Here is a 57,671-nt window from a genome sequence, read left to right as displayed (position 1 = left end):
TATCCTTTAAACACGAAATAAAATTTTCTATATTAATAGTAGGATCCGTTGCCATTAAACCAAATATGATTGGAGTATCTATTTTTTTAGTAGCAATGTCTCTATCAAATATAGACAAATTCAAATCATTACTGTTTGATGCAGCTAAGTATGCTCCTAAAGAACTCACTCCTCTGTTTCGAAAAATACCAGAACTTAAAAAGAGAATTAAATCTGCATTATTTTTACTAGCATTAACTGCCGATATTCCAGATCCTACACTGACACCTACCAATTTTGTTCCCTTCTTAACCTTATTTAATAATTGTGAATGAATGTTATTATTCGTCATAAAAATACCTACTTTCAAGGTTCATTTAGAATAATTATGATGTATATTCTACATGTCTCCTTATTATAAAGCGCTTTCAAAAATATTGGAAATTTATACCTTCCATATATAAAAGAGAAGCTAGGACATAAATATATACTTCAAGTTACATTTATGTTTGGGCAGTAGTTGACTGTAAAGTCATTCTTTTTCGTAAAGAAATTAGAATGACTTACACATGAGTATTAACTCATGTGTTCAGATTAAGTTTAAGAGGTATACATGAACTTAAAAGTTCATGCATAAAACCGTCTAAGTAATAAATTACAAAGACGGTCTAATGTACCAAGCTTTTTCATTTCTAGTCAACCTTGCCGGGGTGGGACAACGAAATAAATTTTAAGAAAATTTTATTTCTGTCCCTCTCCCTTCTTTATCACTTTATTTTCCCTATTATTCCGAATGCCATATCTCTTATGAAGGCACTATGATTGTGTTGTGCCTCTGCTTTTAATTCTTTTTTGAACGTTTCTATTGAGAAGGTCTCATCCACAATATGATGTGCCTTCATTCTTGGTAGCATAATGCCTACAAGCCATTCTAAATCATTGTTGTCGGATGTATGAATGATCGCTTCCGCAAAGTAATCAGTGTCTTTCATACCTATTTCGTTCAACAAATTGTATAACTTTTGGCCGATATGAATATCGCCACCTTCTTGTGCTACAGTTTGCCATATCCATTGTATCGCTGTTTGATGTAGAGGTAGTTCATCTGCACCCGTACCGCCATTAATAGCATCACTTTCCTGAAAGCAGAATATACCTTCTGGTTTTAAAAAGTCCTTTAATATGCGTAACGCTTGTACCACATCTGGCAAATACATGAGTACCCTTCTACCAATAATGACATCGAATTGGCCTAATGTTTCTGGTAATTGATAAATATCATGTTGTTGATAAGACACATGATCATATTGATTATTTTCAACTGCTTTTTCCAACAGTGTTTGATTCATATCAATACCAATCACTTCACCTTGTGATCCAACACGTTCAGCTACTAATTGAGTGACTTCCCCAGTCGCACATCCGATATCTAATATGCGCATGCCTGGTTTAATATTTGCTCTATCTAGCAACTTGATGATAACCTCATTACGTTCATTCATAAATCTCTCTCCCTTTTTAAAAATCCCGTTTTCCTATAACCGTAGCGACTTTTATATAATTTAATAATTAAATTGATTTGAAATTTGAGTTTTAACTATATATAATATGATATAAATATAACTACATGATTAGAAAGGATAAACATCATGATCAACACCCGCTCACTCTATGTCACTTCAATTATTTTAACAGTATTGAATCTTTTTATCGTTTATACGACCTTTTTCACGAACTTGTTTAACAATTCTACATTCTCTTTCTGGTATTGGCCAGGCGCTATTCTCATTTTCATTACTATAATTATCCAATTAACCTTACTTTCAAAATGTAAACAAAAATTAGTCACCAGTTTATTAGGTATTTTAAATATCATCTTACTCATTCTATTTTCTACACCACTCTTATTATCATAATATAAAAGGAGTAGCCTCTGATCATTCGTGCATCACGCAATCAATAGCTACTCCTATACATCTTTATTTATACTTCATTTAAATATGATGTTAATAATTCAATATAATAATCAACAAATTGATGATATGTTTCTTTATTTACATGTTCATTGATTTGATGTGGTACGGTACCTGGACCAAACATTAAGAATGAGAAATGTTCATCTTTATCACGTAGTAAATTAGATGCGTCAGTCACACCAACTGTTGGTGTTGCAACGACATCCCTCTTGAAAATATGAGCTGCCACTTGTTGACCTAGCGCGATTAAACGATTTTCCCCTGTTGTAAGCACTGGATCTAAGTCTAGGTACATGTCTTCTTCTAGTTGACCGCCTTCGTTATTAATCTGTTCAATATGTTTTTTAAATAAAGCTTTCACCTGGTCATTATTAAACTCTGGAACGGTACGAATGTTATAGTCTGTTGTTGCCATATCAGGCACAGAATTGACTTGATTACCACCTTGAATAATTGTATGGTTAATAACCAATCCATTAATGACGCGCTCGATTTCTTCTTCCTCAACTTTGTCGCCCACACGTCCTTTTATTCTCTCAATCACATGTTTGAAATCAAATTGTTCACACTGTAATTCTTTTCTAATGTCTTCATATTCCTCATCAATATTTCGTACAAAATCTAGTAACGGCTTAATCGCATTTTGTCCAACCACAGGCATAGAACTGTGTGCTGCTTGTCCGCGAGATACAATTTGATAATCCATAGAACCTTTATGCGCATAGACAATACCTGATTCGGATGGTTCAGCAATGACTAATGCATCCACATCATCCATATAGCCTTCTTTATATAATTGTTCTGAACCTAGTTGTTGCATTTCTTCTCCAGCTGTCGCCATTAACTTGATAGTACCTTGTTTTAACGCGCCACTTTGATAGATTTCAATCATTGCAATGACTAGTGCAGCTAAGCCTGCTTTCATATCTGATGTACCACGACCATATAAATAGCCATCTTGTTCTGTTAATTCAAATGGTGGGAATTGCCAATTATTAGGATCGCCTTCTGATACCACGTCCATATGTCCTGAAATCGCCACGACTGGGTGACCTTCACCAATGGAAGCAATTAGGTTAGCACGATTGTCATGACCTTTAATTTCATCGATATCTGCTTTGATGCCATGTTTTTCTAATAAATCTTTTAAATATCTTGCTACTTCTATTTCATTATCATTCACTGTTTTGATTTCTACGATATCTTTTAAAATTTGTAAATGGTCCTCTTTTGTAAATACACTCATGTCAAATACTCCTTTATGATTTTATTATTTTCTAGAAGTTTTTGTCTTATCTTTGATGAATAAACATAGAATAAATGCAATCACAATCAAGATGGTTGTAAATATAAATGCTGCATCTACACCATGTACAGTAGCTGCACGCATCATTTCAGTTTTAGACTGACCGGTATGACTACCTGCTAAATCATTTTTAGATACAATGGAAAGAATCGTAATACTCACTGCGGTACCCATTGCCCCAGCGATAATACGTAATGAATTCATAATTGCTGTACCATGAGAAATTTCTTCCGATTGTAACGCATTCAGTCCTGCAGTATTCAATGGCATGATTAATAAACCGACTGAGAACATACGAATCGCATAAATAACGACTACATACCAAAATGGCGTATCTGTTGATAAAAATGTATGAAGAATCGTCATAATAATCAACAGTGTGAAGCCAGGTATCACTAGGACACGTAATCCGAAACGGTCAAATACCTTACCTGTATAAACAGAAATAAATGCATTAAACACAGCACCTGGTAAAATCACAAGCCCTGATAATACTGCTGATAGTCCTAAACCTGTTTGTACATACATAGGAATGAGTAATGCAGGACCAACGATACCAATAAATAGCAACATAGATGCTACTGCTGATAAGGTAAATGTCTTACTTCTAAAGACACGTAAATTTAACAATGGATGGTCAATTTTTAACTGACGGAATGTAAAGATGGCAATCACGATTACACCTAATATAAATGTAATGATTACAGCTGGTGACGTGATACCCAACGTACTGATACTACTAAACGCGAATAAAATGAGGCCGAAACCAAAGGTAGAATATACAACAGAAATCTTGTCTAAAGCAGTATCTTTTGGAGAACTATGGTTTTCAACGAAGAAGTAACCAATCACGAAGGCAATAATAGCAATCGTTGCGACGACGTAAAACGGCATTCTCCAACTAAACGCATCAATGAGCAAGCCCGTTAACGTTGGTCCAATCGCAGGTGCAGATTGTGCGACTATACCTGTTAGTCCCATCGCAAATCCACGTTTTTCTACTGGGAATAAGGTGAACACTGTAAATTGCATGAGCGGTAATAAAATACCTGCACCAATTGCTTGAATCACACGAGCCACCATTAAAATACTAAAGTTTGGGGAAAGTGCTGCCACTAAAGATCCAATTAAAAAGGCAGCCATAGAGAAAATATATAAACCTCGTGTAGAATATCTATCCATTAAAAATGCAGTAAGTGGAATCATAACACCGTTAACTAACATAAATCCTGTAATCAACCATTGTGCTGTCGTTTCAGGAATACCTAAGCCGGAAATAATCGCTGGTAAGGCAGTATTTAAAATGGTTTGATTTAACATAGCTACGAATGCACTGATTAACATCACTACCACAATCGTATTTCGTTTTGCTATTGTCATTTCACTACTCGACACGACACCCTACTCCTTTCTTAAAATTGTCCACGAAAAACTGTATCATTTTTAGTTAGCTTAGCAAACCATTTTACTTAAAAGACGCTAAATTATTCCTAACTGTTGAAAATATTTGTGTGTGTTGAAATGAAATGTGTGAAATTGAACGATATACATGGGAGACAATGACTAAATCTAATCTTTTGACTTATTTTATCTATGGATATATTACATCTATAGAAGTAAAAGGAGATAACTTTAAAACTTATATGTTCTAACACTTATTAGTACATTGTTTTACTTTTCTTTCTTCTTTTTATTACATTACACAATAAAAATAGACCAACAAAAATAAAGGAGGTCTTTATATGAATAATAAAAAATTAATAGCAACATTGTTATCAGTAGGTATAGGTGCACATCAATTAAATACTTATTTTAAAAATAAACATATTGACGGGGCAGGTAAATACGCATTAATAACAGGTGCTTCAAGTGGTTTAGGTGAAGCATTTAGTAAAACATTTGCACGACATCACTTTAATTTAGTATTAGCTGCAAGATCTGAAGATAAATTAAACCAATTGGCTCATCAACTAAAAGCACAATATGAAATTAATGTAATCGTCATTCCTGCAGATTTATCTAAAACTGAAGATATTTATCATTTATATGATAAATTATCCGAAAAAGGCATTGAAATAGAGCAATTAGTTAATAACGCGGGATATGGAAAAAGTGGTAAGTTAGTGGATATCGGTACAGAACAATTAATTTCCAACCTTAAATTAAATATTACTAGTGTGACATTATTATCACGTTTATTCGGAAAAGATATGGTTGAACGAAACAGTGGGAAAATTTTAAATGTAGCATCTCTAGGGGCTATGACACCTGATCCTTATTTTAATGTTTACGGACCAAGTAGAGCTTATGTGATGAAATTAACCGAAACTATGTATGGCGAATTATTAGATACTAATGTTAATGTTAGTGTTTTATGCCCTGGGCCTTTAGATACCAATTGGGCTGCTAATGCCGGTAAATCTTCATCTGCCTTTGCAAGCAATCCACAAACCGTTGCTAACCATACATTCTATAAAATGCAAAATAATGAACTTGTGATTATACCAACACTATTACACAAAATAGAAAGACAGTTTTTAAATGTTGTTCCTAATAAAATGCTTGCTAAAATTATAGGTAATTGGCAACTACGCCTTATTAATAAATAAACTATAAGATGAGATATCCCCAATTATTAATTGGATATTTCTTATAAATTTACCTGTTCCAATTTAGGTAATCATAAAACGCTATAACAATGATTCGGAGTGGCTCTATTTGATATCCACTCCTCTTTTATGTACATTTACTTTCAAAAATAATAATGCAGATTATAGTCTTTAAACAGATAACCGTGTATACTTGTCATATTACATACAAAGGAGTATTTAACTATGAAGACGTTACTTATTAACGCACACCCTGATTTTAATAATGACAGTACCTATACTGCTCAAATGAATGCTATGTTTTTAGAAAAATATAATGAAGCATTTCCTAATGGAGAGATTGAAGAACTTAACTTATATGAAGGTTTATTACCTCGTCTTGATAGCGAGCAATTGTTAAACGTGTGGAATAAACTTGGCGCGGGTACACCATTATCTGAGGAAGAGCAACAAGTTGCTGACAAATCTACATTTTTAGTACAACAATTTAAAGCACATCATCGTATTGTGATTTTGACACCATTACACAACTTCAATATCACATCTCGTTTAAAAGATTACATCGATAATATTATGATTCCTAGAGAAACATTTAAATATACAGACGATGGCTCAGTTGGACTAATGACAGATGATTATAAAGCATTACTATTACAAGCAAGTGGTGGTATTTATACCAATGAAGAGCGTTATACACCACTTGAATTTTCATACCATTATTTAAGAGAAATGTTCAAAGAAGTTATGGGCTTTGATGAATTCTACATTGCACGTGCACAAGGTACATCCATTTTACCTAAAGAAGATATTATCAAAGACGCAGCTAAAGATATCAATCAAGTCTTTGACGCATTTTATTCATAATATATCAATGACCATATAAATCAAGCGTAGTACTTAACAATCATGTTCTGTACTACGCTTATTTTTTAGACTGCCTTAACACTTCCCTGTAGTTAAAAGGCTACTGTACCTATTAACATTGCAATAAGTAACAATACAATAGCAAAGCCCCATACCCAGAAGAAGGCATATTTAATATATGTGCCCATGTTGGCTTCGGCTAAACCAAGTGCAAGCCATACTGCTGGCGCAAATGGACTTACGAAGGTACCTATAATATTACCGATCACCATTGAGTAAGCAGTAGACACTTGTGATACGCCAAATTCAGCAGCTGTTTGTTTAACAATAGGTAACAATGCGAAATAGTAAGCATCCGTACTTGTTAATAAATCAAGTGGTACACCAAAGATACCTACAATAATGTGAATATACGGTCCGACTGGTTGCGGAATAATATGAATGAAACTTGTAGAGATTGCTTTAAGCATACCCGTCTCATCGAGAATACCTAAGAACATCCCTGCTCCTACAATGACAACAGCCATCATTAATGCATTAGGTGCATGTGCTTTTAAGCGATCCATTTGCTCATCTACACTCTTATAGTTAATGATTAAAGCAATAGATACACCTATCATAAATGCGAATTCTGGCGGAGCGATATTCGTTAACATTGCAACCATAACTAATAAAGTTAACAATGTATTAATCCACTTAATAGACCCATGCTCTCTGGCACGACCTCTTACTGGAAACTTAATATCTTGTTCATGTTCATAATGCGCAACAAGTTTATGTATATCAATATCTTGAGTTTGTTCAATTTCTCCCTTTGCGATCCCTTTTTGAATACGTTTCTTTTCTCTAAAACCTAAATACACTGCAAGTAACATAACGAGAATAAAACCAATTATTTGAATTGGTATTAAACCATACCATAATTCATTGACACTTTTAGCTTTTAAAACGGTTGCGACACGCGCCATTGGACCACCCCAAGGCACCATATTCATCACTGCTGCACTGAGCGCTAATAATAAAATGAGTAAATAGCGACTCATATTTAATGCTTTGTATAATGGTAATAAGGCAGGAATACATAATAAAAATGTCACCGCACCTGCGCCATCGAGTTGTGCAATCGTTCCAAGTAATGCCGTCATAATACAAACGACGACTACATTACCACGTGTCATCAGTAACAACCGCTTCACAAGTGGTTTAAACAGACCACTATCGTTCATAATACCAAAGAAAATAATCGCAAAAATGAACATAATGACAACGTTCATCACTTGCGCTAACCCTTTATCAAAGAACTTAACCAAATCGGCAACACTATAGCCTAAAATTAAAGCACCGATACATGGAATCAATGTCATACCCACAACCGGACTAATCTTCTTAGCAATTAGCAATCCTACAATTGAAATAATAATTGCTAAACCAACAATCGTTAACCACATACTATCCCCTTGCATGATTAACATCCCCCTTTAAATAATGAAACGACGATATTGCATTTGTTTACAAAATACTAAAATACCAAATCGTTTTAATTTTTAGAAAAATGTAAGCGCTTTAAAATGTTTTATCATAACATGGTTTATGAGGAAATATGTAATTCGTATGGGAAATAGATTGGATCATTACACATCTATATTAAAACAGTCTAGGACATAAATATATATTTCAAGTTACATTCATATTTAGGCAGTAGTTGACTGAAATGAAAATGTGGTTGTACCAAGCTTTTTCATTTCTAGTCACCCTTGCCGGGGTGGGACAACGAAATAAATTTTAAGAAAATATTATTTCTGTCCCTCTCCCTTGAACTCAAATACATCAATCTGTTGTTTAGAGACATAGTAAATTATTTAAAATAATGATATTTACAAGAAACAATAATTATTTCTGAATCATGTACTTTATAAACTAACCTATGTTCAAAATTGATTCTTCTACTATAATATCCTTTAAAATTACCTTTCAAAGCTTCAGGTTTTCCTTCACCTTCGAGTGGGCCATTACGATTTATACATTTTATCAAATGGTTAATCTTTTTTAATAATTTTTTATCATGAATTTGCCAATATTTATAGTCTTCAAATGCATCAGGTGTAAATAAAATATTTAATCTACTCATATGATTCTAAATCTACCTCTATTGTATTTCCACGCTCAGCATCTTCTATAGATTTAGCCAAGTGTTGGGCATTAGCAGGGGATTGTTGGAGGTATAATGTCTCCATCATCGCATTGTAATCTGACTCCGAAATCAGTACAGCATTGCTATCATTAGTTGTTATAGTCACCGCATCTGAATCATTGTTAACTTTATCTATTAAACTTCTAAAATTTTTTCTAGCTATTGAGTACGATACTATTGCCATAATCTGTACCTCCTTTCAATAAATTGTACAAAAACCTGTACAATAAGTAAAGCGTATTGTTACTCACCCCTACCTTTGTTTGATGGAACTTTAAGAAGTTGTAAAGAGAAATTTATATTACGTTCATAATCTTAATTTATGATGGGGGTGTCGTCGGATTTTCTGAAGTACGTTGTTAATCTGTCGGCATTTCATATTAAATGTTGCTCATAATCCAGATTTAACAGATAGAGGTGCTAATAACATGAAAAACAGAAAGAATTCTTATAGTATTCGTAAGTTAAGTGTAGGTGCATCTTCAATCATCGTTGCATCTATGTTATTTGTCGGAGCGGAATCTGCACAAGCAGCAGAAACTGAATCACAAGATCAAACTACTGTACAAAATGTTAAAGAAACAACTGAATCATCTAACTCTAATCAAACACAACAACAACCTTCAGAACCAACAAAAGCGAAAGATTCTGATACAAATAATACGAATGTTGAACGTCCTGAATCGAATTCGACACAAACATCAAATCAAGACACTGACAAAATGCAGGATACATCAACTAATCAAACAAACGAAAATTCTAAACATATTATTGATAAAACTAATGACGTTTCACATGAAACTACAAAGACAAATGATACAGATCAAACGTCATCTCAAGACAATTCAGAACAATCTCTTGAAGTCGACTCAAATGAGGCACCAGCTTCAAATGACAAATCAACTCCAACCAAACAAGAACCTACTAATTCAAAGCAAGATATTGATGAAACATCTAAACCTAATGAAGATTCAAAACTTGTACCATCAAAGTCAAATATAACATCTAAAGCAGATAAACAAGAACAGTCTTCTAAAGAACCTGGTGAGGATAATGCTCAAAAAGATAAACATGTATCACAAGAAGATTCATCTATAGAGAAACAAGGTACACAAGAGAGTCCGCAGACTGACTCACATAAAGATGTAAATGTAACACCATCAAAGTCATCATCAACACAACATCCATCTACAACACAACATATCACGGCTAAAGATTCTAGTACTTTACAAGAGGTGCCAGTTCATTCACTAGATTCATCTAAACAAGATCAAACAACATCGACTGAGAGCCATATCAATTTAGATAACCTAGATAAACAAGCGACTAAAGATAGTACACCTGCAGATAATGACGATGATCAATCTAAAGATGGTCTAAATACATTAACTAAAAATGCGGTAGCCATACATAACAACAAATCCAAAGCACAGGCTACTCAACCTACTAAAGATCAGACGAATAAGGTAGCGCCTCAACAACAATATAAAAATCATGACCCTATTATACTTGTTCATGGATTTAATGGTTTTACAGCTGATAATGGACCTGGTTTAGGAGATAGTAATTATTGGGGTGGCGATCGTCTTAACATCACACAAGAAGCACGTGCAAAAGGTTATAACGTGAGTGAAGCTAGTGTAAGTGCATTAGGTAGTAACTATGATCGTGCGGTTGAATTGTACTACTATATCAAAGGTGGCACTGTAGATTATGGTGCGGCACATGCAGCTAAATATGGTCATGAACGTTATGGCAAATCTTATGCAGGTGCCTATAGAGATTGGAAACCCGGCCAGAAAATCCATTTAATTGGCCATAGTATGGGTGGACAAACCGTTCGTTTATTAGAAGAAATGTTACGTAATGGAAATCCTGAAGAAATCGAATATCAAAAACAACATGGTGGTGACATTTCACCATTATATAAAGGTGGACAAGATAACATGATTTCTTCCATTACTACGTTAGCGTCACCTCATAACGGCACACACGCCTCTGATTTACTAGGTAATGAAGCGATTGTAAGACAAGCTGTTTATGATTTTGCGAAATCACAAGGTAATAAATTCTCTCGTGCCGATCTTGGTTTAACTCAATGGGGATTAAAACAGAGACCTGATGAAACTTATATAGACTATGTAAAACGCGTTGAAAATAGTAACTTATGGAAGACAAAAGATAATGGATTCTATGATTTAACAACTGAAGGTGCACAAGAGTTGAATAATCATACGTCACTCAACCCAAATATTGTTTATAAAACATATACTGGCGAATCATCTGACCCAGATAACAACGGTATCCATCATCGTAATAGTCATATGAATATTAAGTATTTACCAACAACCAATGTAATTGGTAAATTAGACGATAAAGCTTGGCGAGAAAATGACGGTCTAGTATCAGTAGTTTCGGCACAACATCCATCTAATCAAAAATATGTCGATACTACAGATCAAATTCAAAAAGGCGTATGGCAAGTCACACCTGTCCAACACGATTGGGACCATGGCGACTTTGTCGGAACACAAAAAGATGAAAACGGCATCTCAATCGAGCAATTCCAAGGCTTCTGGGATAACCTATTAAACGATGCTATAAGAAACGAAAAAGTGACTGATCAATAAACATTTATAAAAATTAAGACCCCTTCTATATTTAAACAAATAGCCAATATAGAAGGGGTTATTATTCTATTTTAAAGATATATTTAATGATTTACTTTTAATCTTGAAACTATCTAAATGCTTTATCTAATGAACGGTTTCTCCTGGGACACCACCTTGGTCAACATCCCCAGCTGGACTACCATTAATCGTTTCTGGTTTACCATCTCCGTTATCATCCGTATAGTCATAAACCTCTATTTCAGGCATCGTTTCATCAGAATGTTCTTCCTTTTCATCGATTTTTCTTTCTGTTTTAGATTGAGTATCTGCTGTATTTGTTACAGGCTGTTGAGGTTGGCTTACTGGTTGATTAACAGTATTTTGATTATTTTGCATTGTATCTTCAGGTGTTTGTTTATTACTTTCTTTAGTTGTTTTCTTTTTAGATTCTTTATGTTCTGCTTTATGCACTTCTTTCTCTTTAGTTATGATATTTTTATAAGAAGAATATCCCCATAAACCAGTTGCCAAGATTATAATAACTAAGCATACACATGCTAAGATAGACAAAAATATTTTCATCGTTTCCCCCCGTTTATTTTAATTCTTCCAAAACCCTATTCATATTGTTGCAAACTATTACAGTACCTTCATATGGTGTAACTTTAAATGTCGCCGAACTAGCTATATTTCTCTATAAAAAAATAGCTATACTATTCATTGATAAATTTTCATTGTTTTTCTTTATTTTCAATATATTCTTTCTGCAATACATTTACTTGAGTCAATCCAGATTTCATTAATATAAATATAAAAATCCATGCAATAACTATTAAAATAATTAATTTTAAGTTATAACTTCCTAAGAATGTGATTGGTGCATCCCAAATAAAATGTAAAACAACAGAGATAAAGAAGAAAAATAGAAATCGTTTATCAAGGATATTAGACCAAGTAAACTGACTAGTATTTTTCACAATAACCACTGCTGCTCCAATAATCGCTGCCCATACTAAATGACCACCTAAAGCAGACCATCCTCTTGAAATGATAATTTCAATCATTACATTAAGATCAACTGTTTGATCACTCATGAAACTAAGGTTCAATATATATCCTGCCGTTTCAAATACAGCAAAACCAGCACCAATAGAAGCACCTATTAATATACCATTCAAAATTTTATTGGTTCTTTGATAGTTAATAAATAAAACAACTATAATAGCTTTGCCTATTTCCTCAACTAATCCAATTAAAAATGCATCACCCGTTGTCATAATTCCATACATTTCAAGATCATCACTAAAAGATACAAATTGATATAGCACAAGCGTGCTTATTAAAGAAAAGACCCCACCAACAAAGAACATTTTCAAGACTTCAAAAAAACTAATATTACGAAATGCATTGGATTCAAAGAAAAATATTACTCCAGAAATAGGAACGATTAGTGCTCCAATAAATATCATACCTGGAATACTATTTTCATTACCAAACATTTTTGCTAAAAACCACAAGCCAATAAAAGTAATTAATAGTGATATGAATACGCGTGAAAATACCCATGGTTTTCCCCATTCTTCTGAAACCTCTGTAATATGTGGTGTAGTACTTTGTGTACCAGCTATAAACACATCATCTGATTCATGCTTTGAATGAAACTTAAACACTTGGGAAAACATATCTCTCAAATTTAATTTAAGAATTTCATCATTTCCAGCTAATCTACCTATTGATTTTGTCGTATTATTGAATAGATTTTTAGCTTCCTCAGTAATATTGGTATTATTAGCAACTTCTCTTTCAATATGTTGATGACTATGATTATAGGTTTCATTAGATGAATATTGCATAGATTCATTTAATTTAAATCCACAATTAATACAGAATTTATCATTAGATTGGACGTTTTCATTACAATTAGGACATGTTAAATTATTATTTGTATCTACGTTTTCCTTCATAATGGGCTTTTCCACAGTTAAATTGGTACCACAATGTTGACAAAATTTATCATTCTGACCTACTTCATTTGCACATGATGGACAAATCATTTAGTTGCGCTCCTTTTTATAAATATAATTCTAATAAAAATATATTAACTTATTTTGTCACAACTTACTACATATTTTTTAAAGTTATGTATAAATATTTCTTATAATTCAAACTTTTTTATTTACAAATTAAAAAGGTTCACATGTTGATATATAAACCTTTTGCTATATGTTATAAAAACGATGTTGAAAGAAATTAAAAAGTGACTGTTCAATAGTGTGAGTTGTAGAAAGTCATAATATAAAACAAATGCCAATCCACCTATCATTAAAGGTGAATTGGCATTTTTACTATTGCACGTTATCTATGCGTTACTTTCTTGGATAGCCTCATATAATTCTACAAATTTTTTACCTTCTTTACGTGACACGTAATCAAATATCCAATTTTCATTATTGTTTTCGGTTATTACTATTCTATACGGACTAAATGATAAACCAAATTTCAAACTCTTTATTTCATTAAAGTGAAATTCGTTTTTAATCTCTGAACCTTTCAGTAATCCATCTGCTTCAAAATAAATCACGTCTTTTAGTAAATATAGTGTCCCGGGAACGCCTTGAGATGTAAGTAATTTCATTGAAACTTGAACTTTATACACTGGGTGCTCTAAATTAATTTCCATCCTATCTCTCCTATCATTAATTTATTAACTATGCTTAATAATATTCTGATCAGACTGAAATTTTAAACTATTTATGATTATTTGTTTCTTAATAAAACTATATCCTAAAATATATTTGAAATAGTCATTTTATATAGAAAAAAGGCAACTTCTATCTCATTCATAGAAATTGCCTTTGGTTTATATAAAGTTATTTAAAAATAAATACATCTGGTTTATAGAGTTTCAATATTTTCACAAATAGATAATTGAAAAAGATAGCTGATATGATTGGTACGATGACATAAGTTATCGCAATCAGTAGCAAGCCACTACCCATACTAGTACCTAATAAGTTTAATGACTTAATTGGGCCTACTAATCCGATTAAACCAAACCCAGCCGAATCAGGTGTACCTTTAATATTAAGCAACCCGCCTATGAGTCCTGATACTGCAGCGGTACATGTAATTGGTAAAAATATAATAGGATGTCGAATGGTATTAGGCATCATTAATTTAACGGCACCGAGTAACACTGAAATCGGAACACCTACTTTGTTAACACGCCATGCCCCTAGTGCTAGCATAATAGCACTGGCAGAGACACCTACAGCGGCTGAACCTGCTGCGAGCCCTGAAATACCAATGGCAATACCAATACCAATCGCAGATATCGGTGACACAATAAGAATAGAGAATATCACTGCAATTAGAATTGTCATAATGATAGGTTGTGTATTCGTTAAACTATTAACAACACTTCCTATGCCCACTGTTATCAATTTGGTATAAGGCAGTAATAATAATCCTAAGAGACCAGGAATACCACCGGCAACGATGGGTAAGATAATCATATTTAAACTGCCTGCACGATCTCCGATGATTAAAATAATACCTACTGCAATCGCTCCGGTAATCATGGTATTAATTAAATCTCCGATACCTGTAATGACCCATTGGTGATTTGTAATTGTCGTTGCGCCAGAACCGACAAATGTTGCTGCACCAACCACAGCTGTTTGTAATTGTGTTAAATTAAACTGTATCGCAATTAAGACACCCGTTAAAATTGGAATCGTATATTGAATGCCTTGAACTACAACTGCTATTTTTGAAAATATCTCATTATACTGACTTAAGTATTTACTCAAATCTCCTAAAATCGCGTTAGGAAGCATACCTACAACGATTGCTATCGCTAATCCATTTAATATATTAAATAAAAATGATCTGGGTGTAATCCATTGTTTTTCGCCCATAATTCAAATACCTCATAGTTTCTTTCTTTATTTTAAAGTACGTGACAACGAACCTTTTAATAAAAAAACACTCTCGTCGAACTCATACAGAAACGTATGAATTTATACGAAAGTGTTTTAAGTTATGATTATAATACCATGATTTTTTAGAATAGCAACAGTTATTTGATATGATTGTTTGAGCTATATAATGTATGTTGTTAAAAAGCCCCATACTACAATATGAAAGCACCTATTACATAGACTATAAGTAAAAAATATATGTTGAGTATCAACGCTCTTCGAATATGTTAAATAAATTTTTCAACTACTAAATTGGATTAGGTGTTTGAATTGAAATCCTGCATCATATCATCAATGACTTCCTTAACGCTTCGAATAGATTTAATAGAACTTATGCCAGTTCCTACTGATACATATCCATTCTCTGTATCTCCTTCAACCATGCCTAACCTCATATTTTTACCTGCACCCATATGTTTTGCCAGTGCTTCGTTAGTCGCTCCATTTTTGTCCATTTCTTTAAGTTCTCGTGCTAATTTACCTGGAAGTGAGCGATAATAGGCTGGCAGATTTCTAAACAATATTAAGTCTTCTGCCTCTGAATCTACAATATACTGTTTCACATTTTCAGCAGCTGGATTTTCTACAGTAGGAATCAACGCACTACCTACATATACACCTTCAGCTCCTAAACTAAATGCTGCTCTAACACCTCTCACGTCACTCACACCGCCTGCAGCAATTACAGGGATATTAATCACATCGACAATCATTGGCACTATTGAAAAAGTACCAATGATATTTTCTGGTACAGACCCTCCTTCATCAAAACCAGTTGCCACAAAAACATCAGCTCCTAATTTTTCAGCTGCAATTGCATTTTCAGTTGTCGGCGTATTAGGTCGAAATATAATTTTAATATCATTGGCTTTTAATTTATTAAATATATTCTCATCCAATAGGCCGTTAATTAACACTGCATGAATTTGCTCCTCTATCAGCATATCAATAATATAATCCGTAAATGTTAGATTTTCATTTACCATAATGGTTGATGCAAATGGTTTATCTGTTAATGCTTTTATCTTTTTAATTTCTTTTCGGATACGTTCAGTCGTTTCAATAGCTGATTGCGTGTTTCTCGCTTCACCAGAATTAGGTCCTAAAATACCTAATCCTCCCGCTTCACTTACTGCACTTATAAATTCTGGATTAGTTAATGAATTCATCGCGCCTTGGAGTAGCGGTTTTTCTATATTCAAAATACTAGTTACTCTATTTTGCATATTTATAGCCCTTTCTAACTTGATTTGATTTAAATTATATTAATACATCTAAAAAAGTTAGAGAAGTAGGAAATAAATATTGCCTTAGTACTAAAAATTGTACTTTTGTAGCTTATCGAATGTTTTAATAACGCGTCATTTTATTATCTATCACACAAATTTGTATGATCTAAATTAATCATTGCCATATTTAGCACCATATTCTTTCATCAACTCAATAATTGGAATGATATCTTTACCCATTTCAGTAAGTGAATATTCCACTTTGGGAGGAACTTCCGGATAGACCTCTCTATGAACAAGTCCATCATATTCAAGTTCGCGCAACTGTTTCGTTAATGACCCTTGAGAAATACCTGATAAAAATCGTTTAATATCACTATATCGTTGAGGTTCATCTGATAAATACCATAAAATGTTTCCATCGACCTTCAAGTAAATTTTGTGAAAAGCCTAAATGATAAAGGTCGCTTTTATTTTTTATAAAGGATTCATCAAATCCATATTTACATATTTTAGCCATTATATCTTATCCTTTTACAAAGGTACGAAATAATATACCTAGTATTTTAAAATTGCCTTCTTTTCAAAACATATTATCATACATATACTCATTAACATATTAACTAAACCTCAAAAAGGAGCGTGTCTATATGAAAAATGCAAGAGATAGAAAAATGAAAATCGTACTGCAAATGGTCTCAGGATACGGTGGAGAATTTAAATCATGGCGTATGCCAGGTGCCGTTGTGGATGCTTATACGAATATAGATAATTATGTTGAAAAAGCCAAAATTGCTGAGAGAGGTAAGATACATTCTTTATTCATAGCAGATACACCATCTCTTACAAATGATATAAGCATAAATTCTCCTATGCATTCATTAGATCCACTTTTACTTTTAACAGCTGTCGCTAGAGAAACGAAACACATTGGGTTAGTAGCTACTTACTCGACTACTTTTAATGAACCATACAATTTAGCACGTCATTTAAAAACATTAGATATCATGAGCAATGGTCGAGCAGGTTGGAATGCGGTTACCACATCTAACCCCACTACTGCATTAAATTTCGGTCAACATTTACCAAGTCGAAATGTCAGATATGATATGGCGCATGAACATATTAGTGCTGTTCAATCACTATGGGGAAGCTTTGGTAAAGACGCTTATAAACTTGATGCTACTTCTGGTCAGTTTATAGATACTAATGAAGTAAATCTTGCAAATTATAATGGACAATATTATCAAACAAGAGGTCCTCTACCCATACCTCCATCCCCTCAATATCAACCTCCTATATTCCAAGCAGGTGGTGGTGAAAAAGGTATTGAACTTGCGGGTAGATTTGCATCAGGTGTATACGCAAATCCATTTACTAAAGAAGAAGCTCTTTTACAACGAACATTATTACGGGAAAGTGCAGAAGCACATGGTCGTAATCCAAATGATATTAAAATGTTCGCTGGATTTATGTTTTCAATTGGTAAGACCAAAGAAGAGGCACTAAATAGAAGACGAATGCTACTTGATTTTGCACCTAAAGAAACTGAACAACATGTAGCTTATTTGGGACAAATGGTTGGGTTATCTTTTAATATTAATACTATAGATATCAATCAGCCATTACCTGAAACATTGCTCAGTCAAGCTCGACCTTCCTTAATGGATCCACGTTCAAATAGAGCACTTGAATTGTTACAAAGTGGACTATCAATTAAAGATGTCTTGGCACATGGTGTGATCAATTATCACCCTGTAGTTGTTGGTACTCCAGAAATGATCGCAGATTTTCTAGAGGACTGGTATCTATCTGATGCTGCCGATGGATTTTCTATTGTTCCAGATAGCACTCATGATGGTGTAGAAGACTTTGTTGATAAGGTTATTCCTATTTTACAAGAAAGAGGGCTTTTCCATTTAGACTATGAAGGAGAAACTTTACGAGATGAACTTGATGTCTCTTATGAATACGGATTAAATCGTTAAAATTGATTAGATATAAAGGAAGTGGGACAGAAATAATATTTTATTAAAATTTATTTCGATGTCCCAGCCTGTATTATGTTCTTTATTTATCATATTTGGTGTTATAGTAATTATTCGTTAAGGATATGATTTTTATCCTTAAACAAAAGGAAGATGCATATGAAACGAAAAACAAGAAAGCGTATATATCTTACACTTATGGCTATAGATTTAAGTACCGTACTTATAATTATAGGGTTCACTGATATGCCCTATAGCGGCAGACAATATTTCGGCTATGCTTTTACAATATTACTGACACTATATTGTTTAGTTCCAAGTACGAAAGACAAACAAAATGACGATGATAATTAAGTTTATTTAATACTACCTATGCCTTTAAGCGCTTCATGATATGGTAATGTTAATTCGTTACATGTCATAACTTTTCCTTCATCGTTAAATGTAAACTCTGCATACACTTCTATGATGCCTTGGTTTCCGTTCTTTTTCTCTACTTCTACGTCATAACGTAGAAACACTGCATTTTGATCTTCATCAATGATCATCGTTTTAAAATGACTGATTTTCAAACTTGAAACAACTTCTTTTAACTTTTTAAGATGTGCTTTAAACTCATCAAAATTAGTGGAAACATGATCTGTCGTTTGTACGTATGTGGGCGCAAAATAGTTATTTATTTTATTCAAATTCAAATCAATTAAGATGTCATTATAAAGTGATTTTATCGTAGTTTTTAAGTCTATTTTGTTCATGATAAAACTCCTTTAATCAATTATTATATAATTACAATTGAAATAATTTCATTTCAATAATAGTGTAACAATAAAATAAATAATATACATCTTTCATCTTAAAAGTATCGTATATCGCTTAGTTCCTTAAATAAAAAAGGGAACAGTGCGTTCACACATGCTTCCCTCTTAAAATTTAATATTTGATTTTAATCAATCGTAAATTTTCGTAAACAGTACAGTGAAATCGTTAGTATAAATATACTAGCGACTAACAAGATTGTCTCAGTAGCATCGCTATGTTCTACTATAATAATTCTGACAATCGCTGTAATACCGATATAAATAAAGTACTGTAACGAAAAATGATAATTGTGTTTGAAATATTGAATAATGAGTAGAATAAACTCAATATACATGAACGATACCAATAAATCTTCAATAACTTGGCTATATTTCAAGTCTTTATCTTGTAAAAATAAGTTTTGAAAGAAACCAAAACATTCGGTAAATAAAAATATAACAAGTGTTACCGCAATGAGACCAATACAAATATTAACCGCTAATAACAACAATTTCGAAAACTGTTCACTTATCTTTTCAGGCGTAAATTTCTTCATCTTTTCTCCTTAATGAACCCTTCACTATTTAACTTATAGTAAATAGATTATTCAATTCATTTTAGCATAACTAGTGAACTTCATATATATCATTCAATTCTTTATAAATAATTTCATAATATGTTTTGAGGTGGATTCTATTTAAGTCTCCTATAACGTAGAATTCCTTTTTAGCTCTTGTGACCGCCACGTTAAGCAAATTAGGTTTTTCGCATGACCAATTTACTGCCCCATCTTGTGTATTATCTGTACCTACTACAAAATATACTTTCTGTGCTTCTTTACCTTGAAATGTATGAACAGTTCCGATTGACTTATCTATCCATTTATTAATTTTACTTTTTTCTATATTTAAGCATTTAGGTAATTCTTTCTTAGCTAAAGCTTTTACTCGTTGTTGAACAGCTGAAAACGGCGATATTACAAATGAACTCGGTTCATTTTCATTATTGTTTAGCGCCTCTTTCCAGTCATTAATTAGTAATTCAACTACTTTAATACCCTGCTCTTTTACATATTGTTTATTAATACTTTTTCCAGTAACATGATACCATCCTGCTTTACCTGGCTTTTGCATGTATTCTGGTAATACCATTTTGTTAGTATAAGCAATCTGATTTGCAATTGTAAACATTGGATTTAAACAACGTCTATGTACCCACAAAGGAATACCTATCCATGTTTTTTGTTGTTCTTCTGAAGTATCTTCTTTCCAAAATCCGTATTGATTAGCATAATCGGCTACAGATTGAACGGAAGACACTTTAGATAATAATCGTTCTGGAATGTTATAACTTTTTCTAATGTTATCAATAAGATGACTTTCTAATGTTACTACTGGTTCGATTTGTATTGGATCTCCAACAGCCACTACGTTTTTGGAACGGTACAATGCTCCAACCGCTGATTGTGGAACGGCTTGACCTGCTTCATCAATAAACAAGTAATCAATAAAATCTTTTGGAATGCCTTGATACATAGACTTAAAACTTGCGAACGTAGTACTAACAATTGGGAATATTAAATGTATTACATTCCATGCGTTACATACTACTTCAGGCTTGGCATCTATTAATTTACGTCGATTTTTAAAGTTATTTAAATTTGCAAATATGGTCGTAGAATTGGCAATCAACAATAACTTGTGCAATATCATTGATCTTACGAAAAGCATAGCTCTTCTATACTGTAATTCATCACTTGTCCATAAATTTGACATCTGTCTCTTAGCATAAATTTTTTTCCCATTATTCCAAAAATCTTTTGTCGGCATATCAATACTAGTCTGAGTACAGAATTCATTATATCTTTGAACAACTTCATTATAACTTTTTTGTTGTTTATAAACTTTTGCTAATTCGTTATTTAAATAATCCTTTTCTTTAGATTTGTTAGCAATATCATTTTCTTTATCTTGTTTATATTTTTCTAATTCAATTTTTCGCTCTAAAATTTGCTTTTTCTCTTCTAAATATTTTTGGTACTTTTCATCAGTTTCGGAACTAAACATTGACTTTATCTTATTCATTAAGCTATGTTGTCCAGATGTATGCAAATATTCATTTATTATATCAATCTGTTTATCTTTATCGTTCATTTGTTTATTTAACTGATTAATTTCTTCTTTATATTCCTCTAATTCATCTTCTATTTTCTCTAATTTTTCACTTGATTTTTGTTCTCTTACTTTTAAATTTTGATTTTCAGTTAAAGCTTTTTCATATTTTTTGTATACCTTATATGCTTCAATAGACTTCTCTTTTAATTTTTTTACATTCTCTAATTCATCTAAAAATGCTTTCTTATGATATTTCCATTCTTTCTTGATATCTTCATTACTTAATTGATTATTTTCATTTTGAAGTAACTTAGCAAGTCCCACATTATCTTGATCATTTTTTAACAAGTGGTTTAATACTTTATTAATATTTTCATTTTTTCCAAATACACCAGAGAATAATCCCCACGCATCTTCACCAATCAAATCATTCGCTATACTAGCAAAATCCTGTAATTCTTCTATTAATTCTGCATAATCTGTTTCATACTCCGGAAACGCACATTCTTTTGGGTTTCTAATTATTTCATCTATTTTAGGTAAATCTTTAGAAATATTTTCAACAGCTCCGTTATTACTTGAAGCAACAACCATTTTATGTCGAGCAATCGAATCTTTAAGTAAATATACCGGTTTCTCATCAGTTTCATGTATTTTAGTTGGTTTAAATGCTTGTTTAGGGTGGCTTAATTGAGCTAATTCTTTACCACGTTCAACTACAAAATGTGCAAAAATATCTTTTAATAGTGTAGTCTTCCCAGTCCCAGGAGGGCCATTAACTGAATTAATTTGTTGACTGCAACTTGTTATTTGATTAACTGCAACTTGTTGCATTAGTGAAAGTCTATGTTCAGTTTGGGAAGGCCAACGTCCGTCAGGAAGATTTGATGGATGTAGAAATTTCTCAATTTCTTCTTTATTTTCATCAATTTCTACCCGTTGTTGCTCACCTATGCCTTCTATATATTTAATTAACGTTTGATTAGGAGATTTTCTAGCCATTTCTATATCTGTTATAAAGAAACTGTTAAATTCTGGTTTTGGTAATTCATCTTTTCCAATAAATTCAATTGCAACATAATTAGGAAACAAGCCACTATTGTCACTATGTAAAACTGAAAAATACTTATCATATACTTTATCTATTTGATTAAGTTTTCGTTCATTGATAGGTTCATCGGCTAAAATCTCATTTACCTTTTGCTTAAATTTTTCTACTGAATCCTCAAACTTTTTTTCAATATCAGCATTTTTATCTTTTTCAATTTCCTTTAAAGCACTCATAATCATTGGAATGTGTATACTATCCATCAAAACATAGCCATTCTCATCAGTATTAAATGTATAACCATAACAATGTGTTGAGTTAGGGTTATATATTTCAGAATGGCTATTAAAGATATCTTGAATCTTTAAATTAATTTCGTTATAACGAAAACAGTTTCTATAGAACTTAAAGATTATTTCCCCACTTTTTCTCTTTTCATCTGATATAACAAAACGTTCTTCATTCCAAATATCAAAATATTCATTGAAAGTTTGTAACTGAGTTTGCTTATTACCATTCTTAAAATGTTCTTCAGATAATGTATCTTCTGTCGAATAATCTACCTTTCCCGGACTTAAAGATTCGATTAATAACCATGAAGATAATGTATCTTTAACTAAATATTTCATATGACCCCATCCTTAAATATTTAATTTATACTTATCGCTATTTTAACAAATAAATTAAATATACTAATAGACTTTCAAAATTATTATCAACAGTTTTACCTGAGCCTATCTTTCATGGTATATAAAAGTAGTTGCTACAACGAACATTTTTGAAGGGGGTTTTTGTACAATCATTAAATCATACACCCCTTTCACACTCTACAATTAGTCAACTTCACTTTGTATATCTCCCCCCTTTGTGGTAATATCATTATGCGTAAAAATGCGAGATACTAATAAAGAAGAAGGTTTAAATATATTATGAAGGAAAATTTTTGGAGTGAATTGCCACGGCCATTTTTTATTTTGGCACCTATGGAGGACGTGACAGATATTGTCTTTCGTCATGTGGTAAGTGAAGCAGCGAGACCGGATGTGTTTTTCACTGAATTTACAAATACTGCAAGCTTTTGTCACCCTGAAGGGATTCACAGTGTGCGTGGTCGCTTAACGTTTAGTGAAGATGAGCAGCCTATGGTAGCGCATATTTGGGGCGATCAACCTGAACAGTTCCGTGAAATGAGTATTGGTTTAGCGGAGATGGGATTTAAGGGCATTGATTTAAATATGGGATGTCCTGTTGCAAATGTTGCTCAAAAAGGTAAAGGATCTGGCCTTATTCTTAGACCTGAAGTGGCCGCTGAAATTATTCAAGCAACGAAAGCGGGAGGTCTACCGGTAAGTGTTAAAACACGTCTTGGTTTCTATGAAATAGATGAATGGCGTGATTGGTTAAAACATGTCTTCGAACAAGACATCGCGAACTTATCGATCCATCTACGTACACGTAAAGAAATGAGTAAAGTTGATGCGCATTGGGAATTAATTGAAGCGATTAAACAATTACGTGATGAGGTAGCACCTAATACTTTATTAACAATTAATGGCGATATTCCAGATAGACAAACTGGACTTGAACTTGCCGAAAAATATGGCATTGATGGTGTGATGATTGGCAGAGGCATATTCCACAATCCATTTGCCTTTGAAAAAGAACCACGCGAACATACAAGCGAAGAACTACTAGGTCTATTACGATTACATCTATCATTATTCCAAAAATATGATAAAGATGAAGACCGACAATTCAAAAGTTTACGTAGATTCTTTAAAATTTACGTACGTGGCATTAAAGGGGCGAGTCAACTACGTCATCAATTAATGAACACACAATCCATCGCTGAAGCACGCGAATTACTAGATGAATTCGAAGCACAAAGAGAAAAACGCAAAGAATTATAATTAATTTCAAAATAAAACAATCCCCTGCTGATTATATGGTTAACAGGGGATTTTATTTATAAAAGCTCATTTTTACTATTAAAATATTCTATATATACAAAGATAATAACGTCACCATAAAGATGCTAAATCAAGATAACAAATCAAAATAATTAAACAGAACCTAGTTTAATGTAAAATCTTTAATTCTATCTTTACAATTTGCATCCTTTTAAATTTCATATGCTTTATTATTAGCTTGTTTGCATATATCCAAGAATATTGTCATCAATTTATTCACTACTTACTTTTTCCAAAATTCTTTAATTCTATTTGCATCACTATGACCTTGTATTGTTCCAAGTTCAAACATGTCCGGACGGATCGATGGATCAACCGTATTGCCACCTAATTCATTTAACTTCGCAAGTACTTCATCACTAGGTGTAATTAATATAACTTCTGAACCACTTTGCTCTAACTCTTGAATGGCATCTTTAAGTTTATACGGTGTCGTAACAGGAAGATTTGTCGCTAAGATTAATACTTTCTTAGCACCTTTTGCTAGATCCGCATTTTCCATTGAATGACAACCACCATCGAAGTGTTTAACACCGTTAATAGTAGTTGTAGGCCAAACACCTGGTAATGAGCCACTTGCAGCCATAGCTGTATGTATATCAACATTTGAATTAGTTGTAAGTGCTACTCTTTCTGCCTTATCAACATTAATAGCAGTAATCATTAAATTTTCAGGCCACTCATTCATCTTAATTCTATTTTTAAGACGATTAATATGCACTGATTCATCAAATTTATTATGTTCTAAAGCATAAACACTATAATTTTCAATCCATTCTTTAGGTGTATCAGATGTTTCTTGAATTTCTTTATATCTACTAAATATATCCGACATGTTACTACTTGGTGGTGTTTCATCAGATTTAGGTGCAATCTGTTCATTATATATTTCTTCCCAAGATTTTTGAGATGTAATACCAGTAGCCGCTTGTGCTCCACCTGAAGTTCCAATTACTACATCAGCTTGTCGAATGTTAATACCATCCTCAGAAAGGGCTGAAAGATAACCCAATTCCCAACCGATAGCAAGTGAACCACCGCCACCTAATACAATAGCATGATTGAAAATTTCTTTATTATTCATACATATACTCCCTTATTACATATAATTTAAGCCATTATACTATGTGAAACAAACAAAGTCATATAAATGTACTTCAGAACATTTATTATGACGAAAAAGTCTGTAATGATAACTTTTGAGTTTTCATCAAATTAATCATATTGAAATCACGCCTTAATTCTGTATGTGTCCTCCTAATTTTCAATCTAAAAAAATTAAATGACACCTAAATTTATCTAGCAAAACAATTGTTTTTATTAACATGTCTTTTGATTATATATTTTAAAAATTTATATAGAAAAGCGTGGCAAAATACATTAATATAAATTTAAACTAATTATTGAATGGGGATGATTATGTGAAGAAAGTTTTCGCGAGTTTAGGGGTTATTTTATTAGTTGTAATATTGGGCGTTGCTATTGTATTTGCATATGGGAGTTACAAAGATTTAGAACTTAAAAAAGAAGAAGCTAAGCTAGAGGATGAGAAGAATAAGAAAATCGATAAAAACAAAACTACAGAAAATGAAAATCAAAACCAGATTAATAATCAAACAATTACAGCACCAAATGAAAAAGCACAACTAGGAGTTCAAGAAAAAAGTGCGGATAAAAATGATCCTAATGGTGTGCTTAGATTTGATACAAACGGAGATGGATTTATCTCAACTAGTGAAGTAACACCAGAAGCTCAAAAATTAGTTGATGAAGGTAAACTACAGCCATCTTCAGATAGAATGGTTGAAGAGTGGACTAAGAATAAAAATAATGTAGATAATACGTATGACTATGATGAATCATATAAAAAACAACAAGAAATGTACAAAAAAGCTGCTCGTGGCGAAGTTCCTGAACCTGGAGAAACAATAAAATAAAAAGCACTAGCTACAATTGCGATATTTATAATTTTTGGCATATTATCACTTGTTGTTTTTTGTTACAACAAATATCAAGAAGTAGAAATAGAAAAAATAAATTACAGGCTAAGCAAAAAGAAAATAATGGAAGTAACTCTCGAAGTATTAGTAAAAACTCTAATAATGAGAATCAATCAAATGAAAGTCCAAGTAATAGTCAAGTAAAAACGCAAACTACAACCCACGAAACTGCAAAGAATCAACAAAAGGTAACTAGAGATAACGTTTTTGATTATGCTATTGCAGCTATAAATAAAATGGGAAATGCAGATTTATTAAAATTTCAAGAACCTGAATACAATGGTTCAGAATGGACAATTAATGCAAATAATAAATCCGATGCAGAAGCTAATACTATCGTAGTTAAAGATGATGGAACGGTGTAAATTTGGAATGGTCCTAAAACATCTATAGACTATGAAACTAAAATTGAATTATAATCAAAAAACCAAGATTTACATTAACACTTACGAGTGAAATAAATCTTGGTTTAATTTTTGCGGATTTATAGAAACTTTCGACACTGTAAAGTAAAAAAAATACAGAAACATTACAGATAGAATTGCAACACCTAGATAAAATTATACAAAAACAGCTCAAATTAAATAAACTTTCCATTGATTAAAAAGATAGAAGGAGCTCAATATTAGAGAGCCTTCTATCTTTTTAACAAATTCACTGATAAGCCGAAAGTTTATTAAAAACCCCGCATCACTTATGATACGCTTCGCCTCGCATTATCTTGAATGCTCGATACACTTGTTCTATCAAAACGACGCGCATCATTTGGTGTGGGAAGGTCATCTTGCTGAATGATAGGGCGTAATTGCTGCGTTGTAAGACGTCTTGATGTAGGCCGTTGGATCCGCCTATCACAAATACAAAGTCGCTTTGGCCTTGTGTCATGCGTTGGTTGAGTTCTTTAGCGAGGCCTTCTGATGACAACATTTTACCTTCAATTTCTAAGGTAATCACAGTTGCTTGTGGTTTGATTTTAGCTAATAGACGTTGGCCTTCCTTTTCTTTGACTTGTTCAATTTCTTTATCACTCATGTTTTCTGGTGCTTTTTCATCTGGCACTTCTATCATTTCAATTTTGGTATATGCACCTAATCGCTTTTCATATTCTGCGATTGCTTGTTTCCAGTATTTTTCTTTAAGTTTTCCAACTGACAGAATTGTAATTTTCATAATATCCTCCGAGATGTACTTGTTAGAGTTATCCACAAGTTATCAACTTGTTCACACTATTCCCTCTTATTGTATCAGTTTCTCCTCATATTTTTTATAAATTTTTATGATTTATGCACAAAATCTGTGGAACAACCTGTTATTTTGTGGATAAGTATGTGTACAATGTGGGTATTTCTGTGTGTATTGTACACAATTCTGGATAACTATGAACAATTCAGTGGATAACTTCCCGATAGTCTTAATTATTTTTATCAAGTTATCCCCTATAAATATGACTTTTAAGACTTACTTCTACCACTTGTCCACAGAAATAGTATAAAAAAAGAGCGAGACTTTCCGTCTCACTCCCGTCTAAAATTTCATTATAAAGTATAAATAGGTGTCGCTTGTGCTTTATCCGTATCACATAGTAATACTTCCTTTTCAGTATCTATATCATGTTGGTTTAGCACTTGTCCTACACTCATACGTGCTAAATCTTTCATATTATTATCTTGAGATAAATGTGAGAGATATATACGCTTTGTATTACCGGTAATCACATCAGTCATTGCTAAACCTGCATCTTCATTCGATACGTGTCCCATATCTCCTAAAATACGTTGCTTCGTCTTCCAAGGGTAACGACACATACGTAACATATCCACATCATGATTACTCTCAAAGATAAAGGCATCACTACCACGAATCATACCTTTCATTCTATCTGAAACATAACCTGTATCAGTTAAAATCGTAAATTTCTTATGATCATTATGGAAAATATAAAATTGTGGATCTATCGCATCATGAGAGACGTTAAATGACTCAATATCAAAACCAGCGATTGACTGCGTTTCATACGGATTAAAAATAAATTTCTGATCCATTGGAATACGGTTATCTTTCTTCTCAATTGCTTGCCATGTCTTTTCATTCGCATATATAGGCAAGTTATATTTACGTGCTAAGACACCTAGACCTTTAATATGATCAATATGTTCATGAGTCACTAATATCCCGTTTAAATCTTTAATATTTCGGTCGATTTGGCCAAAGAGTTCTTCCATCTTCTTACCCGTTAGGCCTACATCGACAAGGATACTTCCTTTTTCATTTTCAACAAATGTGGCATTACCAGTACTACCACTTGCTAATACACTCATGCGTATCAAGCGGCTCATCCTTTCTAATTGAAGCACTCATCCCTCTTAGTGACGTAAGAGTGCCTTCCGTATCATTTTTCTATTATTCTTTTAGTTAGTAATTAACTTTTTGAGCCGGAGACATAAACAAATGTTTCAGGCTATCATTTTGTATTGGCAGTAGTTGGGCTGAATTGATTTTCACTTAACTCAAGTTTTTCAATTCTAGTCAACCTTGCCGTGGTGGAACAACGAAATCAATTTTAATAAAATGTTATTTCTGTCCCACTTCCACCCGTTCTTAAAATAGCTTATATTATACTATACCAATTCTTATATTAATCTGCCAATACTCCGTTTTTTAAACTACTCGCATAATGATAATTCTATTTTTTATCTTCACTATTTAATATTTCAAAAAAGTACAATCTTATTCATAACTTAAAAATATACATAAAAAAACTGCCGACAATGTTAAAAACGTTGTCGACAGTTTAATATTCAGTCTTGCTCCCTACTTGTCTATTACTTTTGGATTAGTGCTTGTGGCCTCGACGTAATAGGTTTGTGTGCTGTCTTTGCCGTTGTGTTTGACTTTGATTTCCCAGTTAGGTTGTAGTAGTTGCACGTTTGTTTCTTTAACGACTGAATAGTAGCCTAAACGTGCGTCTATCACTTCATCATGACGTTTGAGGTAACGGTTGTAATATAAAGCTTCTATAGCCTTTCTCGGGCCTATGACTTGGTTTTTACTACTGTTTGATCCTTTAGCCGCTTCAATGTTGTCCATCATTGTCTGTTTATAGCTTGTTGCTTTACCGTTATCTATATTAAAGCTAAGTCTAGCTCTACTGTTATTCATAATTGGATAACCTTGATAAGTTTGCTCAAAAGTCATTGTATCTGAACCGAGTTTACTCAATTGGTAATATTTACCTTTATAAACATTGTCTTTCATGTAATTCTTAATGTCTTTAAGATTTTTATCACTGACGTTAACGGTACTACCGATATCGCCATCAAGTAACTTTCCTGATTCCGATGCGCTCAAGCTTGAACGTTCTTTGGCATAACTTGAGAAATCTTTAGATTCTGCTGTGATTTGTTGCATATGCGTATCTTTCACATCTTTGTTCAAGACGTCGTCAGGGACTTTAATTTCTTCTTGTTGGAAGTTTACGCGATTATTACTTTCCGCTTCGTTAATTTGTGATTTATTTACTTTATCAATATAAATCACGACGAGGAAGATGTTCACAAGAATAAATACGAAAATGAATAAGGTCTTAGTCAATTTCCAGTTCATTTATTCTAGCCCCCCATCTTTATACGCATACCACTTACCGTCATATTCGACATACCAACGAGGTGTAAACTCACTATTGCGTTGTACTTCGATATCATCGTTGTTAGGTCGATCATCCATATCATAACCTACCGCGATGTTAGTCACACGCTCGAAGTCGATATTACTATTGTTAGCAAGTCCTGAACGAACAGATTCTGCACTTTCAAGTGATTTTTTATCACCACTATTCAAGATTACATCCGTTCTTAGTAATGAGCGTCGATAACCAAAGACGCCTTTTTCACCCCAGGTAACTTGAATCTCATTTAAATCTTGTTTGTTAAACGTAGGATAACCATTTAAGAAGCGTTGATATGTTAATTCACCACTCATATTATCTGTGCTAAACAGACGGTAGTCTTCGCCTAAGAAGCCTCCATGACCATTGAGGAATTCGAATGTACCACCAATAGTATCTTCCATATTAGTTGAACTTTTCTCATCTTCTGATAAGTTTCTATAATGGTATTTCTCACTCTTATCATTGTAATTGGCTACACCTGTATTATTGTTGTAAGTTGTCACGCCACTTTGTGCACTACGGACAATCGTTGAATCATTGAATAATACGGAATTCATTTTTTCAACGTTAATAATATTGAATACCATACGATATGTCTTAATATCTTTTGGCTTTTTAGGTGCAAAAATGTGTGTGGCTTTATCAATTGTTTCTTTATTAGTAATGATTTCAGTATATTTCTCCATATCTGATTTCAGACTAGTTAATGACTGATTAACATCTTGACCTTTAACGGATGTCTTCATTTTAACGACTTGATGTCTATCTTTACTAATTGCATATAATACGACGCGTCCTTCGTGGTCTTGATCTATTAGTAGTCGATTAAAGTTAAAATGACGCGGTGTCTTAGCATCAATATCTAAAACTTGGCTTAAATATGTTGATAACGGTAGATCATACGTAAAATCAAGAACGATAAAATTATCACTCAGTTCTGGAATAATTAAATTATGATTTCGTTTTAAATGTTGTACTGAAACAATATCTTTATCTTTTAAAGGACTAATTATTTTTGAAATTGCATGTCCTTTTGCGGGCATACCTTCTGTTTTCTCACCATTAGAATGAATAATTTGAAACGGTGTGATGGTACTATCCATTTTAGCCGTTCCCGGTTTACTAATGGGTTTAGTGTTGTCCCTCTTATTCTCCGGCGTACTATCTGCATTAGATAAGTCGGGCGAGAAATTCCAAACCATATAAGTTAAGACGATACTCATTAGCACGAGTAAGACGAGGATAATCGTTTTGATGTGTTCTTTACTATTCATCCCAATCACCGTCTTCAATGATTTCGCATGGTAGTGTTATGAAGATAGATGTACCTTGGCCTTCCACACTATTGGCCCAAATACGACCGTTATGTGCCTCAACAATTTCTTTTGAGATGGCTAGTCCAAGACCTGTACCGCCCATTTTACGTGTACGTGCTTTATCGACACGGTAGAATCTATCGAAGATTTTATCTACTTTATTAATAGGGATACCGATACCATTATCTTTAATACGAATTGTCATTCTATTGTAAAGTGCATTTTGTTTCACGTGGAACTCGACGCGTTTATCACCACGAGAATATTTCATTGCATTAGTAATGACGTTATCAAATACTTGCGTCATCTTATCAGGGTCTATTTCAGCGAAAATCGTTTGTTGTGGAATTTCACGGACAAATGTTGTATCTTTAGCAGCCATTTCATGTCGGTTAATAATCTTATTAATAAACATATTAAAGTCGACAATTTCTTTGGTAATTTGATCTGATTCATTATCCATTTTAGATAATTGAAGTAAGTCGTTAACAAGTCGAATCATACGTTTTGTTTCTTCGCGTGTCACGGATAAGAATTGTGGTGCTAAGTTATCATCTTTCCAAGCACCTTCTTCAAGTGCCTCAATATAACTGTTCATAGAAGTTAATGGTGTACGTAATTCATGTGATACGTTAGCTACGAATTCACGACGTTCACGTTCTACTTGTTGTTGTTCTGTTACATCATGTAATACGGCAATGTAACCTGTCACAAAGCCTGTTTCTTGAACAATCGTACTGAAGTTTACACGCGCAATGATGCCTTCTTCTTCATTAATATCTAATAAGAAGCTGTCATTATTTTCTTGAATTTCATCTAATGAAAATTCTTCTTCTAAATTCAATACACTTAGCATGTAATAACCGATAAGGTCTTCTTTAGCCATGCCTAGCATTTTAAGTGCCATATCGTTAGCAATACGGACACGTCCACGTCTATCTGTCGCTAAGATACCATCACTCATATGTGTGATAACAGAGTCTAAACGACGTTTCTCACTTTCAGTATTCGCTTGTGCTTCTTGTACCCTCTTGGATAAATTATTGAATGCAAGTGCGAGTTCACCGATTTCGTCATTACCATAAATCTTAACACGCTGCGTATAGTTACCTTTAGACATCTCGACCGTCTGGTTACGCATGTCGGTAATAGGTTTGGTAATGGTTCGCGCAATGAAGAATCCGAGTATCACAGTAATAAATAATGAAATAGCGGTACCTACGATAAAGATTTGGTTAATATTGTTAAGTTGGTTATATACATCATTGATTTTCGATTCTATGTAAATATTACCTATCGTTTGTTTATCAACTTTAACTGGTATGTTATAAACCCAAACCCGTTCCTTACCATTACCATAGTCTTTTAACACCATATGGTTGTTACTTTGACCAAGTGATAATGCCTTTTGAACAGAGCTATCGTTGGCTTTTTGATTGATTAAATCGCGGTTAGACTGCTTGGTTGTTGCCATAATAATTTGGTCTTTGTCTATAAAGCGGATTTCACCAATTTCTTGACGGTTGGCATACTCGCTCAAAAGATTTTGTATATCCTTTTGAGCGTTGACCGAACCTTTTTCGTTATATACTTTTTCAATGCTTACATCTAATTGTTTTGCATATTGTGTAATGTTCTTTTTAAAATTATCGAGTAATTCCTTTTCCAAACTATTAGTAAAATATAGACCAATAATTTGCATACCAATAATAATCAGTAAGACATAGACAATGACCAGTTTCGTGTGAAGGGATTGGAGTTGTTTTAGCCACTTCATTCAACTAAACCTCTAATCATGTTGTTGGAGGAAGTATCCAACGCCTCTACGTGTCACAATGTATTCTGGGTGTGATGGATCGTCTTCGATTTTTTCACGTAAACGGCGAATCGTTACGTCTACTGTACGTACATCTCCAAAGTAATCATAACCCCACACAGTTTGTAATAAATGTTCACGTGTCATTACTTGGCCCATATGTTTAGAAAGATAATGGAACAACTCAAATTCACGGTGTGTTAACTCGATGTCATCACCACGTTTTTTAATTGAATACGCATCTGGATAAATGACGATATCTTTAATAGAAATTTCATTTGTTGCGTCATTGACTTCTTGCGCTGGTTGAGAATAATGACGACGTAAGTTTGCTTTTACACGTGCAATTAATTCGCGTGTACTAAATGGTTTCGTCACATAGTCATCTGCACCTAATTCTAATCCTAAAACTTTATCAATTTCAGAATCTTTCGCAGTTAACATGATGATAGGCATTTCGAATTTTTTACGTACTTCACGGCATACTTCCATACCGTCTCTACCAGGTAACATAATGTCTAATAATACGATGTCTGGTTCTTCCTCATATATTAAATCTACAGCGTCGTTACCATCGTACGCGCAGAATACATCGTATCCTTCTTTTTTAAGATTAAATTCTAAAATATCAGCAATTGGTTTTTCATCGTCGACTACCACAACTTTTCTAGCCATATATATAAACCTCATTTCTCAAAGTATAATTCTACCGTTCGTCTTATCTTAATTCGTATCGCTTGAGACCTTTCACGAAGCTCAAAAGCATGTGCTTTTTAAACACAGTTACTACTATCTAATTTACCATTTATGAACGGTTAATTCTATTTTTGTATAAAAAATTATAGAATAATATTATATATAAGTTTACCACCAAAATTCTATATCACAAAATAAGTTGAATGCTTTCAGTAAGCTAAGAATTCAAAAGATATTAATTTCATAATTTTGTAATATTAAAATTTAGTATAAAACCGATTAATTCAATGTTTTTCATTTGCTTCTTACGATAATTAGGGAAATGTTAAGTTTCGATTGCCAAATGTCATCGACTTGTAAAATGGGGAACAATCATTAAATAAAGTGGCATTACTTTCATTGATAATAAAAGGACATAAAAAAATGCCTACCCTCTTGGGTAGGCAATACGGTCTCGACGGGAATCGAACCCGCGATCTCCTGCGTGACAGGCAGGCGTGTTAACCGCTACACTACGAGACCTAAAAAATGGTGACTCCTACGGGACTCGAACCCGTGTTACCGCCGTGAAAGGGCGGTGTCTTAACCGCTTGACCAAGGAGCCGTTCTTAAGCACAAGATAGATTATAGCACAGCCAATATTTGAATGACAAGATATTTTTTACATAATTTTAACATTATTTTTAATTAGGCCTGAGACAGTAATAATAAAGAACAATTGATTAGTTATTTTGTAGTATATTCAAGCATTTTTATCATCATATTAAATATAAAAAAAAGCCGTTAAATAATTGTTATATCATTTAACGGCTTATCGGTATTAATTACCATAATTTTTCTAATAAGTTAGTTTGCTCACGATCTGGACCTACTGAGAAGATTGAAATACGTACGCCACATAATTCAGAAATACGTTCTAAATATTTGCGTGCATTTTCAGGAAGCTCTTCTAAAGTACGGCAACCTGTAATATCTTCTGTCCAACCAGGTAATTCTTCGAAGATTGGTTTACAACGTTGTAATTGATCTAGGTTAGCTGGATATTCAGTAATTTCTTTACCATCTAATTCATATGCTGTACAGATTTTAACTGTATCTAAGCCAGTTAACACATCAATTGAGTTGATTGATAAGTCTGTAATACCACTTACACGGCGTGAATGACGTAATACTACTGAGTCGAACCAACCTACACGACGTGGACGACCAGTTGTTGTACCGTATTCACGACCAACTTCTCTAATGTGATGACCATCTTCATCAAATAATTCTGTAGGGAATGGACCATCACCAACACGTGATGTATAAGCTTTACATACACCAATGACTTTTGATACGTATGTTGGACCTACACCAGTACCTACAGTAACGTTACCTGCTACTGGGTTACTTGAAGTGACGAATGGATATGTACCGTGGTCGATGTCTAACATCACACCTTGGGCACCTTCGAATAGTACTTTTTCATCTGCAACAATTGCGTCGTCTAAGATTTTAGGTGTATCTGTAACAAATTCTCTTAAACGTTGACCTGCAGCATAATATTCTTCAAATATATCATCAAAGCTTGGACATGTTTCGTTAAACATACCTTTGAAATATGCATTTTTATGTTCAATATTTTGTTTTAATAGTCTTTCGAATGTTTCTTTTTCGACTAAGTCTCCCATACGGATACCAATTCGTTGTGCTTTATCTACGTATGCTGGGCCGATACCTTTTTTAGTTGTACCGATTTTATTATCACCGCGAAGACGCTCTTCATACTCGTCTTGTGCAATATGATAAGGTAAAATCACTTGAGCACGGTTAGAAATACGTAAGTTATCTGTTGAAATACCACGTTCATTTAAACCGTCTAATTCTTTAAGTAATGCAACTGGATCAACTACCACACCATTACCAATAACTGCTAATTTGTCTTTATAGAAGATACCTGATGGTACTAAATGTAATTTATATGTTTCTCCACCAAATTGGATGGTATGTCCTGCATTATTACCACCTGAAAAACGTGCAATCACGTCTGCTTGTTCTGCTAAGAAATCTGTAATTTTACCTTTACCTTCGTCTCCCCATTGTGTCCCAACTACTACGATTGATGACATAAGAGCACCTCCAAATTTTTCTCATTTAACCATGAAGTATTTTACCAATATAGATACTATAATGCAAATAAAAATCGAACATTGATTTCATACAATCAAATTCATCTATTTTTCTTTATAATGAAAGTCAAAAAGTATATAAAAGCTATCATGACGGTATTCAACATATTTATTCAAAAATTCAAGACACATACTTAGTGATTTTTAAATGCCTTTATACAAAACAAAAACCGTACAATAAAACTGTAAAGTTATTTGTTGTACGGTTTTTATATTTAAAATATTTTATGACATTTCTGCATGAGCATAATCTATATCAGTAAATTTGTTGTATTGTTTCATGAAGTGTAATTTCACGGTACCTGTCGGGCCGTTACGTTGCTTAGCGATGATAATTTCAATTTCACCGTTATCATCATTAGTTTGTGGCTCAAAGCTTGAATCATCATCGTCATCCTCATCTTCGCCACGATTATAATAATCATCACGATATAAGAAGGCAACAATATCAGCATCTTGCTCGATAGACCCTGATTCACGGATGTCACTCATCATCGGACGTTTATCTTGACGTTGTTCAACACCACGAGATAACTGACTCAGTGCGATAACAGGGCATTCTAGCTCACGTGCAATAGCTTTTAGCGTACGTGAAATTTCAGATACTTCTTGTTGACGGTTATCTGAGAAACGTGAACCACTACCTTGAATTAATTGTAGATAGTCAATCACAATCATATCTAAACCATGCTCTTGTTTAAGTCGACGACATTTAGAACGTAAATCATTGATTCGAATACCTGGCGTATCATCAATAAATATTTTTGTTCGAGATAGTTTACCAACTGCAATCGTGAATCGGTTCCAATCCTCTTCGGTCATTGTACCGGTTCTTAATCGGTTTGAGTCAACGTTACCTGAACTACATATCATACGTGTTGCTAATTGGTCTGCACCCATCTCAAGAGAGAAGATACCTACTGTATATAAATCTTCATGTGTTGCTACCTTTTGGGCAATATTAAGTGCGAAGGCAGTCTTACCAACAGATGGTCGTGCAGCTAAAATGATTAAGTCGTTTCGGTTAAAACCTGCTGTCATTTGGTCTAAATCTCTATAACCTGTTGGAATACCAGGTGTTTGACCACTATTTTGATCGAGTTCCTCAGCAGTTTCATACACTTGTCCTAATACATCTCGAATATCTTTAAAACCATCACTCTCACGTGTAGATGATAGTTCTAAAATACGTCGCTCTGCATCGCTCAAAATCGTATCTAATTCTAACTCATCATTGTATCCGTCATTGGCGATACTATCTGCAGTCTGAATCAGTTTACGTTTAAGTGCATGTTTAAATACGATATCAGTATAATATTGAACGTTTCTTGTTGTAGGGACATTGGTAGATAATTCTGCAAGATATTGCGGGCCACCCGCTTCACTCAAGCTTCCTTCAGTCGTTAATTGATCCATTAACGTCACTACATCAATTTCTTTATTATCTTCATTTAAGTGCATCATCGCACGGAAAATATGTTGATGGGCGCCTCTATAAAATGACTCAGGAAGTAACACTTCCTGAGTTGTATTAATTAATTCCGGATCAATAATAATGGCACCTAAGACAGATTGTTCGGCTTCATTGCTATGTGGCATTTGATTTTGCTCGTACATACTATCCATTATTGATTACACCTCTATTTTCAATCCATCTTTATTGTTCTACTGTATGCACACGAATAGTACCTTCAACTTCTTTATCTAATTTAACAGGTACGTTTGTATAACCTAGTGTGTGGATACCTTGTGGTAAATCCATTTTACGTTTATCTAATTTAATGTCATGTTGATCTTTAAGGGCTTGGGCAATTTGTTTCGTACTTACTGAACCAAATAATTTACCGCCTTCACCTGTTTTAGCAGATACTTCAACTTCGATGTTAGCTAATTTTTCTTTTAATGCTTTTGCATCATCAATTTCTTGTTGTCTGTCTGCTTCAGCACGTTTATTTTGTTGTTCTAATTGTTTTAAGTTACCAGGTGTTGCTTCTACAGCATAATTATTTTTTAATAAGAAGTTATTTGCATAACCTACTGGTACGTCTTTAACTTCGCCTTTTTTACCTTTACCTTTAACATCTTGTGTGAAAATTACTTTCATGCGTCTTCACTCCTACTCATTTGTTCTGTTATTGCTTGTTGTAATTGTACAATGGCATCTTCGACTGAGACACCTTTTAATTGTGTCGCTGCATTCGTCAAGTGACCCCCGCCACCAAGGGCTTCCATTGTTAATTGAACATTAACTGAGCCTAATGAACGGGCTGAGATACCGACTAGGTTATCTTCACGTTTGGCAACGACATATGAAGCTTCTATACCTTCTAAACTTAACAACTCATCGGCTGCTTGTGCAACTGTAACAGGATGATAAATTTTATCGTCTGAGCCATGTGCAATCGCAACACCGTTATCTTGTACTTCGACTGTTCTAATTAATTCAGAACGGTTAATGTACGTATCCAAATCATCTTTTAAGAAGTGTTGTGTAAGAATAGTATCGGCACCATGTGCTCGTAAATAACTTGCGGCATCGAACGTTCTTGAACCCGTACGTAATGTGAAGTTTCTTGTATCAACAATAATACCTGCATACATAACAGTAGATTCAAGACGTGTTAAACGCTGTTCAGTTGGTTGATATTCTAGCAACTCTGTGACAAGTTCTGCTGTTGAACTTGCATAAGGTTCCATATAAACCAGTAATGGATTGGAGATAAAGCTTTCACCACGTCTATGGTGGTCAATCACTACCTTACGATTTGCTTTATTTAAGACATTTTCATCTAGAACCATTTCTGGTTTATGCGTATCAACGACAACAACCGTTGTTTTCGATGTCATCATATCCCATGCATCGTCTGATGTAATAAATCGTTCTTTAAGTTCTGGTTTCTTATCAATTTCATCCATGACACGACGCAATGTTGGATCGATATCAGATTCATTTAAGACAACATATGCTTCTAGATTATTCATTAATGCGAATCTAGACACACCAATGGCTGCACCAATGGCATCTAAGTCAGGTCGTTTATGTCCCATCACGATGACTTTATCGCCTTCAGTTAAGATATCTTTTAATGCGTGTGAGATAACACGCGCTCTTACACGTGTACGTTTTTCCATCGGGTCAGTCTTACCACCATAGAAGCGTACGTTGCCGTTCATGTTTTTAATTGCAACTTGGTCGCCACCACGACCTAGCGCTAAGTCTAGACCTGATTGCGATAATTCACCTAAGTCGATAAGATTCTCAGTACCTTCACCGACACCAATACTTAATGTCAATTGTGCTCGGTAACCAACACTTTTCTCACGTAATTGACTTAAAATGTTGAAATTTGAATCTTCGATTTCTGCTAAAATCTTTTGATTTAAATAGGCTACGAATTGGTCTGAATTATAACGTTTGAAATAAATATTATATTCTGATGCCCAACGACTAATTACACGTGTAACCATTGAGTTAATTTCAGAACGCTGTGTATCGTTCATGTTTTGCGTGATTTCATCGTAGTTATCTAAGAATAATGTTGCAATAATGGGTTTTGAATCTTCATATAGTTGGTTCGTTTGTACTTCATCTGTAATATCGAAGAAGTATAAGCAATGTTCATTGCTTGAATAACGTACTCTATAATGATAATTTTCATGTTCAATTTCTACTTCTTGAACTTTCTCCAATTGCTTTAAGATATTAGGAAATATTTCGTTTACCGATTCTGAAATAACATTAGTTGTTAAATGTTCAGACATAAATTGGTTAACCCATTCAATATGGTCGTTCTCATCTAACACAATCATCCCGATCGGTAAGTGTTTAATCGCCTTATTACTACTTGTTGTAATATGACCACTTAAACCATCCACATAACTGTCCATTTTCATAAAAGCTTGTCTTAGCAAGAATCCACTAGCAATAATCATTACTAGTAGTATACCTGCAGCTATACCTGCCACGATTTGGTTAAATATAAACCAAACGATGACTAATGCTATAGCAGTCAGTACCATTATGATAAATGGTATGAGCAAAGCTTTTTTAGTGGATTGACGGTTCATTCTTCCACCTCTCATCACTTTTTATTATTATTGTTCATTAGTTGTTTTAAATTGATACATAAATCGATGACACCTAATAACCCTACAATATGAGTCATTGGTGTTAATAATGTCCCTATAACCATTAATATGATAGTTACTACATTCGGTAGTCGCTTCGCTTTTCCGAAGAAATGTATCACGCTCATCCCTTGAATGTACATCACTAATGATAACACAACTTCAAAGTTTAATACGATACTCTGGAACGTACTTGGTTGGGTTGCAAACATGACACAAAGTAAATCAATAATATAGATTGTTAATAGCGTACGATTCATTTGCCAAGCGAATAGTGGTTTGAATATTGGCGTAGCTACTTTGAATTTGCGCAAGATTGGAAATGTTATGATCAGATTAATTAAAACGAAAAGAAAAACGATAATAATGAGATAACTAGGGAGTTGGACCGTCATTTGGCGGATACTTTCTTCAAGCATCTGTCTGTAATCAGCATCTGCTCCACTTGTTAATAACATGTTATGAACGGTTTCTTTAACTGGGTTAACTAATGCGGCTGCTCTTGGGATTTTTTCAAATACTTGTAATAACATGAATCCTATCAATGTCATTAAACTTAGAGATACCGTTGTTACATATAAAATTCTTTCTTTTGTTGCTCTTTCCTTAAGTAATTGTCCAATGATTAAACTCGTTAAAATCACTAAAACCATCATACTTAAGACGAATGTATTACCTAATAATGTTGTAATTATAACTGTTACTAAGGCACTAATTCCAAATGACTGAATAGATTTGTTCCATAATACGACACCTGGGATTGTTGCAAATAAACATAAAATTAAGCCGAGAATAGGTAATACATGTGTTACTAAAGCGACTATCACTAGTGCTAATGTGCCTATCATAGTTGCTTTAGGTTGTATTTTTGAAAACACACACGCCACTCCCATACTTTTTTTGACTATAATTACCATTTTAACCTCTTTGAAAAAAATAAACAATAAAGTACTACTGGTATTTATGTCGGTCAATTCCAGCAGTACTTTAGAGTGAAATACAACTTATTTTATGATTATAAAAATAGTCATTATCGTCGAATATGTTTCGCATTTAAAAAGTGATATAAATTAGGTGCCCAATCTTCAAAGTTAAGTAAGAAACCATCGTGCCCCACATTATCTGGTACAAAAAAGTGTCGATGATATTTAAAACGTTGTCCTGCCGCTAATACTTGATCATCTGGATATAACAAATCATCTATGAATCCCATCGTTAATACCTTTGTGTCTAATGATTTAAACACCTCATCAACATCATCTCTGCCTCTATCAATATTATGACTATCTAAGACGTCCAGCAGTGTTAAATAACATGATAAATCAAAGGATTCTTTGAACTTGTTCCCTTGATGTTGTTGATAACTAACTACCTCTTCAGGTGTGAAGCGTTGATCATAACTTTTAGAAGATCGATAGGTTAAAAATCCTAATTGTCGAGCAATACTTAAACCTTCTTTACCTCCGATATGAATCGCTTGTCTAGCAATCTCATTAAAGGCACAACTGTACGATGAGGTTTTATCTGTAGCAGCAAGTATAACCGCTTTATCTACTTGGAATCGTCGATTATAAAGTAATTCTAGTGCTTGCATACCACCTAAACTCCCACCGATTAAAATATCTATTTTATTAAACCCTAGTGCTTCTATCCCCTTCTCAAGTGCACGTACGATATCTCTTAATGTTAAATGATCTGGAAAATGTGGATCATTATGCTTTGAACTTGAACCAAATGGACTCCCTATGACGTTGAATGTTAAAAATTGATAATCATTGATAGGCATATAACCACCATCAATAATTTCACGCCACCAACCTGGATGTTCATCTGTACCATATGTAAGATGATTGCCAGTTAATGCATGGCAAACTAATGCTAATGGTTGTCCAGGATAACCTACATGTTCATATTTTAATTTTAAGTTTTGTATCGTTTCTCCAGACTCTGTCGTGAATTGGCCTAATTCTAATGTATCAACTGTATAATTCGACATATATGAATCCATCCTCCTTTAAATAAAAAAGCTTCTTACTCTATGAGAAGTAAGAAGCGGTTCAGTACTTATCATTCGAGTGCTCGTTGGTTTTAGCACCGTACTCGTATTCTTTATAGCCGGTTGCTGAAGCGTCTATGGGCCAAGTCCCTCAACTTCTCTGAATAAGATTTTATGATTAAGTTTTGAATAAATACATTAATTATCTAAATTTTCTAACTACTTAAATTTTAACTAACTCTATCACGAAATTCAATATGTAGACCTTGATTTCTATAGAAAGAATCTCAATAGAGCGATAAATGCAATACCGCCTAAAATGGTCCAAGTTAGACTTCTCGTATATATGGCTAATAATACAGTTGGTATTAATGCAATAATGAATGGCACATTGAGTGTATAGCCTACACTACCTTCATGTTGTTGAATAATACCGTCCAAGACAAGTGCTGTAAAAAGTGTGATAGGTATAAAGGATAACCATTGAATAAAAACATCTGGTAGATTTACTCGTGAAATCATCATAAATGGAATCACTCTGACTAAAATCGTAACAATACCACATAGAATAATAATGATTAACATATGTTGATCTGTCATCATCTGTCCATCACCACCCCTAATGTAGATGCGACAACCGCAGATATTATAATCGCTACATACGAGGGCATAACAAAGCTTAACGTTAACATCATCACAATGACACATAGAATAAGCACAAGATAGATGTTGATCTTAGACTTTTTAACAGATTCAAATTGAGCAATTCCTAAAAATACAAACATAGCTGTAATCGCAAAATCTAATCCTAACATCTCTGGATTCGAAATATATTTGCCAAATACAGCACCAACTACACAAGAAAAGGTCCAAAACAAATATGCTGTGATGTTTAAACCATGCAACCAACGATCGTTAATTGGCTCACCTTTTAAATAAGGCGTGATGGCTACACCAAACGTTTCATCGGTTACTAAAGAACCAAGTCCAATTCGATTCCATAAACCATAAGACTTAAAATTGGGTGCTAAAGTCATACTTAATAAAAACATACGTGAATTAACAATAAATGTTGTTAACACTATCGCTGTTATGGGTGTTCCAGCTATGACTAACGCACATATAATAAATTGCGCCGCACCAGCATAAATAATCAAACAAAGTAATATAATTTCTAATAAACTAAACTTTTGAGATGCAGCAACGATGCCAAATGAAATACCAACACCTGCATACCCTAATAATGTTGGAATGCATTCTTTAACACCTTGTCTAAATGTGAGATGGGTCATCTTGTCTCCCCCTTTCTAGTTACAAACGCATTTACGTTTAAATAATAAACTCAAGTCTAATATACAATGATGAAAACGGCAATCACTTTAGACGTCGGTGTGTGTGATGTCAGACAAACCTCACTTTTAAAATGCCGTCATCACAACATTTTAAATATGACAGAATTTTCTATAAATAGTTAGATTACCCACACTATTTTGCGTCTGAATTTTACTTAATGTCCCTCCCCTACCCTCTTACTTTAGGTTATTGGCATAAAAAAAATACGCGGCAATGATGGCTCTTCATTACCGCGCATTGTGTAGCTAGTCATTCGCTAACAATCTAAATTATTTAGTTGGCTTTTGAATATGAGTTTTACCACCCATGAATGGTACTAAGGCTTCAGGGATAGTTACAGTACCATCTTCATTTTGGTAGTTCTCAACAATTGCTGCGAATGTACGACCTACAGCTAAACCACTACCGTTTAACGTATGCGCTAATTCAGGTTTAGCTGCATTATCACGTTTGAAACGGATATTGGCACGTCGTGCTTGGAAGTCAGTACAGTTTGAACATGAACTGATTTCTTTGTAGTCGTTATAGCTAGGTAACCATACTTCTAAGTCGTATGTTTTACTAGCACTGAAACCAATGTCTCCAGTACATAAGATAACACGACGATATGGTAATCCTAATTCTTCTAAGATTGCTTCAGCGTTTGTAGTCATTTCTTCTAAAGCATCCCAAGAATCTTCAGGTTTTTCAAAGCGTACCATTTCAACTTTGTCGAATTGGTGTAAACGAATTAAACCTCTTGTATCTCTACCAGCTGAACCCGCTTCACTACGGAAACATGCAGATTGTCCAGTGAATTTTTCAGGTAAGACACCTGGTTGGATGATTTCATCACGATAGAAGTTTGTTAAAGGTACTTCAGCAGTTGGAATTGTATATAGTCCTTCTTTTTCTACTTTAAATAAATCTTCTTCGAATTTAGGTAATTGACCAGTACCATACATTGTATCAGCGTTAACTAATTGAGGTACCATCATTTCAGTGTAACCATGTTGTGTTGTATGTTTAGTAATCATGTAGTTCATTAATGCACGTTCTAATTGTGCACCGTCTCTAGTTAGATAAACGAAACGTGCACCAGAAATTTTAGCGGCACGATCGAAGTCAGCCATTTTAAGATCTTCTACGATATCCCAGTGTGCTTTCGCTTCGAAATCAAATTCACGTGGTGTACCCCATTTTTTAACTTCGATATTTTCTTCATCTGAAGCACCTTGTGGTACATCATCATTGATAAGGTTTGGAATACGACATAGAATATCTGACATTTTATTATCAATTTCATTTAATTGTGTATCATATTCTTTAATGTCATCACCTAATTGACGCATTTCAGCGATAACATCATCAGCATTTTCTTTATTACGTTTTTTCTGAGCGATTTCTTCACTTACTTTATTACGTTTCGCTTTCATCTCTTCTGTCTTGCTTATTAATGTACGACGCTTTTCATCTAATTCTAATACCTCATCGACTACTTTAGGGTCGTCTCCTCTTAATTCAATTTTGCTCTTAACTTTGTCTGGCTCTGTTCTAAAAAGTTTAATATCTAACATGAAACCTTCATCCTTTCCCATAAAAAATATATATTTAGCATGCCAACTATGTATATAAAAGCATACAAAAAGACCACGCCCCGACAAGGGACGTGGTCTACGCGTTGCCACCCTATTTAACAAACAAAGCAAACATCTCAATGAAATGTAACTTCGTTTGCACTTAACTATAATAACGGTTATTCGCCGATTGCTCACTAAATGTAGGTAGATTCACATTAAAGTGGATTACTTGTTCTCACTAACCACAAGCTCTCTGAAATCCATCAATAATACTACTTGGCCTACGAACAATGTTTTATTAACTTACTCACAATATAGCAAAGTTTTTTGTAATTTTCAAGTTATTTTAAAATTCAATCATTTTCATTTTATGAATGTATTAATGATATGCACTATCCTTTAAGTACTGTGCTACGGCTTCTATGTCCTTATGGAATTGTCTATCCTGTTTGATAGATGGCACAATGTTTCTAAATTCGTCATATTTGTCTCGTGTTTTAGGTGATAGTTGATTGACACCTTTTAACTCAACTGCTTGTAACGCAATAATACATTCAATCGCAATAACTCGTCGTGCATTTTCAATCATTTGATAACCATGTCTTGAAGCAATCGTTCCCATAGATACATGATCTTCTTGGTTAGCTGAAGATGGTATAGAATCTACACTCGCTGGATGTGCAAGTGTTTTATTCTCAGAAACTAGGCTCGCAGCCGCATATTGCATAATCATCGCGCCACTTTGTAAACCAGGTTCAGGACTTAAGAATGCAGGTAGACCGTTATTCAATTGCGGATTCACTAGTCGTTCCACACGTCGTTCTGAAACATTCGCTAATTCACTGACACCTAACTTCAAATGATCAAGCGCAAAGGCGATAGGTTGTCCATGGAAGTTACCACCAGATATAACTATTGTTTCACCGTCTTCATCAAAGATAAGTGGATTATCATTTGAAGCATTCATTTCAAACTCTAACTTTTCTTTTACGTAGTTAAACACTTGATAACTAGCGCCATGAATTTGTGGAATACAACGTAAAGAATACGCATCTTGAACACGAATCTCAGCTTGTCTTGTTGTTAACTTCGAGTCTGCTAACCAATCACGCATACGTGCCGCGACATCTACTTGTTCTTGACTATTTCTAACTGCATGTACTCTATGATCATAAGCATCAACAATACCATTTAACGCTTGATGCGTGAGCGCCGCAATCCACTCTGCTTGGTAACCTAGGTCTTCCGCTTCAATATAATTAATAACCCCTTGAGCAGTCATAGCCTGTGTACCATTAATTAATGCTAATCCTTCTTTAGCTTGTAGATGTAATGGTGCTCTTCCTAATTCATTTAAGACATAACGACTATCAACTTCTTCATTTTTAAAGTAAACAAGTCCTTCACCAATAAGTGCTAAAGCTAAATGAGATAATGGTGCTAAATCACCTGAGGCACCGAGTGAACCTTGTTGAGGAATGACAGGAATAATACGCTCATTAATGAAATATTTGAGCTGATCGACCAATTCTAACGTTACTCCTGAATTTCCTTTTAATAATGTATTAAGACGTAAAATCATCATCACGAGTGATACCTCTTCAGAAAATGGCTCACCCATCCCACAAGCGTGTGAACGTATTAAATTAACTTGTAAGTCATTATATTGAGTCGAATCAATACGCACATCACTAAATAAACCAAACCCTGTAGTGATCCCATAAATGGTTTCTTTATCATTAATAATTCTTTCTACTACACTTCTACTTTTTTTAACTCTTTCTAATGCTTCCTCTGTGATTTCAATTTTTAAATCTTGGTGTAATAATTGTTTAATATCTTCAATCGTTAAAGCTTCTCCATTTAAAAATAAAGTCATAGAAACAGCTCCCCTTTATGTAGAATTAAAACTTCCATTATCAAAAAGTATACGTTTTCATTTTTATATAAACAATACTTTTTACAATTTTTATAATACATTAACAATTTAATTATTTAATACACTAAAATATTGTCATTGTTATACTTGGTATATATATCGTTACATTTCTTAAATTTCTATTGACGAAAGTGTATTACAGGTATAGTATTTTTTATTGTATTTAAAAGCACACACATCGTTGTGACTTATATTCAATATCAAATGAATCAATGAACATAAACCGGTTTGTATAATAGAAATAGATAATCCGGTAAAAGGAGGTTTAGGTAGATGGAAACTTTAGATACTATTAATATTCCTAAAAGAAAAGAAGAGTCTCATAAAGGTGATTACGGTAAAATCCTATTAATTGGTGGATCTGCTAATTTAGGTGGTGCAATCATGTTAGCAGCACGTGCATGTGTATTTAGTGGTAGTGGTTTAATTACTGTAGCAACACACCCAACTAATCATGCTGCATTACATTCTCGATGCCCGGAAGCAATGGTTATCGATATTAACGATACAAAGATGCTTACTAAAATGATTGAAATGACAGACAGTATCTTAATTGGACCTGGACTTGGTGTAGACTTTAAAGGAAATAATGCCATTACTTTCCTATTACAAAACATCCAACCTCATCAGAATTTAATAGTAGACGGTGATGCTATTACTATTTTTAGTAAACTTAAACCTCAACTACCTTCATGTCGAGTAATTTTTACGCCACATCAAAAAGAGTGGGAACGTTTAAGTGGTATCCCAATTGAAGAACAAACTTATGAGCGTAATCGTGAAGCGGTTGATCGTATTGGCGCGACAGTTGTTCTAAAAAAACATGGTACTGAGATTTACTTTAGAAATGAAGATTATAAACTATCTATCGGTAGCCCAGCTATGGCAACTGGTGGTATGGGAGATACTTTAGCAGGAATGATTACTAGCTTCGTAGGCCAATTTGACAGTATAAAAGAAGCGGTGATGAGTGCCACATATACACATAGTTATATCGGAGAAAAGCTTTCTGAAACAATGTATGTCGTACCACCATCACGTTTAATCAATGAAATTCCATTCGCAATGAAACAATTAGAAGAATAGCTTATATAGGGAATATGGTCACATTTAACAGTCGCCATATCCCTTTTTATTACATAAAAATAAGACTCCCCTGATGATAGGGGAGTCTTATTTTCTACTTTATATTATGGTTTATTCATCTTCATTATCTTCTGAATCGTTTTTGATATCTTCATTTACACGATCCATAAAGTCTTGTCTTACTTCGATTCGTTCATCACCATCTTGAGTGTCTTCTGAACCTTGTTCTTCATCAGTAACTTCAGTTTGAATCGCTTTGCCTGGTGCGCCACCTTCGATAACTTCTTCGTTACTAGACTCACCTTGAGCATTATCACTTTCAATATCTGATTCTGCTTCATCAGCGTCATCTTCTTGTTTTACTTTAGCTACTGTTGAAACAAATTGGTCATCACCTAAACGCATAAGTCGAACACCTTGTGCAGAACGACCATTTTGTGAGATGTCATGTACATCTAGACGTATAATCACACCTGCATTCGTTACAACCATTAAGTCTTCTTCACCTGTAACAGTTGTAATACACACGATATTACCATTACGTTCTGTAATTGTTGCCGTCTTAATACCTTTACCGCCACGATTTGATAATCGGTAATCAGCAACTGGTGTACGTTTACCGTATCCATTTTCAGTAACAACTAATACTTCATCTTCACTATTCGCATGTGCGACATCTAAACCGACTACTTCATCACCTTCACGTAATGTGATACCTTTCACACCTGCTGCTGTACGGCCAAGTGGACGTAATGCTTTTTCAGAGAATCTAATCAATGAAGCATGTGCAGTACCAATAAGGATATCTTCTTCACCATCTGTTAGTCTAACTGCAATTAACTCATCATCTTCTTTAAAGTTAATCGCAATTTTACCGTTCTTATTAATACGAGAGAAGTTACTTAATGATGATCGTTTAACGATACCTTTACGTGTTGCAAATACTAGGTAATCGTCTTCACTTTCAAGGTTTTTAACAGCAATCATTGTGCTAATACTTTCATCATTTTCAAGTTCAATCGCATTAACAATTGGGATACCTTTGGATTGACGAGATAATTCTGGTACTTCGTAACCTTTAAGTTTGTATACGCGACCTTTATTCGTAAAGAATAAGACATTGTCGTGAGTACTTAAAGTTACTAATTGACTCACAAAGTCTTCTTCTAATGTATTCATACCTTGTACACCACGACCACCACGGTTTTGGGCACGATATGTAGATACTGGAAGACGTTTAATATAATTGTTATGACTTAATGTAATTACAATTTGTTCTTCTGGAATTAAATCTTCATCTTCTAAATCATCTAATCCGCCAAGTTGAATTTCTGTACGACGTTCGTCACCATAACGTTCTTTAATTTCTGTTAATTCGTCACGAACTAATTGTAGTAATACTTCTTCATCCGCTAAAATCGCTTCTAATTCATCAATATAAGCTAATAATTCGTTATATTCTGATTCAATTTTGTCTCTTTCTAAACCAGTTAAACGTCTTAAACGCATATCTAAGATAGCTTGTGCTTGTCTTTCAGATAATTTGAAGCGTTCTTGTAAGCTCTCCATTGCCACTTTATCTGTTTCAGATTCACGAATCGTACTAATAATTTCATCAATATGATCAAGTGCAATTCTTAAACCTTCTAAGATATGAGCACGGTCTTTTGCTTTTCTTAAATTATATTCTGTACGTCTACGTACAACCGTTTTTTGATGTTCTAAGTAATGGACTAATGCTTCTTTAAGATTAATCAACTTAGGTCTGCCATTGACTAAGGCAATCATATTCACACCAAATGATGTTTGTAACGGTGTTTGTTTATATAAGTTATTTAAGATAACACTTGCGTTAGCATCCTTACGAATATCAATAACAACTCTTACACCTGTACGTAAACTTGTTTCGTCACGTAAGTCAGTAATACCATCAATTTTTTTATCACGTACAAGTTCAGCAATTTTTTCGATCATTCGTGCCTTGTTAACTTGGAATGGAATTTCTGTAACAACAATACGTTGACGTCCGCCACCACGTTCTTCAATTTCAGCACGTGAGCGCATTTGTATAGAACCTCTACCTGTTTCATAAGCACGTCTAATACCACTTTTACCTAAGATAAGACCAGCAGTTGGAAAATCTGGACCTTGAATATCTTCCATTAATTCACTGATTGAGATGTCTGGGTTCTTACTTAAACTAAGTACGCCATCAATCACCTCTGTCAAATTATGAGGTGGTATATTAGTCGCCATACCTACGGCGATACCTGCCGCACCATTGACTAATAAGTTAGGGAAACGTGCAGGTAAGACTGACGGCTCTCTTTCGTTACCATCATAGTTATCAATAAAATCAATTGTATCTTTATTAATATCACGTAGTAATTCTAGAGTAATTTTAGTCATACGTGCTTCGGTATAACGCATGGCAGCTGCGCCATCACCATCCATGGAACCAAAGTTACCTTGTCCATCCACAAGTGGATAACGATAACTGAATTCTTGTGCCATTCTTACCATAGCCTCGTAAATAGATGAGTCACCATGTGGGTGATATTTACCCATAACATCCCCAACGATACGTGCGGATTTTTTATATGGCTTGTCTGGAGTCATACCTTGTTCGTTTAATCCGTACAGTATACGACGATGTACTGGTTTTAATCCATCTCTGACGTCTGGTAATGCACGAGAAACGATAACACTCATTGCATAGTCTAGGAATGATTCGCGCATTTCATTGGTTATATTTCGTTCATTAATTCTTGATTGAGGTAATTCAGCCATCAAGAGATCCTCCTTCAAAAGTTCAGTTCATAGTGCTTAGAAATCTAGGTTGGCATAGACTGCGTTATCTTCAATAAATTGTCTACGGTTTTCAACAATGTCACCCATTAACATTTCAAATGTTTGGTCGGCATCAATTGCATCTTCTAATGTTACTTGTAACATTGAACGATGTTCTGGATTCATCGTAGTTTCCCATAATTGGTCGGCATTCATTTCACCAAGACCTTTATAACGGGCAATAGACCATTTAGGTGTTGGATTTAATTCTGCTTTTAATTTATCTAGTTCTCTATCGTTGAAGACGTAATATTTTTGCTTACCTTGCGTTAATTTGTATAACGGTGGTTGTGCAATATAAACGTATCCCGCTTCAATTAACGGTCTCATAAAACGATAGAAGAATGTTAATAACAATGTTCTGATATGGGCACCATCAACATCAGCATCTGTCATAATTACAATTTTATGATAACGTGCTTTACTAATATCAAATTCTCCACCGATACCCGTACCAAATGCTGTAATCATAGAACGAATTTCATTGTTATTTAAAATACGATCTAGACGTGCTTTTTCAACATTAAGAATCTTACCTCTCAATGGTAAAATCGCCTGTGTGCTTGAGTCACGGCCTGATTTAGTAGACCCACCGGCAGAGTCCCCTTCGACTAAGAAAATTTCACTTTCTTCAGGGTTTTTACTAGAGCAGTCAGCAAGTTTACCAGGTAAACTTGAAATCTCTAATGCTGATTTACGACGTGTCACTTCACGTGCTTTCTTTGCAGCAACACGTGCACGAGATGCCATAATACCTTTTTCAACAATAATTCTACCAACACTAGGATTTTCATATAAGAAACGTTCAAAGTGCTCAGAGAATAATTTATCTACAACTTGTCGCACTTCAGAGTTTCCTAATTTTGTTTTCGTTTGACCTTCGAATTGAGGATCACCATGTTTGATAGAAATAATAGCTGTTAAACCTTCACGTGTGTCTTCACCTGAAAGTCTATCTTTATCTTCTTTGATAATTTTACTATTCATACCATAACTATTTAATACACGTGTTAACGCACGTTTAAAGCCATCTTCATGCGTACCACCTTCATACGTGTGGATATTGTTGGCATATGTTAATAAATTCGTTGAATAGCCTTTATTATATTGGATCGCAATTTCAACTTCGATATCATCTTTAGATTGGTGAATGTAAATAGGTTCGCCATGGATAGGTTCTTTATTTTCATTCAACATTTCTACATAAGACTTAATCCCACCCTCATAGTGATAAGAGTCTTGTCTGATATCATCTTCGTCTCGCTCATCCGTTAAAGTGATTTGAATACCTTTGTTCAAGAATGCTAACTCACGAATACGTTGTTGTAATGTTTCATAGTTGTAAACAGTTGTTTCAGTAAAGATACTACTATCCGCTTTAAAACGAATTGCTGTACCTGTTTTATCTGTGCTACCAATTTCTTTTAAATCAAATTGAGGTACACCTTTTTTATAGGCTTGGTGATAAATCGTATCGTTACGATGTACGTATACTTCTAAATCCTCTGATAGGGCATTAACAACGGATGAACCTACACCATGTAGACCACCTGATACTTTGTATCCGCCACCACCGAATTTACCTCCGGCATGAAGTACAGTTAAAATAACCTCAACTGCTGGACGTCCCATTTTTTCTTGAATATCTACTGGGATACCACGACCATTGTCAGTAACTTTAATCCAATTATCTTTTTCAATTGTTACGTTAATTTCATCAGCATAGCCTGCTAATGCTTCGTCAATACTATTATCAACAATTTCCCATACTAAATGGTGCAAGCCTCTTTCTGAAGTTGAACCGATATACATACCAGGTCGTTTACGGACCGCTTCTAGTCCTTCTAATACTTGTATCTGCCCAGCACCATAATTATCTGTGTTGTTTACATCTGACAATGTATTCACCATCACTTTCTGTTACTTTATAATTTCACCTTGATTTATACGGTATAACTTAGCATTATTCATGATTTCATGATCAATACCGTCTACGGATGTCGTAGTTACAAATGTCTGTACTTTATGTTGAATTGTACTCAATAAGTGCGTTTGACGTGAGTCATCTAATTCACTCAACACATCATCTAGTAATAAAATTGGATATTCTCCAACTTCTATATTCATTAGTTCAATTTCAGCTAATTTAATTGACAATGCGGTTGTTCTCTGTTGACCTTGTGAACCATACGTTTGCGCATCCATGCCGTTAACATTAAAACCTAAATCGTCACGATGTGGTCCAAAAAGACACACACCACGATCTTTCTCTCTTTGAAGATTGTCATTAAGTAATGTCAGAATCTCTTCTAACATTTCTGATTCCGTTTGGTCCTGATGACTTAATTTCAAACTTGGTAAATATTTAAGCGCCAATTGTTCACGCTCATTCGTAATACCTGCATGAATGGGTTGAGCTAATTGTTCTAGTTCTTTAATAAAATGTTCACGACGCAACGTCACCTTTAACGCATATTCAGCAAATTGTTGATTTAAGACTTCCAACATAGTTGTGTCAGTCTTATTACCAATTTGTAGTTGCTTTAGGTAATTGTTCTTTTGTTTTAAAATACGTTGATATTGAGAAAGATCGCTTAAATAGACTGCTGATATTTGTCCTAATTCCATGTCTATAAAACGACGGCGTATTAGAGGTGATCCTTTGACGATATTCAAATCTTCCGGCGCAAAAAGAACCACATTTAGATGCCCGATATATTGTGTTAGTCTACTTTGCTCTAAGTGGTTGACCTTCACTTGCTTACCTCTTTTAGTAATGAACATCGTCAGTGGCATTGTGCCATGTCTATAATTTAGCTCACCTTCTATTTTAGCATACTCAGAATCAAAACGTATGAGTTCCTTGTCATTAGAAGTTCTATGGCTTTTTGCCAAAGCTAAAGTGTAAATTGATTCAAGGAGATTCGTCTTTCCTTGTGCATTCTCACCTATGAGAATATTCACTTCAGGATGACAATCGATTGTAACCTGTTCATAGTTACGATAGTTTTCCAATTGGAGTGTATTTAGTTTCATTGTTCACCTTGGTGAATGATTAAAAAAGCACCCGTATCTTCAGGTAATTCAGGTATATCAATTCGATCATGATGTTCTAATTTTTTGCCACGTCTAACTTCACGTTGACCATTAATTAAAACCTCGAAATCTTGTAGGAACCATTTTGCTTGGCCACCTGATTCAATGATACCTTCTGTTTTCAGAAATTGACCTAAAGTAATGTCACCTTCTACAACAACTTCTTGAATCAAATTCATCACTCCATTTCTTTTTATGTCATTAATATATTATACCTGTTTTGCGCTCAAATTTCATGTGAAACAAAGAATGTAAACGTTTACTTATTGTGATAATGTCTCTATTTTAAATTTAATGGCTGTTTCCATTACTTTTTTTAGTTATGTATTAACGTCATTTTAATTTTAAAGGGTATATTAGCTCATTTTTCTATAAATCGATAAAAATTCCTCCTAAAAATATTTTCTTACGCTTAAAGAAAGGCTCACACACTTTAAAATGAATTTTAAATTAAAAATAGCTGAGACATTTAATCGTGTCTCAGCTATTATTTATTTTCGCTTTTAAATATTGATTAGTAAGTACGGATTGGTAAGATCAATTGAGTGACTGAGTCATCGTCTTTAGGTTTTAAGATGAATGGTTTCATCGTACCAAAGAATTCGACTTCGACTTCGTCATTATCAATCGCTTTTAATGCATCCATCATATATTTTGAGTTGAACGAAATTTTAAGATTGCCACCTTCTACATCAGTTGCTGTCACTTCTTCTTTTACAGTACCAATTTCTGGAGACGTTGATGATAGTTCAACAACTTCATTACCAGTGCTTAATTTGATGACATTATTACCGCCTTCTCTAGCTAATAATGATGCACGATCAATCGCATGGTAAAACTCACCATTGTTAATTCCTAATTTGATTTCATAGTTTTCAGGGAATAAACGCGTTGTATCTGGATAATGACCTTCTAATAAACGAGAAATGAAATTAACATGACCTACTCTAAATAATACTTGGTTAGATGCGAAGAAAATATCAATATCTTCATCACTATCGCTCATAATTTTATTTAATTCAGATAAAGCTTTACCAGGAATGATGACATTTTTATTTTCAGATGTATCTTCTAATTTTAACTTTCTTACAGCCAAGCGGTGTGAGTCAGTTGCTGTGCATATTAATTCATTATCTTGTATAAGCCAATTCACACCAGTTAATACTGGGCGTGTTTCTGAGGTGGACACTGCAAAATTAGTTTGTGCAATGATATTTTTTAGTACTTTTACAGATAATTGAATAGCGTCATCTCTTGATACTTCTGGTAATAGTGGATATTGATCTGGATCTAAACCACTTAAGTTGAATTCAGAATGACCAGATGTAATGAGTGTTTGGAATTGCTCATTAGTAGATAATTTAACATCTTTACCTGGTAATTTTTTAATAATATCAACGAAGAAACGACCAGGAAGTACAACTGATCCTGTTTCTGAAATATCAACAATATCTTCACCATCTATTTGTTTTGGTATTGAGATTTCAATTGAGATCTCAGAATCTGATCCAGTCAAAATGACTTCATTATCTTTAGCGTCAATTTTAATACCAGTAAGAATTGGTAAAGTTGTTCTAGGTGAAATAGCTTTTAATGTATCGTTTAGTTGATTAATAAAATAATCTCTTTTAATAGTGAATTCCATCATTAAAATTTAAACTCCTTCCAGTCGTTTATATATAATTATATAGGTTTTAAATTCATAGTAATAGTAGTAGGGCCTGTGAATTAGTGGATAAGTGACAATAAGTCTGACATAGCAAAGTTATACACATGTGGATAAAGTGTGTATATTGTGTACACCTTTTCAACATTGTCCACAATCCACAACTTGATTATTTTTTTAGAATCATACAACGCCAACAAAATGATGAATGTTTTTTCGATGTAATTATTCCCTTTTATAATCAATTTTAATCTTCAATTCGAACTGTACTATAACAGCTCAAGTTTTTAAATTATTTCCCAACTATTGGTTTCTAATTTCTTTTTCTAAATTTTCCACTTCTTGTTTAAATGTAGGATCTGCTTTAATATCATTTACAATTTTTTCGTGAGCATGAATCACGGTTGTATGATCACGCCCACCAAACTCTTCACCAATCTTAGGTAATGAAAAATCTGTAAGTTCACGTGAAAGATACATCGCTATTTGTCGTGGATAGGCAATAGATTTCGTACGCTTTTTGGCACTAAAGTCCTCTATGCGAACGTTATAGTATTGTCCAACGACTTTTTGTATATCTTGAATGGTAATCTTTTTAGATTTAGGTGCTTGTATAATATCTTTTAAAGCTTCCGCAGCTAATTCAGTCGTGATAGGTTTACCTTGTAATTGTGAATATGCTAGTAAACGTGTTAAAGCACCTTCAAGTTCACGAATATTGGATTGAATTTGATTAGCAATGTAGTTTAAAGATTCCATTGGTATATCTAAATTCTCTTCTTCAATCTTTTTCTGTAGAATAGCCATTCTTGTTTCATAATCTGGTGGTGTAATATCCACAATTAAGCCCCATTCAAAGCGAGAACGAAGTCGATCTGATAATTTTGAGATCTCTTTTGGTGGACGGTCACTAGAAATAACAATTTGTTTATTATTGTTATGCAATTCATTGAAAGTATGGAAGAATTCCTCTTGTGTTTGCTCCTTATTTTGAATGAACTGTATATCATCGATTAGTAAAACGTCGATATTACGGTATTTCTCTCTAAAAGCATCACCTTGGTTATCACGAATTGACTTAATAAATTCGTTTGTAAACTTTTCACTAGATGTATAAATCACATTAGCATTAGGATTATTACTCAAAACATGATGTCCAATGGCATGCATTAGATGAGTCTTTCCTAATCCAACTCCACCATAAATAAATAATGGATTGTATGCTTCGGCTGGTGCTTCTGCTACTGCTAAACTCGCAGCATGTGGAAAACGGTTGCCTGGTCCGATTACAAATGTGTCAAACGTATTGTGTGTATTAAATTGTTCAATACCACCTGGGTTATCGACATTTTGATGTTGTTTAGTTTCTTGAGCTGCAGGTTCTTCAGGTTGTTTTTGATCGGCGTTCATATATTTTGACAGTTCTTCTTCAGTTATAAAACGAGGTTCGACTTCATAACCGATCACTTCATATATGATGCTTTGCATAATCTCACTATATTTTTGATTGAGCCAATTCGCATTGAAAGATTCACTGACTAATACGATGGCTTTATCATTTTGGAGTGAATAGAGTTGCGTATCTTTTACGAAAGTATCAAAACTAATTTTTGAAATTCGTTCTTTGGCGAGGTCTAATACTTTTTCCCAAATTTCTTTTTCAGACAT

The 57,671-nt window shown here is 33.8% G+C and carries 47 protein-coding genes, 2 tRNA genes, 1 pseudogene, 1 riboswitch and 1 other annotated feature (1 of these 52 running past the window's edge); of the genes and pseudogenes, 9 read left to right on the top strand and 41 right to left on the bottom strand.

Translation table 11 applies throughout. The features are described from left to right. The 4 genes from EL082_RS00250 to EL082_RS00235 all read right to left on the bottom strand — a co-directional run. Window positions 1-331 carry the beginning of a phosphoenolpyruvate hydrolase family protein gene (locus EL082_RS00250; RefSeq protein ID WP_103286144.1) on the bottom strand. 851 nt of this gene lie to the left of the window's left edge, so only the first 331 of its 1,182 coding nucleotides appear in the window; the start codon lies at window positions 329-331; its stop codon lies beyond the left edge, outside the window. 415 nt (window positions 332-746) lie between these two features. After that, entirely contained in the window at window positions 747-1,481 is a 735-nt protein-coding gene (locus EL082_RS00245) for a class I SAM-dependent methyltransferase (RefSeq protein WP_103286075.1), read from the bottom strand. 481 nt (window positions 1,482-1,962) lie between these two features. Continuing rightward, on the bottom strand, window positions 1,963-3,201 hold the full coding sequence (locus tag EL082_RS00240) for an ArgE/DapE family deacylase (protein WP_103286076.1): 1,239 nt from the start codon (window positions 3,199-3,201) through the stop codon (window positions 1,963-1,965). Between the two features lie 24 nt (window positions 3,202-3,225). Then, a complete protein-coding gene (locus EL082_RS00235; protein ID WP_002466385.1) occupies window positions 3,226-4,656 on the bottom strand; it encodes an MDR family MFS transporter in 1,431 nt (476 codons plus the stop codon). 347 nt (window positions 4,657-5,003) lie between these two features. Here EL082_RS00235 and EL082_RS00230 point away from each other — a divergent pair, with 347 nt between their 5' ends. Continuing rightward, window positions 5,004-5,870 carry an SDR family NAD(P)-dependent oxidoreductase gene (locus EL082_RS00230; protein ID WP_103286077.1) on the top strand — a complete coding sequence of 289 codons (867 nt, stop codon included), beginning with the start codon at window positions 5,004-5,006 and terminating at the stop codon, window positions 5,868-5,870. 225 nt (window positions 5,871-6,095) lie between these two features. Further along, window positions 6,096-6,734 carry an FMN-dependent NADH-azoreductase gene (locus EL082_RS00225; RefSeq protein WP_103286078.1) on the top strand — a complete coding sequence of 213 codons (639 nt, stop codon included), beginning with the start codon at window positions 6,096-6,098 and terminating at the stop codon, window positions 6,732-6,734. Window positions 6,735-6,826: 92 nt separating this feature from the next. Here the strand turns inward: EL082_RS00225 and EL082_RS00220 are convergent, their stop codons facing one another. The 3 genes from EL082_RS00220 to EL082_RS00210 form a co-directional block, all read right to left on the bottom strand. Next, on the bottom strand, window positions 6,827-8,197 hold the full coding sequence (locus EL082_RS00220) for a CitMHS family transporter (protein ID WP_002450206.1): 1,371 nt from the start codon (window positions 8,195-8,197) through the stop codon (window positions 6,827-6,829). 392 nt (window positions 8,198-8,589) lie between these two features. After that, window positions 8,590-8,862: a Txe/YoeB family addiction module toxin gene (locus EL082_RS00215; protein WP_047210570.1), complete on the bottom strand. Its 273-nt coding sequence runs from the start codon at window positions 8,860-8,862 to the stop codon at window positions 8,590-8,592. Further along, the gene (locus EL082_RS00210; protein WP_002466398.1) at window positions 8,855-9,109 is read right to left on the bottom strand and encodes a type II toxin-antitoxin system Phd/YefM family antitoxin; all 255 of its coding nucleotides are present in this window, start codon (window positions 9,107-9,109) and stop codon (window positions 8,855-8,857) included. Before EL082_RS00210 ends, EL082_RS00215 begins: the two co-directional genes overlap by 8 nt. Window positions 9,110-9,353: 244 nt before the next feature. Between EL082_RS00210 and lip the strand changes: the two genes are divergently transcribed. Then, window positions 9,354-11,555 carry a YSIRK-targeted triacylglycerol lipase gene (lip, locus tag EL082_RS00205; RefSeq protein ID WP_103286079.1) on the top strand — a complete coding sequence of 734 codons (2,202 nt, stop codon included), beginning with the start codon at window positions 9,354-9,356 and terminating at the stop codon, window positions 11,553-11,555. A 126-nt stretch (window positions 11,556-11,681) separates the two neighbouring features. On the opposite strand, the gene EL082_RS00200 is transcribed toward lip, so the two are convergent. From EL082_RS00200 to EL082_RS00175, 6 genes and pseudogenes are all read right to left on the bottom strand, one after another. After that, on the bottom strand, window positions 11,682-12,119 hold the full coding sequence (locus tag EL082_RS00200; protein ID WP_103286080.1) for a hypothetical protein: 438 nt from the start codon (window positions 12,117-12,119) through the stop codon (window positions 11,682-11,684). A gap of 149 nt (window positions 12,120-12,268) precedes the next feature. Continuing rightward, on the bottom strand, window positions 12,269-13,591 hold the full coding sequence (locus EL082_RS00195) for a PrsW family glutamic-type intramembrane protease (RefSeq protein WP_103286081.1): 1,323 nt from the start codon (window positions 13,589-13,591) through the stop codon (window positions 12,269-12,271). A 305-nt stretch (window positions 13,592-13,896) separates the two neighbouring features. Next, complete coding sequence (locus tag EL082_RS00190; RefSeq protein ID WP_103286082.1) at window positions 13,897-14,217, bottom strand: hypothetical protein; 321 nt, start codon at window positions 14,215-14,217, stop codon at window positions 13,897-13,899. A 190-nt stretch (window positions 14,218-14,407) separates the two neighbouring features. Next, the gene (locus EL082_RS00185; RefSeq protein ID WP_103286083.1) at window positions 14,408-15,457 is read right to left on the bottom strand and encodes a PTS sugar transporter subunit IIC; all 1,050 of its coding nucleotides are present in this window, start codon (window positions 15,455-15,457) and stop codon (window positions 14,408-14,410) included. A 320-nt stretch (window positions 15,458-15,777) separates the two neighbouring features. Further along, a complete protein-coding gene (locus tag EL082_RS00180; RefSeq protein ID WP_103286084.1) occupies window positions 15,778-16,746 on the bottom strand; it encodes an NAD(P)H-dependent flavin oxidoreductase in 969 nt (322 codons plus the stop codon). A 174-nt stretch (window positions 16,747-16,920) separates the two neighbouring features. Beyond that, window positions 16,921-17,269: pseudogene (locus EL082_RS00175) on the bottom strand (winged helix-turn-helix transcriptional regulator). A gap of 130 nt (window positions 17,270-17,399) precedes the next feature. Between EL082_RS00175 and EL082_RS00170 the strand changes: the two are divergent. Next, entirely contained in the window at window positions 17,400-18,737 is a 1,338-nt protein-coding gene (locus EL082_RS00170; RefSeq protein WP_103286085.1) for an NtaA/DmoA family FMN-dependent monooxygenase, read from the top strand. Window positions 18,738-18,896: 159 nt separating this feature from the next. Beyond that, the gene (locus EL082_RS00165) at window positions 18,897-19,091 is read left to right on the top strand and encodes a hypothetical protein (protein WP_103286086.1); all 195 of its coding nucleotides are present in this window, start codon (window positions 18,897-18,899) and stop codon (window positions 19,089-19,091) included. Between the two features lie 2 nt (window positions 19,092-19,093). Here EL082_RS00165 and EL082_RS00160 read toward each other — a convergent pair whose 3' ends face one another. The 3 genes from EL082_RS00160 to EL082_RS00150 all read right to left on the bottom strand — a co-directional run bounded on the left by EL082_RS00160 (window position 19,094) and on the right by EL082_RS00150 (window position 23,326). Then, complete coding sequence (locus EL082_RS00160) at window positions 19,094-19,492, bottom strand: hypothetical protein (protein WP_103286087.1); 399 nt, start codon at window positions 19,490-19,492, stop codon at window positions 19,094-19,096. Between the two features lie 188 nt (window positions 19,493-19,680). Further along, window positions 19,681-20,091 (bottom strand): phosphate-starvation-inducible protein PsiE, encoded by a 411-nt coding sequence (locus EL082_RS00155; RefSeq protein WP_050969463.1) that lies wholly within the window; start codon window positions 20,089-20,091, stop codon window positions 19,681-19,683. Between the two features lie 70 nt (window positions 20,092-20,161). Further along, window positions 20,162-23,326 (bottom strand): DEAD/DEAH box helicase, encoded by a 3,165-nt coding sequence (locus tag EL082_RS00150; protein WP_103286088.1) that lies wholly within the window; start codon window positions 23,324-23,326, stop codon window positions 20,162-20,164. Between the two features lie 300 nt (window positions 23,327-23,626). Here EL082_RS00150 and EL082_RS00145 point away from each other — a divergent pair, with 300 nt between their 5' ends. Next, window positions 23,627-24,607: a tRNA dihydrouridine synthase gene (locus EL082_RS00145; protein WP_103286089.1), complete on the top strand. Its 981-nt coding sequence runs from the start codon at window positions 23,627-23,629 to the stop codon at window positions 24,605-24,607. 283 nt (window positions 24,608-24,890) lie between these two features. Here the strand turns inward: EL082_RS00145 and EL082_RS00140 are convergent, their stop codons facing one another. Continuing rightward, window positions 24,891-25,751 (bottom strand): patatin-like phospholipase family protein, encoded by an 861-nt coding sequence (locus EL082_RS00140; protein ID WP_103286090.1) that lies wholly within the window; start codon window positions 25,749-25,751, stop codon window positions 24,891-24,893. A gap of 337 nt (window positions 25,752-26,088) precedes the next feature. Here EL082_RS00140 and EL082_RS00135 point away from each other — a divergent pair, with 337 nt between their 5' ends. Beyond that, on the top strand, window positions 26,089-26,604 hold the full coding sequence (locus tag EL082_RS00135; RefSeq protein ID WP_103286091.1) for a hypothetical protein: 516 nt from the start codon (window positions 26,089-26,091) through the stop codon (window positions 26,602-26,604). 59 nt (window positions 26,605-26,663) lie between these two features. Then, window positions 26,664-27,032 carry a hypothetical protein gene (locus tag EL082_RS00130; protein ID WP_103286092.1) on the top strand — a complete coding sequence of 123 codons (369 nt, stop codon included), beginning with the start codon at window positions 26,664-26,666 and terminating at the stop codon, window positions 27,030-27,032. Between the two features lie 325 nt (window positions 27,033-27,357). On the opposite strand, the gene rlmH is transcribed toward EL082_RS00130, so the two are convergent. The 18 genes from rlmH to hutH form a co-directional block, all read right to left on the bottom strand. Continuing rightward, a complete protein-coding gene (rlmH, locus tag EL082_RS00125) occupies window positions 27,358-27,837 on the bottom strand; it encodes a 23S rRNA (pseudouridine(1915)-N(3))-methyltransferase RlmH (RefSeq protein WP_050969469.1) in 480 nt (159 codons plus the stop codon). Window positions 27,838-28,202: 365 nt separating this feature from the next. After that, window positions 28,203-29,003, bottom strand: coding sequence for an MBL fold metallo-hydrolase (locus EL082_RS00120; RefSeq protein WP_103286127.1), 801 nt, complete (start codon window positions 29,001-29,003; stop codon window positions 28,203-28,205). Between the two features lie 475 nt (window positions 29,004-29,478). Next, window positions 29,479-30,270 (bottom strand): two-component system regulatory protein YycI, encoded by a 792-nt coding sequence (locus EL082_RS00115; RefSeq protein WP_103286093.1) that lies wholly within the window; start codon window positions 30,268-30,270, stop codon window positions 29,479-29,481. Beyond that, window positions 30,271-31,608, bottom strand: coding sequence for a two-component system activity regulator YycH (gene yycH, locus EL082_RS00110; protein WP_103286094.1), 1,338 nt, complete (start codon window positions 31,606-31,608; stop codon window positions 30,271-30,273). Further along, window positions 31,601-33,427 (bottom strand): cell wall metabolism sensor histidine kinase WalK, encoded by a 1,827-nt coding sequence (gene walK / locus EL082_RS00105; RefSeq protein ID WP_103286095.1) that lies wholly within the window; start codon window positions 33,425-33,427, stop codon window positions 31,601-31,603. Before walK ends, yycH begins: the two co-directional genes overlap by 8 nt. A 12-nt stretch (window positions 33,428-33,439) precedes the next feature. Next, window positions 33,440-34,141 (bottom strand): response regulator YycF, encoded by a 702-nt coding sequence (gene yycF / locus EL082_RS00100; protein WP_002451565.1) that lies wholly within the window; start codon window positions 34,139-34,141, stop codon window positions 33,440-33,442. A gap of 470 nt (window positions 34,142-34,611) precedes the next feature. Next, a tRNA-Asp gene (locus tag EL082_RS00095) sits at window positions 34,612-34,684 on the bottom strand. Between the two features lie 7 nt (window positions 34,685-34,691). Then, window positions 34,692-34,766, bottom strand: a tRNA-Glu gene (locus tag EL082_RS00090). Window positions 34,767-34,986: 220 nt separating this feature from the next. Then, window positions 34,987-36,270, bottom strand: coding sequence for an adenylosuccinate synthase (locus tag EL082_RS00085; RefSeq protein ID WP_002451564.1), 1,284 nt, complete (start codon window positions 36,268-36,270; stop codon window positions 34,987-34,989). 285 nt (window positions 36,271-36,555) lie between these two features. Next, on the bottom strand, window positions 36,556-37,956 hold the full coding sequence (gene dnaB, locus EL082_RS00080) for a replicative DNA helicase (RefSeq protein ID WP_002451563.1): 1,401 nt from the start codon (window positions 37,954-37,956) through the stop codon (window positions 36,556-36,558). 31 nt (window positions 37,957-37,987) lie between these two features. Continuing rightward, window positions 37,988-38,434, bottom strand: a complete 447-nt coding sequence (gene rplI / locus EL082_RS00075; protein WP_002466410.1) for a 50S ribosomal protein L9 — start codon at window positions 38,432-38,434, stop codon at window positions 37,988-37,990. Next, window positions 38,431-40,398 carry a DHH family phosphoesterase gene (locus EL082_RS00070; protein WP_103286096.1) on the bottom strand — a complete coding sequence of 656 codons (1,968 nt, stop codon included), beginning with the start codon at window positions 40,396-40,398 and terminating at the stop codon, window positions 38,431-38,433. Before EL082_RS00070 ends, rplI begins: the two co-directional genes overlap by 4 nt. Before the next feature lie 14 nt (window positions 40,399-40,412). Continuing rightward, on the bottom strand, window positions 40,413-41,351 hold the full coding sequence (locus EL082_RS00065; RefSeq protein WP_103286128.1) for a YybS family protein: 939 nt from the start codon (window positions 41,349-41,351) through the stop codon (window positions 40,413-40,415). 137 nt (window positions 41,352-41,488) lie between these two features. Next, complete coding sequence (gene metX / locus EL082_RS00060) at window positions 41,489-42,454, bottom strand: homoserine O-acetyltransferase MetX (RefSeq protein ID WP_002466415.1); 966 nt, start codon at window positions 42,452-42,454, stop codon at window positions 41,489-41,491. Window positions 42,455-42,519: 65 nt separating this feature from the next. Beyond that, window positions 42,520-42,625, bottom strand: a riboswitch (SAM riboswitch). A gap of 102 nt (window positions 42,626-42,727) precedes the next feature. Next, the gene (locus tag EL082_RS00055) at window positions 42,728-43,057 is read right to left on the bottom strand and encodes an AzlD domain-containing protein (RefSeq protein ID WP_103286097.1); all 330 of its coding nucleotides are present in this window, start codon (window positions 43,055-43,057) and stop codon (window positions 42,728-42,730) included. Further along, complete coding sequence (locus tag EL082_RS00050) at window positions 43,054-43,746, bottom strand: AzlC family ABC transporter permease (protein ID WP_015364550.1); 693 nt, start codon at window positions 43,744-43,746, stop codon at window positions 43,054-43,056. Before EL082_RS00050 ends, EL082_RS00055 begins: the two co-directional genes overlap by 4 nt. Before the next feature lie 330 nt (window positions 43,747-44,076). Next, window positions 44,077-45,363, bottom strand: coding sequence for a serine--tRNA ligase (serS, locus tag EL082_RS00045; protein ID WP_002466417.1), 1,287 nt, complete (start codon window positions 45,361-45,363; stop codon window positions 44,077-44,079). 83 nt (window positions 45,364-45,446) lie between these two features. Continuing rightward, window positions 45,447-45,662, bottom strand: a binding site (T-box leader). Between the two features lie 83 nt (window positions 45,663-45,745). Continuing rightward, entirely contained in the window at window positions 45,746-47,245 is a 1,500-nt protein-coding gene (hutH, locus tag EL082_RS00040; RefSeq protein ID WP_103286098.1) for a histidine ammonia-lyase, read from the bottom strand. Window positions 47,246-47,578: 333 nt separating this feature from the next. On the opposite strand from hutH, the gene EL082_RS00035 reads away from it, so the two are divergent. After that, window positions 47,579-48,391: an NAD(P)H-hydrate dehydratase gene (locus EL082_RS00035; protein ID WP_047210591.1), complete on the top strand. Its 813-nt coding sequence runs from the start codon at window positions 47,579-47,581 to the stop codon at window positions 48,389-48,391. Between the two features lie 111 nt (window positions 48,392-48,502). Here EL082_RS00035 and gyrA read toward each other — a convergent pair whose 3' ends face one another. The 6 genes from gyrA to dnaA form a co-directional block, all read right to left on the bottom strand. Then, on the bottom strand, window positions 48,503-51,181 hold the full coding sequence (gyrA, locus tag EL082_RS00030) for a DNA gyrase subunit A (protein WP_103286099.1): 2,679 nt from the start codon (window positions 51,179-51,181) through the stop codon (window positions 48,503-48,505). Window positions 51,182-51,217: 36 nt separating this feature from the next. Then, window positions 51,218-53,152, bottom strand: a complete 1,935-nt coding sequence (gyrB, locus tag EL082_RS00025) for a DNA topoisomerase (ATP-hydrolyzing) subunit B (RefSeq protein WP_023374457.1) — start codon at window positions 53,150-53,152, stop codon at window positions 51,218-51,220. A gap of 9 nt (window positions 53,153-53,161) precedes the next feature. Continuing rightward, window positions 53,162-54,277, bottom strand: a complete 1,116-nt coding sequence (recF, locus tag EL082_RS00020; protein WP_103286100.1) for a DNA replication/repair protein RecF — start codon at window positions 54,275-54,277, stop codon at window positions 53,162-53,164. Next, window positions 54,274-54,519: a S4 domain-containing protein YaaA gene (gene yaaA / locus EL082_RS00015; RefSeq protein ID WP_015364547.1), complete on the bottom strand. Its 246-nt coding sequence runs from the start codon at window positions 54,517-54,519 to the stop codon at window positions 54,274-54,276. Before yaaA ends, recF begins: the two co-directional genes overlap by 4 nt. A 332-nt stretch (window positions 54,520-54,851) precedes the next feature. Continuing rightward, on the bottom strand, window positions 54,852-55,985 hold the full coding sequence (gene dnaN / locus EL082_RS00010) for a DNA polymerase III subunit beta (protein WP_080983269.1): 1,134 nt from the start codon (window positions 55,983-55,985) through the stop codon (window positions 54,852-54,854). A 321-nt stretch (window positions 55,986-56,306) separates the two neighbouring features. After that, the gene (gene dnaA, locus EL082_RS00005) at window positions 56,307-57,671 is read right to left on the bottom strand and encodes a chromosomal replication initiator protein DnaA (RefSeq protein WP_049416585.1); all 1,365 of its coding nucleotides are present in this window, start codon (window positions 57,669-57,671) and stop codon (window positions 56,307-56,309) included.

It is taken from the genome of Staphylococcus warneri, from assembly GCF_900636385.1.
In the GTDB taxonomy this organism is placed as follows: Bacteria; Bacillota; Bacilli; order Staphylococcales; family Staphylococcaceae; genus Staphylococcus; species Staphylococcus warneri.
Note: the sequence above shows the minus strand (reverse complement) of the source record. Positions and strands in the feature narration are given on the sequence as shown.

Bases quoted from the DNA above. Each gene is read 5' to 3' on its own strand.
- EL082_RS00170 (WP_103286085.1), top strand. From the start codon at position 17,400: ATGAAAAATGCAAGAGATAGAAAAATGAAAATCGTACTGCAAATGGTC.
- EL082_RS00220 (WP_002450206.1), bottom strand. From the start codon at position 8,197: ATGCAAGGGGATAGTATGTGGTTAACGATTGTTGGTTTAGCAATTATT.
- EL082_RS00035 (WP_047210591.1), top strand. From the start codon at position 47,579: ATGGAAACTTTAGATACTATTAATATTCCTAAAAGAAAAGAAGAGTCT.
- EL082_RS00155 (WP_050969463.1), bottom strand. From the start codon at position 20,091: ATGAAGAAATTTACGCCTGAAAAGATAAGTGAACAGTTTTCGAAATTG.
- EL082_RS00165 (WP_103286086.1), top strand. From the start codon at position 18,897: ATGAAACGAAAAACAAGAAAGCGTATATATCTTACACTTATGGCTATA.
- hutH (WP_103286098.1), bottom strand. From the start codon at position 47,245: ATGACTTTATTTTTAAATGGAGAAGCTTTAACGATTGAAGATATTAAA.
- EL082_RS00210 (WP_002466398.1), bottom strand. From the start codon at position 9,109: ATGGCAATAGTATCGTACTCAATAGCTAGAAAAAATTTTAGAAGTTTA.
- dnaA (WP_049416585.1), bottom strand. From the start codon at position 57,671: ATGTCTGAAAAAGAAATTTGGGAAAAAGTATTAGACCTCGCCAAAGAA.
- EL082_RS00120 (WP_103286127.1), bottom strand. From the start codon at position 29,003: ATGAGCCGCTTGATACGCATGAGTGTATTAGCAAGTGGTAGTACTGGT.
- gyrA (WP_103286099.1), bottom strand. From the start codon at position 51,181: ATGGCTGAATTACCTCAATCAAGAATTAATGAACGAAATATAACCAAT.
- EL082_RS00055 (WP_103286097.1), bottom strand. From the start codon at position 43,057: ATGATGACAGATCAACATATGTTAATCATTATTATTCTATGTGGTATT.
- lip (WP_103286079.1), top strand. From the start codon at position 9,354: ATGAAAAACAGAAAGAATTCTTATAGTATTCGTAAGTTAAGTGTAGGT.
- EL082_RS00190 (WP_103286082.1), bottom strand. From the start codon at position 14,217: ATGGAAATTAATTTAGAGCACCCAGTGTATAAAGTTCAAGTTTCAATG.
- dnaN (WP_080983269.1), bottom strand. From the start codon at position 55,985: ATGATGGAATTCACTATTAAAAGAGATTATTTTATTAATCAACTAAAC.
- EL082_RS00145 (WP_103286089.1), top strand. From the start codon at position 23,627: ATGAAGGAAAATTTTTGGAGTGAATTGCCACGGCCATTTTTTATTTTG.
- EL082_RS00185 (WP_103286083.1), bottom strand. From the start codon at position 15,457: ATGGGCGAAAAACAATGGATTACACCCAGATCATTTTTATTTAATATA.
- EL082_RS00245 (WP_103286075.1), bottom strand. From the start codon at position 1,481: ATGAATGAACGTAATGAGGTTATCATCAAGTTGCTAGATAGAGCAAAT.
- dnaB (WP_002451563.1), bottom strand. From the start codon at position 37,956: ATGGATAGTATGTACGAGCAAAATCAAATGCCACATAGCAATGAAGCC.
- EL082_RS00215 (WP_047210570.1), bottom strand. From the start codon at position 8,862: ATGAGTAGATTAAATATTTTATTTACACCTGATGCATTTGAAGACTAT.
- EL082_RS00085 (WP_002451564.1), bottom strand. From the start codon at position 36,270: ATGTCATCAATCGTAGTAGTTGGGACACAATGGGGAGACGAAGGTAAA.
- rlmH (WP_050969469.1), bottom strand. From the start codon at position 27,837: ATGAAAATTACAATTCTGTCAGTTGGAAAACTTAAAGAAAAATACTGG.
- EL082_RS00065 (WP_103286128.1), bottom strand. From the start codon at position 41,351: ATGGGAGTGGCGTGTGTGTTTTCAAAAATACAACCTAAAGCAACTATG.
- recF (WP_103286100.1), bottom strand. From the start codon at position 54,277: ATGAAACTAAATACACTCCAATTGGAAAACTATCGTAACTATGAACAG.
- EL082_RS00050 (WP_015364550.1), bottom strand. From the start codon at position 43,746: ATGACCCATCTCACATTTAGACAAGGTGTTAAAGAATGCATTCCAACA.
- EL082_RS00160 (WP_103286087.1), bottom strand. From the start codon at position 19,492: ATGAACAAAATAGACTTAAAAACTACGATAAAATCACTTTATAATGAC.
- EL082_RS00240 (WP_103286076.1), bottom strand. From the start codon at position 3,201: ATGAGTGTATTTACAAAAGAGGACCATTTACAAATTTTAAAAGATATC.
- metX (WP_002466415.1), bottom strand. From the start codon at position 42,454: ATGTCGAATTATACAGTTGATACATTAGAATTAGGCCAATTCACGACA.
- EL082_RS00140 (WP_103286090.1), bottom strand. From the start codon at position 25,751: ATGAATAATAAAGAAATTTTCAATCATGCTATTGTATTAGGTGGCGGT.
- serS (WP_002466417.1), bottom strand. From the start codon at position 45,363: ATGTTAGATATTAAACTTTTTAGAACAGAGCCAGACAAAGTTAAGAGC.
- EL082_RS00115 (WP_103286093.1), bottom strand. From the start codon at position 30,270: ATGAACTGGAAATTGACTAAGACCTTATTCATTTTCGTATTTATTCTT.
- EL082_RS00070 (WP_103286096.1), bottom strand. From the start codon at position 40,398: ATGAACCGTCAATCCACTAAAAAAGCTTTGCTCATACCATTTATCATA.
- yycH (WP_103286094.1), bottom strand. From the start codon at position 31,608: ATGAATAGTAAAGAACACATCAAAACGATTATCCTCGTCTTACTCGTG.
- EL082_RS00230 (WP_103286077.1), top strand. From the start codon at position 5,004: ATGAATAATAAAAAATTAATAGCAACATTGTTATCAGTAGGTATAGGT.
- gyrB (WP_023374457.1), bottom strand. From the start codon at position 53,152: ATGGTGAATACATTGTCAGATGTAAACAACACAGATAATTATGGTGCT.
- walK (WP_103286095.1), bottom strand. From the start codon at position 33,427: ATGAAGTGGCTAAAACAACTCCAATCCCTTCACACGAAACTGGTCATT.
- EL082_RS00150 (WP_103286088.1), bottom strand. From the start codon at position 23,326: ATGAAATATTTAGTTAAAGATACATTATCTTCATGGTTATTAATCGAA.
- EL082_RS00200 (WP_103286080.1), bottom strand. From the start codon at position 12,119: ATGAAAATATTTTTGTCTATCTTAGCATGTGTATGCTTAGTTATTATA.
- rplI (WP_002466410.1), bottom strand. From the start codon at position 38,434: ATGAAAGTAATTTTCACACAAGATGTTAAAGGTAAAGGTAAAAAAGGC.
- EL082_RS00225 (WP_103286078.1), top strand. From the start codon at position 6,096: ATGAAGACGTTACTTATTAACGCACACCCTGATTTTAATAATGACAGT.
- EL082_RS00180 (WP_103286084.1), bottom strand. From the start codon at position 16,746: ATGCAAAATAGAGTAACTAGTATTTTGAATATAGAAAAACCGCTACTC.
- EL082_RS00195 (WP_103286081.1), bottom strand. From the start codon at position 13,591: ATGATTTGTCCATCATGTGCAAATGAAGTAGGTCAGAATGATAAATTT.
- yycF (WP_002451565.1), bottom strand. From the start codon at position 34,141: ATGGCTAGAAAAGTTGTGGTAGTCGACGATGAAAAACCAATTGCTGAT.